Annotated in this window: 47 protein-coding genes and 1 pseudogene (2 of these 48 cut by a window edge); 18 read left to right on the forward strand and 30 right to left on the reverse strand. The window is 72.9% G+C overall.

What is annotated here, in order from left to right:
• Nucleotides 1–679: the beginning of a rhamnogalacturonan lyase family protein gene (locus QSK15_RS17050; RefSeq protein ID WP_285795193.1), read on the reverse strand. It extends 1,571 nt beyond the left edge of the window; 679 of the gene's 2,250 nt are visible here — the first part of the coding sequence; the start codon lies at nucleotides 677–679; the stop codon falls past the left edge of the window.
• A gap of 220 nt (nucleotides 680–899) precedes the next feature.
• Here QSK15_RS17050 and QSK15_RS17055 point away from each other — a divergent pair, with 220 nt between their 5' ends.
• Entirely contained in the window at nucleotides 900–2,360 is a 1,461-nt protein-coding gene (locus QSK15_RS17055; RefSeq protein WP_285795194.1) for a pyridoxal-dependent decarboxylase, read from the forward strand.
• A gap of 280 nt (nucleotides 2,361–2,640) precedes the next feature.
• Here the strand turns inward: QSK15_RS17055 and QSK15_RS17060 are convergent, their stop codons facing one another.
• Both QSK15_RS17060 and QSK15_RS17065 read right to left on the reverse strand, forming a co-directional pair.
• Nucleotides 2,641–3,618, reverse strand: coding sequence for a sulfite exporter TauE/SafE family protein (locus tag QSK15_RS17060; protein ID WP_285795195.1), 978 nt, complete (start codon nucleotides 3,616–3,618; stop codon nucleotides 2,641–2,643).
• A gap of 142 nt (nucleotides 3,619–3,760) precedes the next feature.
• Complete coding sequence (locus QSK15_RS17065; protein WP_030334362.1) at nucleotides 3,761–4,225, reverse strand: RrF2 family transcriptional regulator; 465 nt, start codon at nucleotides 4,223–4,225, stop codon at nucleotides 3,761–3,763.
• A gap of 267 nt (nucleotides 4,226–4,492) precedes the next feature.
• On the opposite strand from QSK15_RS17065, the gene QSK15_RS17070 reads away from it, so the two are divergent.
• Nucleotides 4,493–5,161, forward strand: coding sequence for a YceI family protein (locus tag QSK15_RS17070; protein WP_285795196.1), 669 nt, complete (start codon nucleotides 4,493–4,495; stop codon nucleotides 5,159–5,161).
• 45 nt (nucleotides 5,162–5,206) lie between these two features.
• On the opposite strand, the gene QSK15_RS17075 is transcribed toward QSK15_RS17070, so the two are convergent.
• The 4 genes from QSK15_RS17075 to QSK15_RS17090 all read right to left on the reverse strand — a co-directional run bounded on the left by QSK15_RS17075 (nucleotide 5,207) and on the right by QSK15_RS17090 (nucleotide 9,648).
• Entirely contained in the window at nucleotides 5,207–6,091 is an 885-nt protein-coding gene (locus QSK15_RS17075; protein WP_285795197.1) for an acyl-CoA thioesterase, read from the reverse strand.
• Nucleotides 6,088–7,536 carry a pyruvate kinase gene (pyk, locus tag QSK15_RS17080; RefSeq protein WP_285795198.1) on the reverse strand — a complete coding sequence of 483 codons (1,449 nt, stop codon included), beginning with the start codon at nucleotides 7,534–7,536 and terminating at the stop codon, nucleotides 6,088–6,090. Before pyk ends, QSK15_RS17075 begins: the two co-directional genes overlap by 4 nt.
• Nucleotides 7,537–7,770: 234 nt before the next feature.
• On the reverse strand, nucleotides 7,771–9,153 hold the full coding sequence (locus QSK15_RS17085; RefSeq protein WP_285795199.1) for an FAD-binding oxidoreductase: 1,383 nt from the start codon (nucleotides 9,151–9,153) through the stop codon (nucleotides 7,771–7,773).
• 132 nt (nucleotides 9,154–9,285) lie between these two features.
• A complete protein-coding gene (locus QSK15_RS17090; RefSeq protein ID WP_030334370.1) occupies nucleotides 9,286–9,648 on the reverse strand; it encodes a YciI family protein in 363 nt (120 codons plus the stop codon).
• Nucleotides 9,649–9,891: 243 nt separating this feature from the next.
• Between QSK15_RS17090 and QSK15_RS17095 the strand changes: the two genes are divergently transcribed.
• On the forward strand, nucleotides 9,892–10,764 hold the full coding sequence (locus QSK15_RS17095) for an aldo/keto reductase (protein ID WP_285795200.1): 873 nt from the start codon (nucleotides 9,892–9,894) through the stop codon (nucleotides 10,762–10,764).
• Nucleotides 10,765–10,788: 24 nt separating this feature from the next.
• On the opposite strand, the gene QSK15_RS17100 is transcribed toward QSK15_RS17095, so the two are convergent.
• The 3 genes from QSK15_RS17100 to QSK15_RS17110 form a co-directional block, all read right to left on the reverse strand.
• A complete protein-coding gene (locus QSK15_RS17100) occupies nucleotides 10,789–11,181 on the reverse strand; it encodes an effector-associated constant component EACC1 (protein ID WP_285795201.1) in 393 nt (130 codons plus the stop codon).
• Nucleotides 11,182–11,193: 12 nt separating this feature from the next.
• Nucleotides 11,194–13,404, reverse strand: a complete 2,211-nt coding sequence (locus QSK15_RS17105) for a M48 family metalloprotease (RefSeq protein WP_285795202.1) — start codon at nucleotides 13,402–13,404, stop codon at nucleotides 11,194–11,196.
• Between the two features lie 173 nt (nucleotides 13,405–13,577).
• Entirely contained in the window at nucleotides 13,578–14,357 is a 780-nt protein-coding gene (locus tag QSK15_RS17110) for an esterase/lipase family protein (protein WP_285795203.1), read from the reverse strand.
• A gap of 205 nt (nucleotides 14,358–14,562) precedes the next feature.
• On the opposite strand from QSK15_RS17110, the gene QSK15_RS17115 reads away from it, so the two are divergent.
• Complete coding sequence (locus QSK15_RS17115) at nucleotides 14,563–15,924, forward strand: pentapeptide repeat-containing protein (protein WP_285795204.1); 1,362 nt, start codon at nucleotides 14,563–14,565, stop codon at nucleotides 15,922–15,924.
• A 51-nt stretch (nucleotides 15,925–15,975) separates the two neighbouring features.
• Here QSK15_RS17115 and QSK15_RS17120 read toward each other — a convergent pair whose 3' ends face one another.
• Nucleotides 15,976–16,557 (reverse strand): TetR/AcrR family transcriptional regulator, encoded by a 582-nt coding sequence (locus tag QSK15_RS17120; RefSeq protein ID WP_285795205.1) that lies wholly within the window; start codon nucleotides 16,555–16,557, stop codon nucleotides 15,976–15,978.
• Between the two features lie 221 nt (nucleotides 16,558–16,778).
• Between QSK15_RS17120 and QSK15_RS17125 the strand changes: the two genes are divergently transcribed.
• The 4 genes from QSK15_RS17125 (at nucleotide 16,779) to QSK15_RS17140 (ending at nucleotide 20,455) form a co-directional block, all read left to right on the forward strand.
• Nucleotides 16,779–18,245 carry an MFS transporter gene (locus tag QSK15_RS17125; protein WP_285795206.1) on the forward strand — a complete coding sequence of 489 codons (1,467 nt, stop codon included), beginning with the start codon at nucleotides 16,779–16,781 and terminating at the stop codon, nucleotides 18,243–18,245.
• Between the two features lie 104 nt (nucleotides 18,246–18,349).
• Nucleotides 18,350–19,330, forward strand: a complete 981-nt coding sequence (locus tag QSK15_RS17130; RefSeq protein ID WP_285795207.1) for an SEC-C domain-containing protein — start codon at nucleotides 18,350–18,352, stop codon at nucleotides 19,328–19,330.
• Nucleotides 19,331–19,529: 199 nt separating this feature from the next.
• On the forward strand, nucleotides 19,530–19,976 hold the full coding sequence (locus QSK15_RS17135; RefSeq protein ID WP_285795208.1) for a nitroreductase family deazaflavin-dependent oxidoreductase: 447 nt from the start codon (nucleotides 19,530–19,532) through the stop codon (nucleotides 19,974–19,976).
• A 68-nt stretch (nucleotides 19,977–20,044) separates the two neighbouring features.
• Entirely contained in the window at nucleotides 20,045–20,455 is a 411-nt protein-coding gene (locus tag QSK15_RS17140; RefSeq protein WP_285795209.1) for a hypothetical protein, read from the forward strand.
• Between the two features lie 27 nt (nucleotides 20,456–20,482).
• Here QSK15_RS17140 and QSK15_RS17145 read toward each other — a convergent pair whose 3' ends face one another.
• The gene (locus QSK15_RS17145; RefSeq protein WP_285795210.1) at nucleotides 20,483–20,746 is read right to left on the reverse strand and encodes a DUF6244 family protein; all 264 of its coding nucleotides are present in this window, start codon (nucleotides 20,744–20,746) and stop codon (nucleotides 20,483–20,485) included.
• Between the two features lie 160 nt (nucleotides 20,747–20,906).
• Between QSK15_RS17145 and QSK15_RS17150 the strand changes: the two genes are divergently transcribed.
• The gene (locus QSK15_RS17150; protein ID WP_285795211.1) at nucleotides 20,907–21,494 is read left to right on the forward strand and encodes a hypothetical protein; all 588 of its coding nucleotides are present in this window, start codon (nucleotides 20,907–20,909) and stop codon (nucleotides 21,492–21,494) included.
• 45 nt (nucleotides 21,495–21,539) lie between these two features.
• On the opposite strand, the gene QSK15_RS17155 is transcribed toward QSK15_RS17150, so the two are convergent.
• From QSK15_RS17155 to QSK15_RS17165, 3 genes are all read right to left on the reverse strand, one after another.
• Complete coding sequence (locus QSK15_RS17155; protein ID WP_285795212.1) at nucleotides 21,540–22,394, reverse strand: hypothetical protein; 855 nt, start codon at nucleotides 22,392–22,394, stop codon at nucleotides 21,540–21,542.
• 2 nt (nucleotides 22,395–22,396) lie between these two features.
• Nucleotides 22,397–24,943 (reverse strand): FtsK/SpoIIIE domain-containing protein, encoded by a 2,547-nt coding sequence (locus QSK15_RS17160; RefSeq protein WP_285795213.1) that lies wholly within the window; start codon nucleotides 24,941–24,943, stop codon nucleotides 22,397–22,399.
• A gap of 97 nt (nucleotides 24,944–25,040) precedes the next feature.
• Entirely contained in the window at nucleotides 25,041–27,734 is a 2,694-nt protein-coding gene (locus tag QSK15_RS17165) for a type 1 periplasmic-binding domain-containing protein (RefSeq protein ID WP_285795214.1), read from the reverse strand.
• 144 nt (nucleotides 27,735–27,878) lie between these two features.
• Between QSK15_RS17165 and QSK15_RS17170 the strand changes: the two genes are divergently transcribed.
• Nucleotides 27,879–29,411, forward strand: a complete 1,533-nt coding sequence (locus tag QSK15_RS17170; RefSeq protein WP_285795215.1) for a M1 family metallopeptidase — start codon at nucleotides 27,879–27,881, stop codon at nucleotides 29,409–29,411.
• A 134-nt stretch (nucleotides 29,412–29,545) separates the two neighbouring features.
• On the opposite strand, the gene QSK15_RS17175 is transcribed toward QSK15_RS17170, so the two are convergent.
• From QSK15_RS17175 to gltB, 3 genes are all read right to left on the reverse strand, one after another.
• Nucleotides 29,546–30,943 (reverse strand): MFS transporter, encoded by a 1,398-nt coding sequence (locus tag QSK15_RS17175; RefSeq protein WP_285795216.1) that lies wholly within the window; start codon nucleotides 30,941–30,943, stop codon nucleotides 29,546–29,548.
• 174 nt (nucleotides 30,944–31,117) lie between these two features.
• The gene (locus QSK15_RS17180) at nucleotides 31,118–32,653 is read right to left on the reverse strand and encodes a glutamate synthase subunit beta (RefSeq protein ID WP_285795217.1); all 1,536 of its coding nucleotides are present in this window, start codon (nucleotides 32,651–32,653) and stop codon (nucleotides 31,118–31,120) included.
• On the reverse strand, nucleotides 32,646–37,349 hold the full coding sequence (gene gltB, locus QSK15_RS17185; RefSeq protein WP_285795218.1) for a glutamate synthase large subunit: 4,704 nt from the start codon (nucleotides 37,347–37,349) through the stop codon (nucleotides 32,646–32,648). Before gltB ends, QSK15_RS17180 begins: the two co-directional genes overlap by 8 nt.
• A gap of 145 nt (nucleotides 37,350–37,494) precedes the next feature.
• Here gltB and QSK15_RS17190 point away from each other — a divergent pair, with 145 nt between their 5' ends.
• Nucleotides 37,495–38,340 carry a GNAT family N-acetyltransferase gene (locus tag QSK15_RS17190; protein ID WP_285795219.1) on the forward strand — a complete coding sequence of 282 codons (846 nt, stop codon included), beginning with the start codon at nucleotides 37,495–37,497 and terminating at the stop codon, nucleotides 38,338–38,340.
• An 18-nt stretch (nucleotides 38,341–38,358) separates the two neighbouring features.
• On the opposite strand, the gene QSK15_RS17195 is transcribed toward QSK15_RS17190, so the two are convergent.
• Nucleotides 38,359–39,546, reverse strand: a complete 1,188-nt coding sequence (locus QSK15_RS17195; protein WP_030334418.1) for an FAD-dependent oxidoreductase — start codon at nucleotides 39,544–39,546, stop codon at nucleotides 38,359–38,361.
• 15 nt (nucleotides 39,547–39,561) lie between these two features.
• Complete coding sequence (lgt, locus tag QSK15_RS17200; RefSeq protein WP_285795220.1) at nucleotides 39,562–40,740, reverse strand: prolipoprotein diacylglyceryl transferase; 1,179 nt, start codon at nucleotides 40,738–40,740, stop codon at nucleotides 39,562–39,564.
• A gap of 102 nt (nucleotides 40,741–40,842) precedes the next feature.
• On the opposite strand from lgt, the gene QSK15_RS17205 reads away from it, so the two are divergent.
• On the forward strand, nucleotides 40,843–41,463 hold the full coding sequence (locus QSK15_RS17205; protein WP_285795221.1) for an NUDIX hydrolase: 621 nt from the start codon (nucleotides 40,843–40,845) through the stop codon (nucleotides 41,461–41,463).
• A 109-nt stretch (nucleotides 41,464–41,572) separates the two neighbouring features.
• On the opposite strand, the gene trpA is transcribed toward QSK15_RS17205, so the two are convergent.
• Genes trpA through trpC form a run of 3 tightly spaced genes read right to left on the reverse strand, consistent with a single transcriptional unit; the run spans nucleotide 41,573 to nucleotide 44,458 of the window.
• Nucleotides 41,573–42,376, reverse strand: coding sequence for a tryptophan synthase subunit alpha (gene trpA, locus QSK15_RS17210; RefSeq protein WP_285795222.1), 804 nt, complete (start codon nucleotides 42,374–42,376; stop codon nucleotides 41,573–41,575).
• A 1-nt stretch (nucleotide 42,377) separates the two neighbouring features.
• Nucleotides 42,378–43,616, reverse strand: a complete 1,239-nt coding sequence (gene trpB, locus QSK15_RS17215; RefSeq protein ID WP_030334426.1) for a tryptophan synthase subunit beta — start codon at nucleotides 43,614–43,616, stop codon at nucleotides 42,378–42,380.
• A gap of 38 nt (nucleotides 43,617–43,654) precedes the next feature.
• The gene (gene trpC / locus QSK15_RS17220; RefSeq protein WP_030334428.1) at nucleotides 43,655–44,458 is read right to left on the reverse strand and encodes an indole-3-glycerol phosphate synthase TrpC; all 804 of its coding nucleotides are present in this window, start codon (nucleotides 44,456–44,458) and stop codon (nucleotides 43,655–43,657) included.
• Nucleotides 44,459–44,943: 485 nt separating this feature from the next.
• Between trpC and QSK15_RS17225 the strand changes: the two genes are divergently transcribed.
• Complete coding sequence (locus tag QSK15_RS17225) at nucleotides 44,944–45,213, forward strand: hypothetical protein (protein ID WP_285795223.1); 270 nt, start codon at nucleotides 44,944–44,946, stop codon at nucleotides 45,211–45,213.
• Nucleotides 45,214–45,240: 27 nt separating this feature from the next.
• Here the strand turns inward: QSK15_RS17225 and QSK15_RS17230 are convergent, their stop codons facing one another.
• The 4 genes and pseudogenes from QSK15_RS17230 to QSK15_RS17245 all read right to left on the reverse strand — a co-directional run.
• Nucleotides 45,241–45,828 carry a Trp biosynthesis-associated membrane protein gene (locus QSK15_RS17230; RefSeq protein ID WP_285795224.1) on the reverse strand — a complete coding sequence of 196 codons (588 nt, stop codon included), beginning with the start codon at nucleotides 45,826–45,828 and terminating at the stop codon, nucleotides 45,241–45,243.
• Between the two features lie 173 nt (nucleotides 45,829–46,001).
• A complete protein-coding gene (locus QSK15_RS17235) occupies nucleotides 46,002–47,555 on the reverse strand; it encodes an anthranilate synthase component I (protein ID WP_285795225.1) in 1,554 nt (517 codons plus the stop codon).
• Nucleotides 47,552–47,986: a phosphoribosyl-AMP cyclohydrolase gene (hisI, locus tag QSK15_RS17240; RefSeq protein WP_285795640.1), complete on the reverse strand. Its 435-nt coding sequence runs from the start codon at nucleotides 47,984–47,986 to the stop codon at nucleotides 47,552–47,554. Before hisI ends, QSK15_RS17235 begins: the two co-directional genes overlap by 4 nt.
• 231 nt (nucleotides 47,987–48,217) lie before the next feature.
• Nucleotides 48,218–48,496: pseudogene (locus QSK15_RS17245) on the reverse strand (phosphoribosyl-AMP cyclohydrolase); the annotation flags it as partial.
• 598 nt (nucleotides 48,497–49,094) lie between these two features.
• Between QSK15_RS17245 and QSK15_RS17250 the strand changes: the two are divergent.
• From QSK15_RS17250 to QSK15_RS17260, 3 genes are all read left to right on the forward strand, one after another.
• Nucleotides 49,095–49,850 carry an ABC transporter ATP-binding protein gene (locus QSK15_RS17250; protein ID WP_285795226.1) on the forward strand — a complete coding sequence of 252 codons (756 nt, stop codon included), beginning with the start codon at nucleotides 49,095–49,097 and terminating at the stop codon, nucleotides 49,848–49,850.
• Complete coding sequence (locus QSK15_RS17255; RefSeq protein WP_285795227.1) at nucleotides 49,847–50,602, forward strand: ABC transporter permease; 756 nt, start codon at nucleotides 49,847–49,849, stop codon at nucleotides 50,600–50,602. Before QSK15_RS17250 ends, QSK15_RS17255 begins: the two co-directional genes overlap by 4 nt.
• A gap of 96 nt (nucleotides 50,603–50,698) precedes the next feature.
• Complete coding sequence (locus tag QSK15_RS17260; protein WP_285795228.1) at nucleotides 50,699–51,295, forward strand: TetR/AcrR family transcriptional regulator; 597 nt, start codon at nucleotides 50,699–50,701, stop codon at nucleotides 51,293–51,295.
• Nucleotides 51,296–51,335: 40 nt separating this feature from the next.
• Here the strand turns inward: QSK15_RS17260 and QSK15_RS17265 are convergent, their stop codons facing one another.
• The 3 genes from QSK15_RS17265 to QSK15_RS17275 form a co-directional block, all read right to left on the reverse strand.
• Nucleotides 51,336–52,085: a DUF2470 domain-containing protein gene (locus QSK15_RS17265; RefSeq protein WP_285795229.1), complete on the reverse strand. Its 750-nt coding sequence runs from the start codon at nucleotides 52,083–52,085 to the stop codon at nucleotides 51,336–51,338.
• 84 nt (nucleotides 52,086–52,169) lie between these two features.
• Entirely contained in the window at nucleotides 52,170–53,945 is a 1,776-nt protein-coding gene (locus tag QSK15_RS17270) for an ABC transporter ATP-binding protein (RefSeq protein ID WP_285795230.1), read from the reverse strand.
• Nucleotides 53,946–54,118: 173 nt separating this feature from the next.
• Entirely contained in the window at nucleotides 54,119–56,002 is a 1,884-nt protein-coding gene (locus QSK15_RS17275) for an ABC transporter ATP-binding protein (protein WP_285795231.1), read from the reverse strand.
• 161 nt (nucleotides 56,003–56,163) lie between these two features.
• Between QSK15_RS17275 and QSK15_RS17280 the strand changes: the two genes are divergently transcribed.
• Together QSK15_RS17280 and QSK15_RS17285 are read left to right on the forward strand one after the other, a co-directional pair.
• Nucleotides 56,164–56,793, forward strand: a complete 630-nt coding sequence (locus QSK15_RS17280) for a TIGR03085 family metal-binding protein (protein ID WP_285795232.1) — start codon at nucleotides 56,164–56,166, stop codon at nucleotides 56,791–56,793.
• Nucleotides 56,794–56,992: 199 nt separating this feature from the next.
• Nucleotides 56,993–57,671 carry the 5' portion of a terpene synthase family protein gene (locus QSK15_RS17285; RefSeq protein WP_285795233.1) on the forward strand. 197 nt of this gene lie beyond the right edge of the window, so the window shows 679 of its 876 coding nt (coding positions 1–679); its start codon is at nucleotides 56,993–56,995; its stop codon lies beyond the right edge, outside the window.

Consider the following 57,671-nt stretch of genomic DNA (forward strand, 5'->3'; position numbering starts at 1 on the left):
TGTCGAGGTAGTTGGTGGCTCCGGTGATCGGGCTGGCGTTGACCCTGGTGGATCCCCGGTAGAGGTTGAACGCCACCCCGGAGGTCTCGGTGCCGAGCAATCGCCAGGAGACCAGGTTGCCGCCGCCGGAGCGGACGCTGATCAACCCTCGGTCCAGGTTCTCCATCTGCACCACCCCGGCCGCAGGCGGAGGCGTGGTCGGGGGTGGCGTGGTGGGTGGTGGGGTGGTCGGGGGCGGTGTGGTCGGCTCGCCGGTGGGTGGAGTGCCCGTGCAGGTGGTGCCGTTGAGCGCGAAGCTGCCCGGCACCGGGTTGCTTCCGGTCCAGGAACCGTTGAAGCCGAACGAGGCGCTGCCGTTGGTCGCGATGGTGGCGTTGTGGTCGACGTTGCGCGCGGCGACCTGGGCACCGGACTGGGTGACCGTGGCGTTCCACGCCTGGGTGACCTGCTGGCCCGCCGGGTACGACCAGGTGACGGCCCACCCGCTGACCGGGTCGCCGAGGTTGGTGACGGTGACGTTGGCGCCGAAGCCGCCCTGCCACTGGTTGGTGATCTGATAGTCGACCCGGCAGCCGACGGCGGCGGCCGAGGCGACGACCGTACCGAGGGTGCCGGCCACGACGGTGGCCGCCGTGGTGGCGGCGGCGAGCAGGATCAGCCGATGTCTGGACGGGTGCATGCACTGCCTCCGGGGATCCGCTGGTGATCGCGGCGGCACACCGGCCCTGCCCGGGAAAGCACGGTGGACCAACCCCACCGCGACGGCGGCGGACGGCGATCTGATCGGGGGTGGAACGCCCTGGAACTCACGGATCCGACTCATCGCGATCGTAGGGCAAGCGCTTTCCGACACGCAACATCGATGATCGTGGCTTTCTTCGGTCTTGCCTCGACGATCGATGCCTGATCGACTCGTCCGGGTGAGCGCTCACCACATGGACCCCGCCGAATTCCGTCGCGCCGGGCACGCCGTCGTCGACTGGATCGCCGACTACTGGGCGACAGTGGAGCAACGGCCGGTCGCGCCGGCCGCTCCCCCGGGCACCGTGGCCGCCGCCCTGCCCGGCGCACCGCCCGCCACCGGCGGCGAACCGGTCGAGGCGGTCCTCGCCGACCTGGACTCGATCGTCGTACCGGGGCTGACCCACTGGCAGCACCCGAGCTTCTTCGGCTACTTCCCGGCCAACACCTCCGGCCCGAGCGTTCTCGGCGACCTGGTCAGCGCCGGGCTCGGCGTCCAGGGCATGCTCTGGGCCACCAGCCCGGCCTGCACCGAGCTGGAGACGGTGATGATGGACTGGCTGGCCCACCTGATGGACCTGCCACAACGGTTCCACTCGACCGGCACCGGCGGTGGGGTCATCCAGGACTCGGCCTCGTCGGCGACGCTGGTGGCCACCCTGGCCGCACTGCACCGGGCCAGCGACGGCCGGTGGCGTCACGCCGGCATCGACCGGCGCTACCGCGCCTACACCTCCGTGCACGGGCACTCGTCCATCGAGAAGGCCGCACGGATCGCCGGGCTGGGCGACGACGGCGTCCGGTCGGTCGCTGTGGACCCGGACACCCAGGCGATGCTGCCGGGCGCGCTGCGGGCCGCGATCGAGGCCGACCTGGCCGCCGGTGACGTACCGGCCATCGTGGTGGCCACCATCGGCACCACCTCCACCACCGCCATCGACCCGCTGCCCGAGATCGGAACCATCTGCGCCGAGTACGGCATCTGGCTGCATGTGGACGCCGCGTACGCGGGCGCCGCCGCCGTCTGCCCCGAGCTGCGGTGGTCGCACGCCGGCTTGGAGTACGCCGACTCCTACTGCTTCGACCCGCACAAGTGGCTGCTCACCGGCTTCGACTGCGACGCGTTCTGGGTGGCCGACCGGGCGGCGCTGATCGAGGCGCTGACCGTACTGCCCGAGTTCCTGCGCAACGCGGCCTCCGAGTCCGGTGCGGTGATCGACTACCGGGACTGGCAGGTGCCGCTGGGCCGACGGTTCCGAGCCCTCAAGCTCTGGTTCGTACTGCGCTGGTACGGCGTCGAAGGGCTGCGGGCGCACATCCGCTCCGGGGTGGCGCTGGCCGAGCGGTTCGCCGAGCGGGTCCGCGCCGACGACCGGTTCGAGGTGGCCGCCGCGCACCCGTTCTCACTGGTCTGCTTCCGGTTACGTGCCGACGACGACACCAACGCGGCGTTGCTGGCCTCGGCGAACGCCACCGGCCAGGTGCACCTGACGCACACCCGGGTCGCCGGCCGGTACACGCTGCGGCTGGCGGTCGGCTCCCCGCAGACCACCGAAACGCACATCGACGACGCCTGGACCCTGCTCGCCAGCACGGCCAAAGAGCTACTCGCCGCCTGAGCCACGCCCCACGCCCCACGCCCCACGCCCCACGCCCCACGCCCCACGCCCCACGCCCCACGCCCCACGCCCCACGCCCCACGCCCCACGCCCCACGCCCCACGCCCCACGCCCCACGCCCCACGCCCCACGCCGAGGAGCGTCCCGGTCCCAAGATCCGCACAACTACAGGGATGTTGCTGCCTCACACACGCGGGAGACAGCAACATCCCTGAAACTGCGCGGATCTTGAAGGCGGGACGCCCGGCAAGGGCGGGAGGTGGGGCAGGGCGGGGCGGGGTCAGCGTGGGTTGGGCGTACCCCTGGGGGTCGGCTCGGCCGGGGCCGCGCTCGCGGCGGCGACGCCGGCCAGGGCGGGCGCTGCGGGCGAGGGAGGAGCGTCAGCGGCCTCGACCCGCGCTGGCCGGGTGCGGCGCAGGGCGCGCACGGCCAGCACCAGGGCGGCGAGCCAACCGGCGGCCAGCAGGGCGTACGTGATGGGGCGGACCGGGCCGCCGAGGTCGGCGGAGCGGAGCAGGGTGCGGGCGTTGGTCAGCACGATCACTCCGCCGACCGCCGCGCCGAGCAGTTGGGCGGGAACGATACGCACCAGCCAGGCGGCCAGCGGGGCGGCGATGAGCCCGCCGATGAGCAGCGCGGCGACGGTGGGAAGCAGGAATCCCTCCGAGCCCAACCCGATCAGGAAGCCGATGCTGGCCGCGCCCGCCACGACGAACTCGGCGGTGTCCACCGAGCCGATCACCTTGCGGGGTTCCATCCGGCCGGAGACCAGCAGCGCCGGGGTGGCCACCGGGCCCCACCCGCCACCGCCGGTCGCGTCGACGAAACCGGCGACCAGGCCCAGGGGGCCGAGGAAACGACCGCGTAGCCGTCCGCCGACCCGGTCGGTGCGCAGCGGGCGGGCGAAGCGGACCAGGAGGTACGCGCCGAGCGTGAAGAGGATGCCGGCCATCCACGGCGCGGCGGCCTCGGTGGAGATCGAGCTGAGCACCGTGGCGCCGGCGAAGGCGCCGATCGCACCGGGTAGCGCGATGCGGGTCACCACTCGCCAGTCGACGTTGCCGAACCGCCAGTGCGCGACGCCGGCGGCGAGCGTGGTGCCGATCTCGGCCAGGTGCACCGAGGCCGAGGCGGCGGCCGGGGCGACCCCGGCGACCAGCAGCAGCGTGGAGGAGGTCAAGCCGTACGCCATGCCGAGCGAACCATCGATCAGTTGCGCGACGAGCCCGACCAGAGCAAGGACCAACAGCTTGCGCACGAGCGCCCCCTGACTTTTCGGCATCTCCTATCGACTTGGTCGACAATGCGGGATGGGGCAGCCAGGGTCAAGCCCCCGATCGGTGGATGGGACGCGCCGGGTCAGCGCCCGGGTGACGCCGATCCGGGAGGTGGGCCGGCGATCAGATCCAGGCGCGCGGGTCGGCGGCCAGCTCGGTGACCCGCGCGGGTAGGGCACCCGCTGCCACGTCGGCGACGCTCACCAGTTCCAGGATCTCCCGTTCGCTCGCCCGCAGCGCGATCCAAACCTCCTGGAGGGCGCGAGCCGGGCCGTGGTAGCCGAGCTGCTCGGGGCGCTGCCCGCGGACGTGGGCGAGGGGGCCGTCGATCACCCGGATCACCTCGGCGAGGGAGATCTCCTCGGCGGGGCGGGCCAGCCAGTAGCCGCCCTCCGGGCCGCGTTGGGCGTGCACGATGCCGCCCCGGCGCAGCTGCAACAGGATGCTCTCCAGGAACTTCGGCGGGATCTCCTGTGCACGGGCAATCTGGTCGGCCGTGACCGGTCGGCCGCGCCCGGGACCGCTGGCCGTCGCGGCAAGTTCGGCGGCCGCGCGGAGGGCATAGTCGACCCGGGCGGAGAGGCGCATGCCGGCAAGGTTAGTCCCTGGTCAACCGGGCAGGCGGGCGACCCTCGGCCGATCGGCCACGCATCGATGGAAAGTGCCGCCGCCGGCACTCGCGCGCGCTGCCGGCACCGACCGGTGCAGCCCGTCATGATCCACCGCACGGTGGCGGCCGAAATACCGGTCCGGGCCGTCCCTATGCTGGGCGTGAAAACGAATCTCCGGCCCTTTACCCGGCCGCCAGCAACATATTGATAAACACCCGGGTCCGCTCGGGGGGAAGGCAACACCATGACCGATATCGCCACCCGCACCTGGGATGGCATGACCATCCCGGTCGCCGGCACCTATCTTCTCGATCAGGCGCACAAGCGGATCGGTTTCCTGTCCCGGCACATGATGGTCAGCCCGGTACGCGGCGAGTTCGCCGAGGCCACGGCGCAGATCACCGTCGCCGAGGACCCGCTGCTCTCCTCGGTGACGGCCACCATCATGTCGGCGAGCATCACCACCGGGAGCGTCGACCGGGACACGCACCTGAAGAGTGCCGACTTCCTCGATGTGGAGCGCTTTCCCACCCTCGAATATCGAAGCACCGGTATCAAATGGCAGGGCAACGAGGACCCTATATTCCAGTGGGCACGCCTGCGCAACCACCGGCTGGGCGGACGAGGCCGGAGTCACATTGTTCCGCCGCAGTCCGACGGTATTCCCGGACGATTCGTCCTCGCCGGTGAGCTGACCGTGAAGGGAATCACCCGGGCCGTCGACCTGGAGGTGAACTTCGGTGGCGCTCGTCGTGATCCGTACGGGCAGAACATCTTCGGATTCAGCGCGACGGCGAGCATCAACCGCGAGGACTACGGCCTGCTCTGGAACGTCGTCCTGGAGAGCGGCGGGGTGCTGGTCGGCAAGACGGTGCAGATCGAGATCGCCGGAGAGGCCATCTACCAGGCCTGACCCGCCGCATCCCCGCCAGGAGCCTGGCGGGGATGGGTCGACGCGTCAGGCGCCGACGCGGCGCAACAGACCCTCCTGGACGGCGCTGGCGATCTGCCGGCCGTCATTGGTGAACATCCGGCCGGTGGCCAGCCCGCGCGCGCCGGACGCCGACGGGCTCAAACAGTCGTAGAGGAACCACTCGTCGGCCCGGAACGGCCGGTGGAACCACAGCGCGTGGTCCAGGCTCGCGCCGACCAACCCGCCCGGCCCCCACACCTCGCCGTGGGCGGAGAGCACCGAGTCCAGCAGGGTGAGGTCCGAGGCGTAGGTGAGCGCGCAGGCGTGCAGCAGCGGGTCGTCGGGCAGTTTGCCGTCGATGCGCATCCAGACGCGCTGGTGCGGGTCGGCGGGTCGGTCGCCGGGGCGGACCCAGCCGGGCTCACCCACGTAACGCACGTCGATCGGACGCGGGATCTGACCCCAGATGCCCAGCCGCTCCGGGTAGCGCGAGAGCCGGTCGCTCATCGTCGGCACGTCCTGCGGCATCGGGACGTCCAGCGGCGCGGTGACCTGGTGGTCCAGGCCCTCCTCGGCCCGCTGGAACGACGCCGACATGAAGAAGATCGGCTTGTCGTGCTGCAGGGCGACGGACCGGCGGACCGAGAAGGACCGCCCGTCGCGGATGTTCTCCACCTGGTACTCGATCGGCTCGACCGGGTCCCCGGGGCGGACGAAGTAGCCGTGCAGCGAGTGCACGAACCGCTCCGGGTCGACGGTGCGGCCGGCGGCGACCAGGGCCTGGCCGGCAACCTGGCCGCCGTACACCCGCTGTGGGCCGACCGGGGGGCTCATCCCTCGGAAGGTCATCTCCCCGGTCGGATCGAGGTCCAGCACTTCCAGCAGTTGGTCCACCGCCGCCTGGCCGACCGCGACCCGACCGTCGCTCACTGCAGCGCCCGCGCCGACGCGGCGTCGACCAGCGAGCCGAGCTGGTGTACGCGCAGCGTGTTGGTCGAGCCGGGGGTGCCGGGCGGGCTACCCGCCACGATCACCACGTAGTCACCGGGGTTGGCCCGGTCGAGGCCGAGCAGCGCCTGGTCGACCTGGCGGAACATGTCGTCGGTGTGCTGCACGAACGGCATCAGGAAGGTCTCCACGCCCCAGGTGAGGGCGAGCTGGTCGCGCACCTCGGGGACCGGCGTGAAGGCCAGCAGCGGCAGGTCGCAGTGCAGCCGGGACAGCCGGCGCACGGTGTCACCGGTCTGCGAGAAGGCGACGAGCGCCTTGGCGTTGATGGCCCGGGCGATCGACGAGGCGGCGACGGTGAGGGCGCCACCGTGGGTACGCGGGTCGTGCTGCAACCGCGGCACCCCGATCGAACCGGCCTCGGTGGTCGTCACGATCTTGGCCATGGTGCTGACGGTGAGCACCGGGTACTTGCCGACGCTGGTCTCGCCGGAGAGCATCACCGCGTCCGCGCCGTCGAGCACCGCGTTGGCGACGTCGGACGCCTCCGCCCGGGTGGGGCGGGAGTTCTCGATCATCGAGTCGAGCATCTGGGTGGCCACGATGACGGGCTTGGCGTTCTCCCGGCACAGCTGCACGGCGCGCTTCTGCACCAGCGGGACCTCGTCCAGCGGCATCTCGACACCGAGGTCACCACGGGCGACCATGACGCCGTCGAAGGCCAGCACGATGGCCTCCAGGTGCTCCACCGCCTCCGGCTTCTCGACCTTGGCCAGCACCGGCCGGAACACGCCCTCCTCGGCCATGATGCTGTGCACGAGCTTGATGTCCTCGGCCGAGCGGACGAAGGAGAGCGCGACCAGGTCGACACCGAGCCCGAGGGAGAAGCGCAGGTCCTCGGCGTCCTTCTCCGACATGGCGGGCACGCTGACCGCCACGTTGGGCAGCGACACGCCCTTGTTGTTGGAGACCGGGCCGCCCTCGGTGACGAGGCAGCGGATGTCGTTGCCGGTGACGTCGGTGACCTCGACGGCGACGCGACCGTCGTCGATCAGCAGCCGGTCGCCGGGCTTCACCTCGTGCGGCAGCTTCTCATAGGTGCAGGAGACCCGCTCCTTGGTGCCGAGAATGTCGTCGCTGGTGATCACGACCGAGTCACCGGTGCGCCACTCGTGCGGGCCGTCGGCGAACCGACCGAGCCGGATCTTGGGGCCCTGCAGGTCGGCGAGGACGGCGACCGGCTTACCCGCTGCCTCCGACGCTTCCCGGACCAGTCGATAGACCGCCTCGTGGTCGGCGTGGCTGCCGTGACTGAAGTTCAGCCTCGCCACGTTCATGCCGGCCTCGACGAGACCCCGGATGCGCTCCGGGGACGAGGTGGCGGGACCAAGAGTGCAGACGATCTTCGCGCGGCGTGTCACGCCCATCAGGCTAGTCTCTCCTTCAGGTCGGACTCGGGTCCGACCCCTTGCAGGCAGCGGAACATGTGTCCAACGACGCGCGGCGCGCGTCGGGCCGGCGGGCGGAACCGCACCGGGAACGTTGTGGCGACGGGCATCAGCGACCGCGCGCCGGGAATCGTACGCCTCCGGTGGCGTGCGCTGTCGGGGTGCTCCCAGCGGCGGTTCACTGCGGACGCCCCGAGGGCGGCAGGCGGCGGCTCATTCCGGGTGCCCCGACGGCGGCAGAGTGGGCACCGCGTGCAGCAGGTCACGGGGGTCGTAGCGGCGCTTGGCGTGGCGCAGCCGCGGCCAGTTCGCGCCGTAGGCGAGCCGGACCCGGTCGGTCTCCTGGGGGGCGAGCAGGTTGGGGTAACCACCGGGCAGGGCCTGCGGGGCGAGCGCCGCGGAGGTCCGATCGGCCCACTCCTGGTGCGGGCCGGCCGCGTCGCCGGGCGCCCACACCGCGATGATCTCGGTCAACAGGTGGTCGGCGCGCAGCCCGAACGCCGTGTCGGCGAGCCGCACGCGGGTGGCCGCGCCGTGGAAGTGGTGCAGGGCCACCGCGGAGAAGGGCGAGCTGACCTGCCGGGCCGCGTCGACGAGCGTGTCCACGGAGCTGTCGGTGAGCGCGGGCAGCCATCGGGTCCGCAGCAGGTAGTGGTTGCCGTCGACCATCCCGCCGTCGAACATCCGCAGCGCGTCCGCGTACGGCATCGGGCCTATCTGGTCGACCAGCGGGGTGCCCAGCGCGCGCAGCCGGTCCATCCACGGCAGCCCGGCGTCCAGGTCCGGGCCGCTGTAGAACGGGCAGACGAAGATCACCGGCTCGCCGGCCGGGCCGGGCAGGAAGCCGGCCATCACTGTCAGTTCGTCCGGGGCCTCGGCGAGCAGCGCGCCATAGCCGCGCAGTACGGCCGGGGCCTCGGACAGCGCGAACATGATCATGCCGGCCAGCACGCCGCGCAGCCGGTGCGCGCGAAACCGCAGCTCGGTGACGACGCCGAGGTTCCCGCCGCCGCCGCGCAGCGCCCAGTACAGCTCGGCGTCGTGCCGGGGGCCGGCGGTGACCCGGCGGCCATCGGCGAGAACCACCTCCGCGCCGAGCAGACTGTCCAGGGCCAGACCGAACCTGCCGCACAGCGGGCCGTACCCGCCAGCGAGGGTGAGCCCGGCCATTCCCACGTCGCCAACCGTGCCGGTGGGCACCACCAGGTCGTACGGGCGGGCGGCGGCGATCAACTCGGCCACCGTGGCGCCGCCGCCGATGGTCACCGTGGCCGCGTCCGGGTCGACCCGGACGGCGCGCAGCCCGGTCAGGTCGAGCACCAGAGCGCCGTCGCGCAGCGCCCGGCCGGCCCAGTCGTGCCCCCCGGAGCGGACCGAGACGGGCAGGTGGCAGCGGGCGGCGACGCGGACCGCCTCAGCCACCTCGTCGGCCTCCCGGCAGTGGGCGACCAGCGCGGGCGTCCGCGCCACCGCACCGTTCCAGAGCCGGGTGGTGCTGGTGTAACCGGGATCGCCCGGCTCGTGCAGCCGGTCGCCGAGCAGGGCACGTAGTCGGGCGGCGGCGGACGCGACATCACCGGTGGCGGCGGAGATCATGGCGACTCCTCGACCGGGGCCGACCCACGACACCGGGTACGCCCCGGCGACGGCCCGCGCAGGGCGCGACCGTAGCACCGGCAGGCGGGCGAGCGCCGTCGCCATCGCGACAGCCGCCACTGGACCGGTTGCTCAGCTCCCCGCTTTGACCAGCGGAAACTCCAGGGAACCCGCCGGGCAGAGGAAGGTGAGCACCTCCACCCGGTAGAGCCCGGCCTGCACCGCCGGGTCGGCCTCCAGCACGCTGCGGACGTCGTCGACGCTGCCGGTGCGGGCCAGCCCGAACCCGATCGGCGGATCCGGCTCGCGGGCCGGCCCGTCCACTGAGCCGGCGACCAGGATGATGCCGCGTCGCTGCAACGCCTGCATGTGCTCGGTGTGCTCGGCCTGCAACCGCTGCACCGTCTCGGCGGGCAGGGCCCGCCCGGCCGCGCCGGGATAGATCACGATGCACTCGTACGTGTCGAGCGCGAAGTTGACCTGCGGCACTCCCATGGGTGCTCCCTCCGCCGTCGCGCCGGAAACGCACCGGCTCCGGCCAGCGTCGCACGGACAACCCGGTCGTACCGGGTGCTTCCCGGCAACTCGGCTCGGCGCGCCCACGGCGTGTCCACGCCCACACTCGACCGACCCGCGGCATGGCGGTGGAGTTCCGGGGGATGATCCATCAGTGGCGGGTGGGCTCTTCACGCCCGCGCTGTCCACGCCCGCCACGACGAGACGATTGGGGATCGGGCAATGGCGACAAATATCAGTGAGCAACCCGCGAAGGCGTCCGGTACGTACCGGATCGGTGGCGACGTCACCGTCAACCGGCTCGGCTACGGGGCCATGCAGATCACCGGTCCGGGTGTCTGGGGTGACCCGAAGGACCCGGCCGAGGCCGTGCGGGTGCTGCGCCGGGCGATCGAGCTGGGCGTGACGTTCATCGACACCGCCGACTCGTACGGGCCGTTCGTCTCGGAGCTGCTGATCCGGGAGGCCCTGCACCCGTACGCCGATGACCTGGTCATCGCGACCAAGGCGGGGTTGAGCCGCTCCGGCCCCGGCGACTGGCGGGCGCTGGGCCGCCCCGAGTACCTGCGCCAGCAGTGCGAGCTGAGCCTGCGCCACCTCGGCCTGGACAGCATCCCGCTGTACCAGCTGCACCGGATCGACCCGAAGGTGCCGCTCGCCGATCAGCTCGGTGAGCTGGCCCTGCTGCGCGAGGAGGGCAAGATCCAGCACATCGGGCTGTCCGAGGTGAGCGTCGCGCAGATCGAGGAGTCCCGGGCGATCACCACCATCGCGTCGGTGCAGAACCTGTACAACCTGGCCAACCGCAGCGCCGAGGACGTGCTGGAGTACTGCGAGCGCAACGACCTCGCGTTCATCCCGTGGTTCCCGATCGCCACCGGTGAGCTGGCCCGCCCGGGCGGCCCACTGGACGCCATCTCCACCGCGCACGGCGCGTCGCCCGCGCAGCTCGCGCTGGCCTGGCTGCTGCGCCGCTCACCGGTGATGCTGCCGATCCCCGGTACGTCCTCGGTGGCGCACCTGGAGGAGAACGTGGGCGCCGCCGACGTGCGGCTCACCGACGACGAGTTCGAGGCGCTCGCCAAGGCGAGCTGACCAGCCGGTGCGGACGCCGTCGACTCAGTCGGCGGCGTCCGCACCGGGCTCCCGGGCGACCCGCAGCGCCTCGGTCGCCTGGGCCAGCAGGCGCGCCGAGTCGGTGCGCCCGCTCACCTGCAACTCGACCTCCGTGTCGCCGGCCTGGATCCGGATGCTGGCCTCGGTGCGCTGCTGGTCCACCCAGGACTGCAGCAGGTTGAACAGACCCGGCAGCAGGCCCTGGGCCAGCACCGCGATGATCACCGCGTCGCTGAAGCCCGGCCGACCACCGCCGCCGCCGGCCTGGCGGACCACCGGCCGGTACTCCGGCTGGCGGTGGATCCAGGTCAGCAGGTCGACCGACGGCTGCTGTCGCTGCCGGGGGTTGATGGTCAGCCGTACGGGCAGCCGGGCGGCGGTGTTGCTGTCGGTCACGGGCTCTCCCGGTCAGTTGGTGGCGGGGCGGAAGGTGACACCCTCCCCGTCGGCGGTGACGACACCGCTGACGGCGAACGTGTCGTCGTCGGTGAACGGTGAGTCGCCCCCGAAGTACGTGTTGGTCCCGCTGACCTGCACCTGGCCCCGGGTCTCGGTCGGGGTGGAGACCTCGGCGCTGGCCGGGCCGGTCAACTCGATGGCGAGCTTCGGGTACTCCAGGATCTTCCAGGTGACCTTCTGCGCGGACCCGCCGTAGTAGCGGAACGGGCAGCCGGCCGGCGCGGGGACCGTCTGCTTGGCGCACTCGTCCAGCCAGGCGCGCACCCGGGCGTCGACGGCCTCGACCGCCGCCGGCTTGAGCACCGGTGCCAGTTGCACTGTGGCCGTGTCCTGCCCCGGACCGACCGCCAACGTCTCGGTGGGCGTCTCGCTGAGCGCGCTGGACGGCCCGGTCGCGGTGTAGCCGCCGGGCAGCAGCTCCAGCGCCGGACCGTCGGTGCCGCCGGGCAACTCGACGCCGTTGAGCCGTACCCCGGGGCCGCCGAACGCGACGCCGAGCGGGGTCAGCCCATTGCTCACCCGCCAGCCGCGGAACATCCCGGCGGTGGCCTGCTCGTTGCGGCTCAGGCCGACCGTCGCGGTCTGCCGCGCGTCACCCAGCCGGTACGTGACAGTGGCGGTGGCGCTGTCGTCGTCGTGGCGCTCCAGCGAGCTGATCTCGACGCCGGTCGGTGGTTGGTAGCCCTCGCCGCGCAGCAGCTGGGCGAGCAGTTCGCGGTCGGTGGCGCTGTTCGGATCGGCCAGGAAGTCGAGCGCGGCGTCGCTGTCCCGGTCGGCGAGCGCGGCGAAGTAGCCGTTGACCGTCGCCTGGGGGCGGAAGAACGCCCACTGCACCACCCCGAGCCCGCCGGTGCCGGCGCAGGCCACCAGCACGAGGACGCCGACCAGCAGCCAGGTGCGGCGGGTGCCGACCGCGCCGGAGTGCGCGAACAGCCGCTCGACGGTGACGTCCGCGGCGGCGTCCGCCCCGGCGGACAGGCCGGCTCCCGAGGCCCGTTCCAGCGCGTCGAGCCGGAGTTCGTGCGGCGGGTGGGTGGCGCAGACCGCCTCGTCCCAGCCGCTGCGGCCGGACTCGAAGGACAGCCGGCGTTCCAGGATGCGCCGCATTCCGTCGACGTGCCCGGTGAGCACGGCGCCCAGGTCGGCCCGGTACTCCGCGGCCCGGACGTCGCGGGCGTGCAGCGGCAGCACCACGTACCGCATGATGAGCAGCACCGGCCAGAAGAACAGGAAGACCACGAAGTTGGTGGCGGGGTGCGGGAACGTCCGCATCAGCCAGGTCGGCAGGGCGTGCGCGAGGGTGAGTGGCAGACCGACACCACGGACGAAGGCGCTGGTGATCTCGTCCCCGGTACGCCAGTGCACCAACTCGTGGCTGAACAGCGCGGCGATCTCGTCGTCCGGTTCGGTCAGCACGGCGGTGGTGACCACCACGTGCCGGGCGTAGGTGCGGGCGTTGCTCAGGACCGGGTCGTCCTCCATCAGCAGCCGTGGCACGCTGGGCAGGCCGAGTCGTCGGGCACAGTCCTCCAGCACGGGCCGCAGCCGCGCCGCCTCGCGGCGGCTGGGCTGGCGGGCACCGGAGACGACCAGCAGTCGCGGTTCCAGCAGCACGCGGTACAGCGTGTAGAGGACCCCGATCAGCGCCGCCGCGGCGACGGTGCCGAGCAGGCCGGCGATCACGGGGAGCGGTCCTTCGGCGCCGACCCAGGGCAGCACCAGCACGGAGATGAAGCCGCCCACGAAACCGACGGCGAAGCCGACGACGCCGCCGAGCACTCCGCCGGAGCGGCTCATGAACGTTTCCAGCAGGGAGCCGATCAGCGGCGCGTCGCGCAGCACCTGCGGCACCTGGTCGTCAGCGCCGATACCGCCGGCGAAGAGGCCGACGACGGCGAGGCTGAGGCCGCCCCAGAAGGCCAGCAGCAGCCCGATCGGCAGGTAGAACCAGGTGGCGGCGAAGGCGCCCAGCACGCCGCGCCAGTCCCGCAGGATCCCGGCCCGCAACCAGACCAGCGCGCTGGGATAACCCGGTGGCCGGTCGGCGAACCCGCCGACCGGCGACGGCGGGTCGGCCGCCGGCGGCTCGGCGGCCCGGACGTCGAGCTGCGGCACGGTCGGCGGGGTGCTCTCCGGCGGCACGGTGTGCGGCTCGGTCATGCGCGCTGCTCCTTCGGGAAGGTCACACGTCCTCCGTCGCCAGTGGACAGTCGCAGCAGGTTATCGAGAACGTCTGATGTCTGCCACACCCTTTTCCGGAAACGTCGGGCAACCGACACTTGGCGATCCGCGTCCGTGCGGGCGGCCCCGGTGGGACCGCCCGCACGGACGGGTCAGATCGCCAGGCAGTTGGGTCGCACCGGGCCGTCGACCAGGGCGCCGCGCACGACGGTGTACGCCGTGCCGTCGAGCACCAGGCCGAGGTGCCCCACCACCCGCAGCGGGCAGTACGCCTGGATCAGCACATTCGTCGCACCGTCGTTGACGGCGGCGTTGCCGGTCGGCCGGACCAGTTCGTCCTGCAGGGTGCGGATGGTGGTGTAACGCACCGCACCCGGGGTGTCGTCGCCGGCGTTGAGGTCGGCGAGGAACGCCGAGCCGATCGTCATCTGCTGACAGGCCACCACGCCGGCGCAGGTGCCCAGGCCCAGGAACGCCACGATGTTGGCGACGTACGTGCCGTACTGGGGGGTGCCCAGGCTGACGTACCGGCCGACGGCGGCGGTGCCGCCGAGCCGCTTGAGGTAGTACCGGCTGACCAGTCCCCCTTCGGAGTGGGCGACGAGGTCGACCGTCGCCGCGCCGGTGCTGGCGCGTACCTGGTTGACGTAGGTGGCGAACGCGCGGGCCGAGGTGGGGATGTCACCGAGGCCCAGTCCGGGAAGTTGGTAGATGAAGGTGCGGTAGCCGTCGGCGCGCAGCCGGGCGGCGATCGGCTCGTACGCGACGGCGACGCCGCTGAGCCCGCCGACCACGATGACGGGGTTGGCCGCCGCGGCGGCGGCGAAGGGGGTGGGGGCCGGGTCGGCGGGGGCCGCGGTGGCCGTGGCGGTGGACGCGAGCAGCGCGGCGGTGGCGAGGGCCAGTACGAGGGCGGTCTTTCGGAGCAGCATCGCTGCACCTCCGGGGGGAGGCGCCCGGCGAACCGGGCAGGTGGGTGGGGGTGTCCGGTCGACCGTGCGACGATGATGCCTGCAACAATTTGGAAACGTCAATGACTTGTTACGCGCCGGTAACCCGTTGTTCCGGCGGGGGCGTAAACGGTCATACCGCCACGCTCCATATCGGACCTCGGACGGTCACTGGCATGCTGTCGCCGTGGCAGTCGACGAACCCACCGCGCGCGAGCTGCGGGTGATGCCGTGGTGGCTGGTCCTGGTCGGCCTGCTGGCCGCCGTCATCCTGGGCTGGCTGGTGCTGGACCTGCTGCTCACCGAGGCCGACCGGGCCAGCCAACCCGACACCCGTGCCACGCTGCGCATCGACGCGATCCGCACCGGCCTGACCGTCGTCGCCGGCACCGGCGGAGGGCTCGCGCTGCTGCTCGCCGCCCGCCGCCAGTGGATCACCGAACGCGCGCAGCGGCACCAGGAGAGCGTCGCCGCCCGCGACCAGGTGCACCGGGACCGGGTGCAGGCGCACGCCGAGGCGGTGGCCGAGGCCGCGCAGCGCCACCAGGATCGACAGTCCGGGGCGGCCGAGCACGACGCGGCGGAGCGCCGGCTGACCGAGCTCTACACCCGGGCGGTGGAGCTGCTCGGCAACGACAGCGCGGCGGTACGCCTCGGCGGCCTGCACGCGCTGGAGCGCCTCGGTCAGGACAATCCGGGGCAGCGCCCGACGATCGCGGCGGTGCTCTGCGCGTACCTGCGGATGCCGGCACCCGACGGCGAGCCGCGCGAGACGGAGGTCCGGCGCAGCGCGCAGCGCGTGCTCACCCGGCACCTGCGTGCCGCCGACGACGACGCCTTCTGGCCGGAGCTGACGCTCGACCTGGCCGGCGCCGAGCTTGTCGATTTCGACGCCGCCGACTGCACGCTCGTCGACGCGAACTTCACCGAGGCGGTGTTCACCGGCACGACCACCTTCGCGGGCGCGACGACGCGGGGCCGGCTGCTGCTCGGGGCGGCGACCTTCGACGACGTGCTCTTCGACAACCTCGCGGCCGACGGCGAGGTGATGCTGGACGGTGTTCGCGTCGGCGGTCTGGCCACCTTCGACGGGGCCGCCTTCACCGACGGCCTGTCGTGCCGGCGGTCCCGCTTCGCCGGCCCGACCTCCTGTCGTCGGGTGACCTTCGGCCAGCCGACCAGCTTCGACGCGACCCGCTTCGAGGACGCCACCTCGTTCCGGGAGGCCGTCTTCGACGGCGCGCTGTCGATGGAGCACACCGAGTTCGGTGGGGCGGCCGGCTTCCACTCGGTCCGCTTCACGAACATGGCGCTGTTCCGCTGGACGGTGTTCGGCGCGGAGGCGCTGTTCGACCGGGCGCACTTCCTCGACGCCGCGAACTTCGGCCGGGCCCGGTTCCACCGGATGGCCAGCTTCCGCGACACGCGGTTCAGCCGGCCGCCGCAGGTCGAGCAGGCCCGGGCGGTGGCCGACCCCGGTCACCGCTGGCCGGCCGGCACCACAGTGGAACGCCTCGACGACGAGTGGCTGCTGCTGGTCGACCGCTGACCGGCCGCCTGAGGCGTCGACGCGACCCGGCCGACCGGGGCGCGACGGCTCTCAGCGCGGCGCGGCCGGCGGGCGCAGGCCGTCCAGGGCTACGTTGAGCACCCGGTCGCGCTGCTCGGGCGACGGGAACTGGGCCATGGTGAGACCACTGATCAGCCGCACCACGTCGTCGAAGCCGATGTCGTCACGAACCACGCCGGCGGCCTGCGCGCGACGCATCAGCGGCTCACCGGCGGCGAAGATCTCGGTGCGGCAGCTGGCGAAGATCTCCGAGTCGTGCAGCAACTGCTCGGCGAGCGCCCGCTTGGTGGCGACGTACGCGACGAAGCGGTGCAGCCAGGCGACGAGCGCGTCCCAGGGTGGCAGCTCGGCCAGGCCCTCGGCGGAGTGGCACAACTCCCGGACCTCCTCGACGTAGACGGCCTCGAACAGGTGCCGGCGGGTCGGGAAGTTGCGGTAGAGCGTGCCGATGCCCACCCCGGCCCGGCGGGCCACGTCCTCCAGCGAGGCGGCGGCCCCGTTCTCGGCGAACGCCTCGCGCGCCGCCGTGATCAGGGCGTCGTAGTTGCGCCGCGCGTCGGCCCGCTTGGGCCGCTGGGCGAAGACCTCGGGCACCTGCCCCGCGCTGGTCATGACGTGCGTCACCTCACCCTGGTTGCATCCGGAGGCAACCCTCCGCTAGCTTAGTGGAGGCACCCCTCCGGAATCCCGGAGGCCTGCCTCCGGTTAGCTTACCTCGAGACCCGCCCGATCGCCGCCTGGCCACCCCGATCGCCCGGACCCCGACAAACGACCCCGTCACAGACGACGGGCCACAAGCCTCCATCCCGTACGTAATCAGGGAGTTATCTCTCGTGGCAGTGACCTCCCGACGCAGCTCGCGTCGGCTCACCTTCACCGTGCTCGCGGCCGGCGCCGGGTTCTTCGCGATGCTCCAATCGCTGATCACCCCCGTGCTGCCGACCATCCAGCAGGACCTGCACACCTCCCAGAACACCGTGACCTGGGTCCTGACCGCCTACCTGCTCAGCGCGTCGATCTTCACGCCGATCCTCGGACGCGTCGGCGACATGGTCGGCAAGGAGCGGATGCTGGTCGTCTCGCTCGCCGCTCTCGCCCTCGGCTGCCTCCTGGCCGCCATCGCGCCGAACATCGGCGTGCTCATCGTCGCCCGGGTCGTCCAGGGCATCGGCGGAGCTGTCTTCCCGCTGTCGTTCGGCATCATCCGCGACGAGTTCCCGGCCGCGCGGGTCTCCGCCGCCGTCGCCGCCATCTCGGCGATCGTCGCCGTCGGCGGCGGCCTGGGCATCGTGCTCGCCGGCCCGATCGTCAGCACGCTGGACTACCGCTGGCTGTTCTGGATCCCGATGGTCGTGGTCGGGCTGACCGCAGTGGCGGCGCACCTGTTCGTGCCCGAGTCGCCGGTCCGCACCCCCGGACGCATCGACTGGCGCGCCACCGTGCTGCTCTCGGGCTGGCTGGTCGCGCTGCTGCTGCCGATCAGCCAGGGCGCGGCCTGGGGCTGGACCTCCACCCGGGTGCTCGGCCTGCTCGCCCTCGCCGTGGTGCTCCTGGTCGGCTGGCTGATCGCCGAGCTGCGCTCGCACAACCCGCTCATCGACATGCGGATGATGCGCCTGCCCGGCGTCTGGACCACCAACCTGGTCGCCCTGCTCTACGGCGGGTCGATGTTCTCCGTGTACGCGTTCCTGCCCCAGTTCGTGCAGACCCCGACCGCTGCCGGTTACGGCTTCGGCGCCAGCATCAGCCAGGCCGGGCTGCTCATGCTGCCGATGCTCGTCGCGATGTTCGTCGCCGGCCTGGTCGCCGGCCGGCTCCAGGCCGTGTTCAGCGCCAAGGCGCAACTCGCCACCGGCGCCGCGTTCAACGTGGCCGCGTCCGCGATGCTCGCCGCCGCGCACGACACCCGCTGGGAGGTCGCCGTCGCCGGTGGCCTGGTCGGCCTCGGCATCGGCCTGGCCTTCGCCTCGATGGCCAACCTGATCGTCGCCAGCGTGCCGGCCAGCCAGACCGGCGTGGCCACCGGCATGAACGCCAACATCCGCACCATCGGCGGCGCGATCGGCGCCGCCGTGGTCAGCGGCGTGATCACCGCCCACCCGCAGGCCAACGGCCTGCCCCGGGAGGCCGGTTTCACGATGGGGTTTCTGGTCCTCACCGCGATCGCCCTGGCCGCCGCGCTCGCGGCCCTCGCCGTCCCGTCCGCCCGGCGGGCGTCGGCCGGTCGCCGGCCGTCCGCCACGACGATCGTCGAGTCGGAGCTAGCCGGCGAGTTCGCCACCATGCCGGCGACCCGCTGACGGAACGTCGCGCAGCCCGGGCGGTGAACCGCCCGGGCTGCGCCCTGTCCCGGAGTACGCTGGCCGCTCCCCCACCCACCGACCGTCGTCTTCAGGATGCGCCGATGTCCGAGTTGCTGACCGCCGACCGAATCGAAGAGATCGCCGCCCTGGGCTCCGAGAGCCCTGACCCGGCCGCGCTCGTCGCCGAACTGGTGGGCGCCGTCGACGAGGGTCGGGTGGCGGACCCCGACGAGACCGGGTACGCCCTGCTGGTCGCCGCGGACATCCTGGAGCAGGCCGGTGACCTGGCCGACGCGCTCACCCTGGCCACCCGCGCGGTCGCCGAACAGCCGGACGACAACGCGTACGCCCGAGCGGTGCGCGGCGGCCTGCTGCTGCGCCTCGGCCGCTCGGACGAGGGCCTGGCCGAGCTGACCGCCTTGCGCCCGCTGCTGGAGACGGACCCCGAGGCCACCTATGTGGTCGACGAGCTGGCCGAGTCCGGCCACGCCGAACTGGCACTGGAGTGGCTCACCGGGGCGCTGGACGCCATCCTGGAGCGGACCCGCACCCAGCAGCACGCGTCCGAGGACGCCCAGGACGAGGCCGCGGCCATGATCTACGGCCTGGCCCGGCAGAGACACGACCTACGCGAGGAGCTGGGTCTGCCGCACGACGAGCACGACAACCTCGCCGACCGGCTGCGCGACGCGGCCAGCCACGCCCTCGACGCCCTGGACGACGGCCCGGCGACGCTGCTGTTCTGGCCCAAGCCGGAGTTCGACGCGCTGCTGGTGCGCTGGCCGGCCCTGACCGAGAGCTACCCGAGCACCTGGGACGAGCACCGCGCCCAGACCGAGCGCGCCCTCGTCGACGCGTCCGGAATCGGCGGCGGCGTCGGCCTGGGCATCGTGACGGGCAGCGTCAAGGGTCTGTCGGCCCTCGTCGGCGCCGACCCCATCGACGAGGACACCCTCGACGAGTACGCCGACAGCCTCGACGGGGCCGGCGTGACAGCGTGGCCGCCCGGCCGCAACGACACCTGCTGGTGCGGGTCCGGCGCCAAGTACAAGAAGTGCTGCCTGCCGCGCTCGCGAAGCTGACATACCGCCGTCGTGCTGCTTAGGCCTCGGAGGCGGTGTCCGCTGAGAGTGTGATGCCGGTGAGTCATCAGGATGACCCACCGGCATCACACTCATCGCTGAACCCGACCGAGGTGCTGGGACCAGACGCATCGGCGGCACGCTACTTATGATCGATACGCTCGATCGGCCGCTCGGGCTCGACGATGGAGGCGATGGCGTGACCGCTCAGGAGCAGCACGAGACGGTCGAGGACAGCCCGGTCGGTTGGGTCGCCAGCCACATCCGGCGCTACGTGCAGACCGACGGCGCGGACGGGGGCACCTTCCACGGCGTACCGTCGCTGCTGCTCACCACCCGCGGACGCCGATCGGGCACCCTGCGCCGCACCGCCCTGATGTACGGGCGCGACGGTGACAACTACGTGCTGGTGGCGTCCAACGGCGGCGCGGCCAGACACCCCGCCTGGTACCTGAACCTGACCGCCGACCCGACGGTGCAGATCCAGGTCGGCGCGGAGCGGATCGTCGGCCGCGCCCGGACCGCGACCGGCGAGGAGCGCGTCCGGCTGTGGCCGGTGATGACGAAGGTCTTCCCGACGTACGCCCGCTACGCCAAGGAGACCGACCGGGAGATCCCGGTCATCGTCATCGAACGAATCGATTGATATCCGTAATTGCCGTGGCGGGCTAGGGTGACCGCAGGTAGGCACCCACTCCGGCAAGGAGGACCATCGTGCGCCGCATCATCACCGCCATCGCACTACTCGGGCTGACCCTCTCCGTCGCGCTCGCGCCAACGCCGGCGAGCGCGGCGAGCAGCGTCGAAGTCACCTCCGCGACCCTTGTCGCACGCGGCGTCGCCGTGGACATCACCCTCACGGTGACCTGCCCAGCCGGCCTGTCCGGCGCCACCGAGCTGATCGTCCGGCAGCGCTCGGGCGACCGAGTCGCCTACGCCAGTGGCTGGGCGCCGCTCAACAGCTGCACGGGCGAGCCGCAGGCCGTGACCGGGAGAGCGTGGGCGGAGGCCGGCGGGCTGGTCCTGCACAGGGGCGTCGCGCTGATCAGCGGCGGATTCGAACTCTGCAACCAGGACGTCTGCGACTACCCGAGCTTCGAGCAGACGTTCCGCATCACCCGCTGAGCACGGTTGCGCTGCCCGCGCAGGTGGTCAGTTGCCCAGCGCCCGGACCTTGGCGATCGTCTCCTGGACGTGCTGCTTGGCCGGGTCGCCGCCCTGAGACGCCTGCGCGAGCGCCTGACGGTACGAGTCGATCATGCCGACCAGCGGACCGGCGGCCACACCCTCCAGCGCACCGGCCACAAGTGCCCGCGCCTCGGCTGCGTCCTGTGCTGCCGCTGCGGTCTTGGCCTTCGCCTCGTCGAGCTTCTGCGCCGCCGCCGCCAGTCTCGCGATGATCTGTGCTGCGCTCACGCGCACCTCCCCGTGATCGACCACCAGCTCCACCGCGGAGACCACCTGGGAGCGTACGAGATCCGCGCACCTTGCGCGACCGCGTGATCGGGCTCGGGGACCACGCCGCAGTGCGAAGCCTCCTAGACTCGGCGACAGCTTGCCGAGGGAGTGACGGGGCTTGACGATTCAGAGGACAGACACGACATCGGCCGGTCGCGGTCGCCGGTCCCGCGTCATTGGGCTGTCCGGGGCTCTCCTCGGGCTTCTCGCCCTCCTGCTGGCCGTCGCCGTCGCGACCGGTGACGGGCAGAGCATCCTCAACAGCCTCCAGTCGTCGTCAACCACAGCCGCGCCCGGTCCGACCCCGGCGTCTCGGGCAGCGCTCTACCGGTCCTGCATCGCCAAGATTCACGGCGACGACGCGTTGGTCTTCTTCCGAGGCGAGATCCCCGAGGGCCGGTGGGGGGAACCGCTGCGGGGCACTGCCTCGACGAGCAGTGAGCCGTACGTGCTGTGGATCTTCGACGCTCAGTGCGAACCGCACCGGGCGATCGAGGTGCCACCGCGAAGCAGTCGCACGTTCAGGGCCGAGGTGGGTCAGGTCTGGTACTACGCCGAGGCGTCGGCGGGGCCTCCCGCCGACGACTGCTCCTGCCGCGTCTTCAGCCCTTCGACCAGCGGCACCGAGCAGCGGTTCAGCGACGAAGGCGGCGTCATCTACCACCTGAGCCAGTCCACGCCCGACAGCGGTTCCCGCGTGCGCTGACGACAGGTTGCGCGGCGAAGCGCAGACCGGCGGCCAGGTCGGTCGTCAGCGCAGGCCGCGCACCAGCAGCAGGTAGGCGCAGTAGGCCATCGGCACCAGCAGGAAACAGATCAGGAACCCCAGCGGCAGGTAGCGCGGCGGGGTGCCGGCAACCATCGCGGGCCGCCCCCACCGGCCCAGCACCAGGTACCCGCCGAAGAACGCCACCGCCGGCAGCCCCGCGCAGATCCACGCGCCGAGGGTGAACCCGTCGACCAGACCGACCCCGGAGGCGAGCACCAGCATCAGCATGAGCACCCCGGCCGCCGCGCTGCACCCGGCGTAGACGGCGACCGCCCGGGCCAGCGGCGACCACGTCGGCAGCAGCACCGGCCGTTGGGCCAGCAGCTCCGCCTGGTGCCCGTGCCGGTCGGCCTCGTCGGCCATCCGCCGGGCCAGTTCCAACTCCACCGCCGGGTCGGCCGCCGCCGCGCGTTGCGCCGGCACCCCACCGCCCGCCGGGGTCACCGCCGTCGGCAGCGCCAGCCGCGCCTCCCCTGCCGGCAGCTCGGGGTACGCCCCGACCCCGGCCCGCCCCGGGGCGCCGGCTGCGCCGGCGGATTCCCCGCCCCCGGTTCCGGGTGCGGTGGACGGGCCGGACGGTGGGCCGGGCCAGGTGGTGGCGTCGTTCGGCGTCCCCGGTCCAGGTCCGGCGCCGGTGGACGCGGGCGGCTGGTCGACGCCGATCGCGCGGCCGAGCTGGTCGAGGCGCTGCCCCTGGGCGGTCAGCCGCTGCTCGAGGGAGTCGACGGCGGCGTGCAGGTCACGGCGGCGCGCGGACTCGGTGGCGGCGTGTTGTTCCCCGGCGCGGCGCTGCTCGGAGAGCTGCCGGGCCAGCGCCGCGTACTCCTCGAAGGACACTGTCACCGCTCCCCGTCCGGCTCGTGCCCGTCGCCGACGAACGGGACTATCAGCCGGATGCGCTGGTCGTGCCGGTCGATCAGCAGCGCCCGGTCGGCGCGGGGCGTGTAGGTCAGGTCGTGCGCCCCGAGGTGCACTGCCAGCTCGGCGCCGGGCACGTTGAGCGCGACCAGGCAGGCGACGTCGTCGCGGTTCTGGGTGCCGCCGAGGTCGTCGGCGAGCCGGCGCAGCCCCCGCCACCAGCCGAGCAGGTGCACCCCCTGCCCGGGGCCCTGACGCAGCACGGTACGCAGGTCGTCCAGGCCGGAGCGGAACGTCACAGGGTCGGTGGCGCCGAGGACGGGCGCGGCGGCGTCCATGCCGAACACCACCAGGTATTCGCGGCCGGTGGGCTCGGCGGCCAGCGCGGCGATCCGGTCGCGCAGCCCGGTCGCGTCCAGGCGCTGCACCGGGTGGCCGGCGGCCCGCAGCGCGGCCTCGGTGTCGTCGGCGACCGGGTCGGCGGCGGTGACCAGGCAGGCCAACTGGAACCGGGCGTCGCCGGGGGTGTGCTGACGGGCCAGGCTGAGCGTCGCGGCGCGCAGCACGTCCCCGCCCGTCGGTGCGGTGCCCACCACGGCGAGGTGCCGGCCGGGGGTGGCGTCCATGAGGAACAGTGCGGTGGTGCCGTGCACGTCGACGGTTCGGCCGACCAGGGCCATCGGGCGTCGACCACCGGGGCGCAGCCCGGCGAAGGTGCTGTCGTCCTCGATCCGCGCGGCTTCGTACCCCTTGAAGACCGCCGGTGCCCGCGAGCCCGGCGGGCGGGCCTGCCACAGCTCGTGGCGCAGCGCGGCGAGGTCGGCCGCGGCGGCGTGCGCGTCGGGGAAGCGCAGCACGGTGTCGGCGCCGACCGCGCCGGCGGCGGTGTTGACCACGGCGGAGCCGACCGGCAGGGCCGCGGCGGCGTCGTTGAGCTGGTCGAGCACCCCGCCGCCACCGGGCAGCGCCACGCGCAACGCGAACTGCCCGAAGATCGCCTCGGCCCGACCGTAGAGCGCTTCGATGCCGGTCATGCTCTGGCTGGCGAGCACCAGGTGGATGCCGTACGAGCGGCCCTTGCGGGCCAACTCCTCCAACAGGTCGACGGCCTCGCGGGCCAGCGCGTCGTTGCCGGCGAGCAGCACGTGGAACTCGTCGATGACGGTCACGATGCGCGGCAGCGGATTGTCCCGGGGCAGGTCGGCGAGCTTGGTGACGCCGTGCCGTTTGAGCGCGGTGGCCCGGCGCTGGGCTTCCCGGCGCAGCTCGCGCAGCACCGCGAGACCGTACTCGCGGTCGGACTCGATGCCGACGGCGCGGGCGTGCGGCAGCCAGGACGGGTCCCGACCGGTGGGCACGAACTCGGTGAAGCTCACGCCCTCCTTGAAGTCGAGCAGGTAGAGCTGCAACTCGGCCGGCGAGTAGCGGGCGGCCAGCCCGTAGAGGACGTCGAGGAGGAAGACGGTCTTACCGGCACCGGTGCGCCCGCCGACCAGCCAGTGCGGGGTGGCGTCGTCGAAGGCGAGCGTCAGCGCGGTGGCGAAGGCCGCCGTCGACCCGCCGCCGGCCCGGCCGATCACCGTGCGCAGACCGGTGCTGGCGGACTCGGCCCAGCGCTGTTGCGGCAGCAGATCGGTGAAGGGCAACGCGTCGGCGCGACGGGTGGCGGTGCCGAGGTGCTCGGCGAGCGCGCGGACCGAGGCGGGCGGCGGGTCCCCGTCGAGCAGGACGCGGGCGGCGAGGCCGCTGCCGTCGGCGCTGAACGGCGCACCGGGTGGATCGCCGACGTGCGCGTACCCCTGGTTGAGCCGCACCGCCGTGGTGCCGCCCAGCGGCGGCGGGGTCTCGCCGGGCAGCCGGGACGGGTGGCCGGCGAGCAGCACGCACACGGCGGCGGCCGGGCCGGCGTGGGTGAGCGCGGCGAGCCGGGCCAGCTCGCGCGGCGGCGGCGCGGCGGTGGCGACAACCAGCAGCAAGCGGCGGGCGGTCGCCGCACCGTGCTGCGCGGTGCGGGCGTGTTGCTCGGCGGCGTCCAGCAGCGCGGCCACCTCGGCCTCGCTGGTGGCCGGCGGGTCGAGCACCCCGGCGTCGAGCAGCGGTCGCAGCGGGCCGAAGGTGGCGCCGAGCGTGGCGGTGTCGATGCCGACGACGCGGACCTGACCGGGTGGCGCGGTGGCGACCAGCCGCAGCACCAGCGCCCGCAGCAGCCCGGCGACCTGCGGCTCCCGGGCGTCGGCGTCCAGCGCCAGGTGGTGGCCGCCGCCGAGCGGGACCAGCACCGGGAAGTCGCCGTCCGCTGTGGACGCCGCACCGATCCGCACCGCGGCCGGCTGGTCCGTCAGCGGGGTGACACCCGGGGCGGGGTTGGCCAACGCACCGCCGAGGCGGGCGAGGCGGGCCACCACGTCGTCGCCGACCGGTGCGACGGTCGGTGCCGCCCCGAGGACACCACGGACGGTGTCCAGGTGCGCCCGGGCCGCCCGGTGGGAGTTGACCGCCTGCCCGTACGCCGACGCGAGCCTGCCCACCCTCTGCCCCCAACGCCACGTCCGCCTGATCGAAGGAACCCTAACGGACACCGGCGGCACCCGGACAGTCCTGCGAGGACGTGTCACGCCGGTCCGGTCAGGCCGGCCCGCACACCGCCGGGCCGGGCACGTCGGCCACCCCGCAGCGGAACACCTCCACCGGTGCCCTCGCCACGTCGGGCACCTGCTCCACCCGCATCAGGGCCAGCCGCTTGTCGACCGGCTCCCCCGAGTCGGGCGTGAACCGGATCAACCCGGCCACCCCCGGATAGCCCTGACCGGCGTTCTGCCGCAGCACCTCCGCGTGCACCGCCACCGGGTTGACGGCGCTCGGCTCCCAGCGTTGCCGGGGGTCGGCGTGGTGCAGCCGGGCGGCGAGGCTCTCCACCGCCCGGATCAGCATCATCGCCGCGTCGTAGGCGAGGCTGACCCGCTCGCCGACCTGCACCTCGGAGCCCGGCCGGCAGCGCGGCGGGTCGAGCAGGTCGTCGGCCTGGATCCAGGACAGGAAGCTGGCCCGCGCGTCGTCGCGCCGGTCCTGGGCGGCCCGCAGCGCGGCACAGGTGGCCAGGGCCGCCTTCGAGACGTACGTGACGGGCAGGTTGCGGGGTGCGGCGGCGCGCAGCCCCGGGTTGGCCATGTACCGGTTGGCCGAGTCGTCGGCGACGAGATGTCGGGGCGGGTTGCCCCCGCACTCGCGCAACGCACGCAGGAAGCCGTCGAACTCTGACCACCGGCCCGCATAGAAGAGCAGGCCGGAATAGCCGCACTCGCCGGTGAGCCGCTGGCTGGTACTCCACTCCTCCAGGCGGGTGATCCGGGCGCCGAACCGCTGCCGCAGCCCGTCGACGAGGGTGCCGACGTAGAGATCCTCGGTGAGCAGACTGCCCTCCAACGTCGTGTAGTAGACGTGCGCCTCGTCGACCTTCAGCACCTGTTGGGCGTACGCATCGACCATCTCCACCTGATCGGTGTTGGGCGCGGAGATCTGGAGGTAGAGGCGGGAGTTGGCGTCCATCCTGTCGGCGGAGAGGGTGGGTGCCAGCACGGGCAGGCCGACCTTGTTCAGCTCGCGTAGCGCTCGGGCGGTGCTCGTGCGGCTCTCCACCAGACCGACCACCCCGAGCACCGTGGGGTCGTCAGCGGCCAACTCGGCCAGCATCGCCACGGCCCGGTCGGCGTAGATCATCTGCCGGCCGGCGTTGGCCACCACGATCCGCAGCAGCGCGGCGCCGCCCGCGCCGGCCGACTCCTTCAGCAACGCGTACTGGGCGGTGGTCATCCCTTCGAGTTCCTCGCGCTCGGAGACGTACGACTCCTCGTCAGCGCGGGTCAGGTTGCCGGTCAGGGTGCCCAGGTAGACCAGGGTCAGGAAGGGCCTGCGCCGGTCGCTGCGCTGCCAGACCTCCTCGGCGGCCCGGTTCTGCGCGAAGATGCGCCGTTGGACGCTGCGTAGCCGGTCCTGGCCGGGGTCGTTGTTGAAGACCTGCGCGGCGGTGTCGCTGTAGCCGACACACTCACCGCCGGGGGCCACCTCGACGGAGACCTGACCGGTGAGCGAGGGGTGGCAGCCCGGCCCCCACCGGCTGGCCACCCACAGTCCGAGCGCCGCCACCAGCACCAGACAGAGCGCCGCCGGCAGGAAACGCCGCGACCACCACGGCGGATCGGGCGCGGAGAACGGCCGCACTCCGCCCCGCGACGGTGGGCCGGTGTCGGTCTCGTCGGGGCGCAGCGCCACCAGCCAGGTGGCCGGGCGGCGCAGCCGTCGCATCTCCGGCAGCGCCTCGGCCCACTCGTCGTACGCCTCGTCGGCCTCGGTCAGCGGGTGCGGTTCGGGCAGGTCCGGTGGGGGTTGCCCACCGGACGCGACGATCAGCAGCGGGTCGTTGCGCCCGGTCTCGGTGCGGACGTCGCCGATCAGGCGGACCAGTTCCCCGCCGACGTTGCCGGGGGCGACGTGATCGATCAGCAGCGCCGGGTACGCGGTGCGCCGCCAGTCCGACGGGCGCCACGGCCGACGCCGGTACGCCTGCCGCAGGTCCTCCAGGAAGGCGTGCAGCAGCAGCTTGTTGACCTGGTCGGGTTGCTCCCCGTCGCGCCAGCCGGCGGTGAGGCGCTCGGCGAAGCCGAGAAAGGTGACCGACTGCCGGGGCGCCAGGTACTGCTGGCGCATGAACCAGTTGTAGTGCCGGCCGAGCACCGGCACCCGACCGGAGACGGCAGCCCGGAAGACCACCCCCGGCACGGCGCGCCGGACCAGCCAGAGCAGCACCTGCGAGACGATGCTGACCGCGTCGCCGCCGGAGGGCAACGCCTCCGGCGCACGCGGGCCCCTGCGGTCGCGCAGCCGGCGGACCAGAGCCGCGCGGCTGTCGTCGGCGTCGACGCCGAAGGTGAAGCTCTGCTGCATGAGCCAGTCGGCGAGCGGATAGTGCCGGAAACGCAGTCGGGCGGTGCCGAAGGCCTCCAGGGAGAGCTGCCGGTGCAGCTCGCGCAGCAACGCCGGCACGTCCCCGGCACCGGGCGGCGCGTCGGCGTCCAGCACGGCGTGCGGGACCCGCCGTCGGGGGCCCTGGCCGAGGAACCGGCGCAGCGGCACCATCAGATCCGCGGTGTCGGAGCGGACCAGCCAGAGCAGCGGCAGCCGACGGTCGCCACGCCGGGGCCGCCGCAGCAGCCGGGCGAGCAGCGCGAAGAACTCCAGCCCGCCGGCTGGCAGCCGCTCCCGGCCGCCTGCGGCCTGCCGCTGGCCGATCAACTCCCGCTTGGGCACCTCGGACCGCCGCACGCGTCACCTCCGATCCACACAGTGTGACCTTGTGGAGCAAGACGCACCAGAGATCGACGCCGACCGGGGTGTTGCGGGCCGACGAGGTTCACAGTTGTCGATTAGGTTGACGGGGCGAACACCCCGATGGAGGGAGTCCACCTCGTGCGACGAGTCCTCACGGCGGCCACCACCGCCCTGACCCTCACCACTGCCGGCACCGTGCTCGCCGGCACCCCCGGCCAGGCCGCTCCCACGGCCTGGGGCCGGCCCGTCGTCACCGCCGCGCCGCAACCCGGCGCGCCCGGACTGGGCGACAGCTACTTCCCCGACTACGGCAACGGCGGCTACGACGTCGAGCACTACGACGTGCGGCTGCGCTACGAACCAGCCACCGACCTGCTCACCGGCACCACCACCGTCCTCGCGACCGCCACTGAGGACCTCTCGACGTTCAATCTGGACTTCCTGCTCGACGTCGAGTCGGTCCGGGTCAACGGCTGGGCGGCGAGCACCAGCACCGCGGGCGTCCACGAACTGGTGGTCACCCCGGCCCGCACGGTGACCCGGGGTCAGCAGCTCACCATCGTGGTGCGCTACTCCGGCGTCCCGTCGGAGGCCCTGGTCAACGGCTACACCGGCTGGACGCGCACCGACGACGGCGCGCTCGCCGTCAACGAGCCCGAGTCGGCGTGGTGGTGGTTCCCGAGCAACGACCACCCACTGGACAAGGCCACCTTCGACATCTCGGTGTCGGTGCCCACCGGCGTCGAGGTGATCAGCAACGGTGTGCAGCCGAGGCCCCCGGCGGCCGAGGCCGGCAACCGCACCCGGTGGATCTGGCGGACCACCTCCCCCACCGCCACCTACCTGGCCTTCATGGCCATCGGCCAGTACGACATCGTCACCGACACCACACCGGGCGGCCAGCCGGTGATCAACGCGTACAGCACCTCGTTGGGCGCGCTCGGGCCGGCCGCGCGGGCCAGCATCGAGCGGACCGCCGAGATCGTCGACTGGGAGAGCGGGATCTTCGGCCCGTACCCGTTCGAGGCGCAGGGCGGCGTGGCCGGGCCGGTGGACGGGATCAGCTTCGCGCTGGAGACGCAGACCCGACCGGTGTACGGGCCGGGCTTCTGGCGACGCGGCGCCAACACCTACGTGGTGGCCCACGAACTGGCCCACCAGTGGTTCGGCGACTCGGTCTCGGTGGCCGAGTGGCGCAACATCTGGCTCAACGAGGGCTTCGCCTCGTACGCCGAGTGGCTGTGGTCGGAGGAGCAGGGCGAGGGCACCGCCCAGGAGGTCTTCGACTTCACCTACGCCAGCTACCCGGCCGACGACGAGTTCTGGCAGGTGCTGCCCGGTGACCCCGGCGCCACCCGGGTCTTCGACAACGCCGTCTACGACCGGGGCGCGATGACCCTGCACCAGTTGCGGTTGGCCGTCGGCGACGACGCGTTCTTCGAGATCCTGCCGGCCTGGACCGCCGAGCACCGGTACGGCAACGCCACCATCGAGCAGTTCCAGGCGCTGGCCGAACGAATCTCCGGGCTGGACCTGGACGACCTGTTCACCACCTGGCTGTTCACCGCCGGCCGTCCCGAGGTGGCCAGCGTCGCCCGCAAGGCCGCCGCGCCGACCGAGCCGAAGTCCTGGGCCAAGATCCGCGAGGCCCACGACCTGATGTCGCACTGACCCCCCGACCCGCGTCGATCATGGAGTTGTGGTGCTCCGCATATCGGGCACAAGTCAGCACGTTGCCCGCCACAGCTCCATGATCGACAGGGCGGGCCGGCCGGGGCGAGGGCGAGGGCGAGGATAACCGCTGCTCAGCGGCGGGATGCCGGACCGGCCGTGGTCAGCTCCCTGAGCCGAACCGTGCCCGACGACGCCGCGCCGGCTTCGGCGGGCGCGATGACACAGACCGCCCCGGTGGGCCGCACGATGCGGGCGGCCCGAAACGCCGCTCGGCGTACCGGATGGCGGGGCCGCGGCACGACCAGCGCGACGGTAGCCGTGCGGGCGCGCTGCCGGTCCAGCGCGACGCTTGCCGCCACCGTGGCGATCGCGGCGGCCGATCCGGCGAGGACAAGCGTCTGACGGGGCCCGGCGTGTTCGGCGAGCCAGCCCAGCAGCGGGGCGCCGACCGCTGCGGAGACCGAGCCGGTGACCGCGAGGGCGGCGAGCACCCGACCCCGCATCGCGCTGTCGGTGTCGAGTTGGGCGCGGGTGCCGACGGTGGTGTCGATGACCACCGCGGCGGCGGCGATCGGCAGGATCACCGCGGCGAAGCTCCAGGTGCCCGGTGCGAGGCCGGCGACGATCTGCAACCCGCTGGCGAACAGGCCGGCGACGACGAGCGTCCGGTAGCCCAGGGATCGCCGTCGGGCCGCGACGAGCGCGCCCACCACCGTTCCGACGGCGAACACCGTCGACAGCAGGCCGTACCCGGAGGCGCCGGCGTTGAGCGGGCCGTCGCTCATCGCGGCCATCGTCACCTGGTAGTTGCGGCCCAGGCTGCCGAGCACGAACGACAGGGCGAGCGCGAGGAGCAGCACCGGCTGCCCACGCAGGTAGGTGAACCCGGCGCGGACACCGCCCCGGTTCGGCCCGGCGTCGGGCACCGCGAGTCCGGGCACGGCTCCCGGGCGTACGGCGAAGAGCGCCACCACCACGGCGACGAAGCTGGCCGCGTTGATGCCGAACAGCAGGGCGGGGCCGACGGCGGCCACCACCACGGCACCGAGGCTCATGCCGAGGATGCGGCCGGCGGAGTTGGTGAGCGAACCGAGCGCCAGGGCGTTGCCCAGCGTCTCCCGGTCGACGAGGCTTGCCGCCCAGCGCCCCATCACGGGGCCTTCGACGGCCGAGACGGCACCGGTGGCCAGCGAGATCGCGAAGATCAGCGGCAGGCCGCCGACCCCGGTCAGGGCGACCGCCGCCAGTCCGGCGGCGAGCGCCGCGTGGGCGCCCTGGGCGGCGATCAGCAACGGGCGGGCGGGCAGCCGGTCGGCCAGCACGCCACCCCAGACGCTGAGCAGCAACGTGGGCGCCGCCTGGAGCAGCACGGCGAAGCCCATCGACGTCGCCGAGCCGGTCTCCTTCAGCACGTACCAGTTGACCCCGAGGACCTGCATCCAGGTGCCGATGACGGAGACGAAGCCGGCGAGCGCCCAGATCCGGTAGTTGCGGTGGCGCAGCGCGGCGAAGGTGGCACCTCTGGCCACGGCGACCCTCCAGCGATCGGCAGCACGAGCATTCACACCGATCGCGGCGCGGTTCGGCAGCCGACAAGTCTTGCCGGCTTAAACCCTTTTGCCTACTTTTGTGAGCGGCTTCACCAGCGGGAATACCCGGCCGGTGCGGCAGTGGACCTGCCGCACCGGCCGGACGCCCGCAGCTCAGCGAACGGCGAGAGCCTGCGCGTCCGGGCCCACCGGGGCCGGCAACGCACCGGCACCACCCAGATAGCCGTGGATGGCGGCGGCCGCCGCCCGCCCCTCGGCGATCGCCCAGACGATCAGCGAAGCGCCCCGGTGCATGTCACCGGCCACGAACACCCCGTCGGCGGCGGTCTGCCAGTCGTCGCGGGCGTCGACGGCGCCCCGCGGGTTGCGGGCCACGCCGAACTGGGCCAGCAGCGGCTGCTGCTCGGTGCCCTCGAAGCCGATCGCCAACAGCACCAGATCGGCCGGCAACTCCCGCTCGGAGCCCGGCACCACTGTGACGATCCGCCGGCCGTCGCGCTTCTCCACCGTCACCTCGGCGATCCGCACCGCCCGCACCTGGCCGGTGCCGTCGTCCACGAACTCCTGCACCGCCACGGCGAAGACCCGCTCGCCGCCCTCCTCGTGCGCCGGGTAGCTGCGCAGCACCCACGGCCAGGTCGGCCACGGGTCCCGTGCCTCGTCGCGCTCCTGCGGCGGCTGCGGGTACAGGTCCAACTGGTGCACACCCGCGGCGCCCTGGCGGTGCGCCACCCCGAGACAGTCGGCCGCCGTGTCACCACCACCGATGATCACCACGTGCTTGCCGGCCGCGTCGATCGGGGTGCCGTCCGGCAACACCGCCCGCCCTGGCCGCCCCTCGCCGGTCACGGCGACGCCCGGCTGGTCGGTGGTCGCGGTGGCGACCGCGCGATTCGCCGCGACGAGGTGCGACATCGCCTGGTGTACGCCCCGAAGCGCCCGCCCGGGGGTCTCCGGGGTGTCCCGGCCCTGCAACGCCCCACACGCCAGCAGCACCGCGTCGTGCTCGGCACGCAACTGCTCGGCAGTGACGTCCACCCCGACGTTCACGCCCGTACGGAAGCGCACCCCCTCGGCGGTTAGCTGCGCCAACCGGGCGTCGATGTGCCGCTTCTCCAACTTGAAGTCGGGGATGCCGTACCGGAGCAGACCACCGATCGCGTCGTCGCGCTCGTACACCGTCACCGCGTGACCGGCGCGGGCCAACTGCTGGGCGGCGGCGAGGCCGGCGGGCCCGGAGCCGACGACCGCGACCGACCGGCCCGACGGCGCCGGCACGGCGCGGGGGGTGAACCCACGCGCGGCGGCGGCGTCGGCGATCTCCACCTCGACCTGCTTGATGGTCACCGGCTGACCGCCGGAGATACCGAGCACGCAGGCCGCCTCGCAGGGCGCCGGGCAGAGCCGGCCGGTGAACTCCGGGAAGTTGTTGGTGGCGTGCAGCGACTCCACCGCGGCGTCCCAGTTGCCGGTGCGCACCAGGTCGTTCCAGTCCGGGATGCGGTTGCCCAGCGGGCAACCGTCGTGACAGAACGGGATGCCGCAGTCCATGCATCGGGTGGCCTGCTCACGGATGAGGTCCTCGCCGGCCGGCGGGTAGACCTCCCGCCAGTCGCTGATCCGCACCGGCACCGGGCGGCGGGCCGGCAGTCGCCGGTCGTAGCGCAGGAAACCGTTCGGGTCAGGCACGTGCCACCTCCTGGGCAGCCACCCGCGGGGCGGGCGGCACCGGCGCGACCGGCGCGCTCAGCGCGCCCATGACCGCGTCGTCGACGTCGCGGCCGGCGGCTTCGGCGGCCCGCATGATCTCCAGCACCCGGCGGTAGTCGCGGGGCACCACGGCGGTGAACTCGGCGACCGCCTCCGGCCACCGCTTGAGCAACTCCTCGGCGACCGCCGACCCGGTCTCGGCCACGTGCCGTTGGAGCAGCTCGTGCAGCAGCGACTGCTCCTGCTCGCCCAGCGGCATCAGGTCGACGAGTTCCCCGTTGACCCGGGCCCGGTCCAGGTGGTGCACGAACGCCGTGCCACCGGACATGCCGGCCGCGAAGTTCCGGCCGGTCGCGCCGAGCACCACCACCGTCCCACCGGTCATGTACTCGCACCCGTGGTCACCGACGCCCTCGACCACCGCGACAGCGCCGGAGTTGCGCACCGCGAACCGCTCCCCGACCCGGCCGCGGAGGAAGACCTCGCCCGCCGTGGCCCCGTACAGGATGGTGTTGCCGGCGATGATCTGGTCCTCGGCCCGCCGCCCCGGCTCGGCGTCCGGGTCGAGGAACGGCGCGGCGGCGTCCGGACGGACGATGAGCCGCCCTCCGGAGAGGCCCTTGCCCACGTAGTCGTTGGCGTCGCCGTGCAGGCGCAGGGTCACCCCGCGCGGCAGGAACGCGCCGAACGACTGCCCAGCCGTGCCGTGCAGCACGAACTCGATGGTGTCCTCGGGCAGGCCGGCGCCGCCGAAGCGACGGGTCACCTCACCACCGAGCATCGCGCCGACGCTGCGGTGCTCGTTGCGCACCGCCACCTCGACCCGCACCGGCGCCCCACCCGTCAGAGCCGGACGGGCCAGCGCGATCAGCTCGTTGTCCAGGGCGTGCTCCAGGCCGTGGTCCTGGGCGCGGACCCCACGGCGGGCCGCACCGGCGGGCAGCTCCGGCAGGTGCAGGACGGGCGCCAGGTCCAACCCGTGCGCCTTCCAGTGCGCGACCGCCGGGGCCACGTCGAGCAGCTCGGACTGCCCGATCGCCTCCTCGATCGACCGGAAGCCCAACTCGGCCAGGTAGCCCCGGACCTCCTCGGCGAGGAAGAGGAAGAAGTTCTCCACGAACTCCGGCTTGCCGGTGAACCGCTCCCGCAGCACCGGGTTCTGGGTGGCGATGCCGACCGGGCAGGTGTCCAGGTGGCAGACCCGCATCATCACGCAGCCCTCGACGATCAGGGGCGCGGTCGCGAAGCCGAACTCCTCCGCGCCGAGCAGCGCCGCGATCAGCACGTCCCGGCCGGTCTTGAGCTGGCCGTCGACCTGCACGGTGACCCGGTCACGCAGCTTGTTGAGCAGCAGCGTCTGCTGCGCCTCGGCCAGGCCCAACTCCCAGGGGGTGCCGGCGTGCTTCAGCGAGTTGAGCGGGGACGCGCCGGTGCCGCCGTCGTGCCCGGAGATCAGGATGACGTCGGCCTTGAGCTTGGCGACCCCGGCCGCGACCGTGCCCACGCCGACCTCGCTGACCAGCTTGACGTGCACCCGGGCGGCCGGGTTGACGCACTTGAGGTCGTGCACGAGCTGGGCGAGGTCCTCGATGGAATAGATGTCGTGGTGCGGCGGCGGGGAGATCAGACCCACACCGGGGGTGGCGTGCCGGGTCCGGGCGATCCACGGCCAGACCTTGTTGCCGGGCAGCTGACCACCCTCGCCCGGCTTGGCGCCCTGGGCCATCTTGATCTGGAGGTCGTCGGCGTTGACCAGGTATTCACTCGTCACGCCGAACCGGCCGCTGGCGATCTGCTTGACCGCCGAACGACGGGCCGGGTCGTGCAGCCGCTCGACGTCCTCGCCGCCCTCACCGGTGTTGGACTTGCCACCGAGCCGGTTCATGGCGATGGCCAGCGTCTCGTGCGCCTCCGCCGAGATCGACCCGTACGACATGGCACCGGTGGCGAACCGCTTGACGATCTCGGTGGCCGGCTCGACCTCCTCGATCGGCACCGCCGGGCGAACCCCGGTACGCAGCGTGAACAGCCCGCGCAGCGAACCGGCCTGCGCGGCGAGCGCGTCCACCTTGGACGTGTACTGGCGGAACACGTCGTACTGCCGGCTGCGGGTGGCGTGTTGCAGCAGGAAGACCGTCTCCGGGTTGAACAGGTGCAGCTCACCCTCACGGCGCCACTGGTACTCGCCGCCGACCTCCAGCCGGCCGGAGACGGCGGTGCCGCCCGGCGGCCAGGCCAGCGCGTGCCGGGCGGCCACCTCGGTGTGCACGCCCGCGAGACCCACCCCGCCGATGCGGCTGGGCGTGCCCCGGAAGTAACGCTCGACCAACCGGGTGTCCAGGCCGACCGCCTCGAAGACCTGCGCCCCGCAGTACGAGGAGACCGTCGAGATGCCCATCTTGGACATGATCTTCAGGACGCCCTTGCCGAGCGCCTTGGCGTAGTTGCGCACCGCGGCGACGGGCTCGATGCCGGCCAGCGCGCCGGTGGAGATCAGATCCTCCACCGACTCGAACGCCAGGTAGGGGTTGACCGCCGCCGCGCCGTAGCCGATCAGCACCGCCGCGTGGTGCACCTCCCGGCAGTCGCCGGACTCGACGATCAGCGCCGCCTGCGTACGCGTCTGCTCCCGCACCAGGTGCTGGTGCACGGCTGCGGTGAGCAGCAGCGACGGGATCGGTGCCAGGTCGGCGTTGGAGTCCCGGTCGGAGAGCACCAGGATGCGGACGCCGTCCTCGATCGCCTCGGAGACGTGCCGGCAGATCTCGGTCAGCCGTGCCTTGATCCCGGCGGCACCCTCCCGGATCCGGTACAGCCCGGAGACCCGCACCGCCTTGAAGCCGGGCAGGTCGCCGTCCTCGTCGATGGAGAGGATCTTCGCCAGCTCGTCGTTGTCGATGATCGGATGCGGGAGCACGATCTGCCGACAGCTCGCCGCGCCCGGGTCGAGCAGGTTGCCCTCCGGCCCGATGGTCGACGCCAGGCTGGTCACCAACTCCTCGCGGATGGCGTCCAGCGGAGGGTTGGTGACCTGGGCGAAGAGCTGGTGGAAGTAGTCGTAGAGCAGCCGCGGCCGGGTGGACAGCGGCGCGATCGGGGTGTCCGTACCCATCGAGCCCAGCGGTTCGGCGCCGGTGCGGGCCATCGGCGCGAGCAGGATCTTCAGCTCCTCCTCGGTGTAGCCGAAGGTCTGCTGCCGGCGACGCACCGAGTCGTGCGTGTAGACGGTGTGCTCGCGGGCCGGCAGGTCGTTCAGCTCGATGAGCCCGGCGTGCAGCCACTCGCCGTACGGCTCGGCGGCGGCCAACTCGGATTTGATCTCCTCGTCGTGCACGATCCGCCCGGCCACGGTGTCGACCAGGAACATCCGGCCCGGCTGGAGCCGCCCCTTCGCGACCACGTGGGCCGGGTCGAGGTCGAGGACGCCCGCCTCGGAGCCGAGCACCACGAGCCCGTCGTCGGTCTGCCACCAGCGCCCCGGGCGCAGCCCGTTGCGGTCCAGCACCGCCCCGACGACCTCGCCGTCGGTGAAGGCCACCGAGGCCGGACCGTCCCACGGCTCCATCAGGCTGGCGTGGAAGCGGTAGAAGGCACGCTTGGCCGGGTCCATCCCGGGGTCGTTCTCCCAGGCCTCCGGAATCATCATGAGCACCGCGTGCGGCAGGCTCCGCCCGGCCAGGTGCAGCAGCTCCAAGACCTCGTCGAAGTTCGCCGAGTCGGAGGCGGCGGGCGTGCAGACCGGGAAGATCCGCCGGATGTTGCCGGGCACGTTCGGCGAGCGCAGCAGCGCCTCACGGGCCTGCATCCAGTTGCGGTTGCCCCGGATCGTGTTGATCTCGCCGTTGTGGGCGATGAACCGGTACGGGTGCGCCAGCGGCCAGGACGGGAAGGTGTTGGTCGAGAAGCGGGAGTGCACCAGCGCGATGGCGCTCTCCACCCGCTCGTCGCGCAGGTCGGGATAGAACGCCGGCAACTGGTCCGGCGTGAGCATGCCCTTGTAGACCATGGTGCGGCTGGACAGCGACGGGAAGTACGCCGCGACTCCCCGCTCAGCGGTCTCCCGTTCGGCCTGCTTACGCAGACAGAACGCCACCCGGTCCAGCTCGATGCCACGCAGCGGGGAACCGGCCGGCCCGCCGGGCGCGTCGGTGAGGCGGTGCGCGGCCAGGAAGATCTGGCGCACCCGGGGCATCGCCGCCAGGGCCGTCTCGCCCAGGTCACCCGGGTCGGTCGGCACGTCCCGCCAGCCGAGCAGATCGGCGCCCTCGACCAGCGCGTACTTCTCGACCACCCGCCGGGCACGCGCCTCGGCGGCATCGTCGTCGGGAAGGAACACCAGCCCAGTTGCGTACTCGCCCGCCGGGGGAAGCGCGACGTCGGCCACCGCGCGCAGGAACGCGTCGGGCACCTGGATCATGATGCCGGCGCCGTCGCCGGTGTTCGGTTCCGCGCCGCGGGCGCCCCGGTGGTCCAGCCGACAGAGCGCGCCGAGCCCGTTGGCGACGACCGAGTGGGAACGCCGGCCGTGCAGGTCCGCCACGAAGGCCACGCCGCAGGCGTCGTGCTCCTGCGCTGGGTCGTAGAGGCCCTGGGCGGCCGGACGGGGGTGGGGCGTCGGGGACGCCTGCGGGCTGTGCGGGTGCGGCTGTGCTGTTTCCGCGTACGGCTGAGCCACCGGGCCTCCTGTCGTCACTCAGGTTGGATCATGATGGGGGACGACGTCGGCCCGTGGGTCTATTGAGTCTACGTTAGGGCCGGGGTCGCACGGCCACCCGAGATTGATCACACCGTCCACTGGCTGGGACGTGTAGTCTCGCGCGGTGGATCCGCTACACAAGCACGTCTTCGACCGGTTGGAACGCTTCTACGACGCGGTGCCCCGCGACGCCGCCGGTGCGGAGGAGCATGGTGGGCTGGTGCTGTTCGTCCGCGATGGTGCCGGGTGGCCGTTCTACGCCCGCCCACGCATCGACGCCACCGAGCCGCCGTCACTCGCCGACGTGTCCTCCGTCCGCGAGCGCCAGCGGAAGCTGGGCCTGCCGGAAGCCTTCGAGTGGGTGCACGAGACGACCCCCGAACTGCTCGCGGTGGCCCGCTCGGCGGGGCTGAACGTGCTGGAGGCGCCGCTGATGGTGCTCGACCCCAGCGCGCTGCCCGACCCGGCGACGCTGTCCGACGCGGCGGTGCGGGTGCTGGCAGCGGACTCCCCCGGCTTCGCCGCCGATGTCGCCGCCCGACGTGCGGTGGCGGCGGTGTCGTTCGCCGCCGCCGGCACCGCGCGCGGCGAGGCCGGCCCGGCCGAGCGCGACGCCGCCGTCACCGAACTCGAACTGGCCGCGCTCGACGAGGAGCGCGCCCGGATCGCCGACGGCCGGCGGATCTCCGCGCTGGCCGGCACACCGACCGAGGGTGCGCTGGCCAGCGGCATGGCGATGCGGGTGGACGACGTCGCGGAGATCGCCGGGGTGGCCACCCTGCCGTCCGCCCGGCGACGCGGGCTGGGCGCCGCGCTCACCGCCACCCTCGCCCGGGAACTGCTGGCCGCCGGCACCGACCTGGTCTTCCTCTCCGCCGGCAGCGAGGAGATCGCGCGGGTCTACCTGCGGGTCGGCTTCCGCCGCATCGGCACCGCCTGCATCGCCGAACCCGCCGCCCTCATCTCCTGACCCGCCCGGCGACCGGGGTCAGGTCGGTGGTCGCCACTGCGCGGCGGAGGCGGCGGCACTGGAGAGCAACCGCGAGTTGATCGTGCCGAGGGCGGCGTCCCGGGCCCGCAGCGCCAGTCGGCCCCGGGTCTGCAGCACCGCCGACATCCGCCGGGTCTGCCGGACCACTGTCGCGGCCCGGGGACGGCGCACCCGGTCGTACGCCACGACGGCGTCGGGCAGCCGCGCCTCCCGCAGCAGCGACGAGAGGGTGGCGGCGTCCTCGAACGCGAGGCAGGCGCCCTGCCCGAGATGCGGCGGCATGGCGTGCGCCGCGTCGCCGAGCAGCACCACCCCACCGGGCCCGACCGGGAAGCCGTACGCCCGGGGCAGCGGGCGCAGCTCGCGAACCTCCTGCTGGACCAGGTCGGCCGGGTTGGTGGCCTCGAGCAGCGCGCCGACCGGCGCGGGCCAGTCCGCGTACCAGCGGCGCAGCAGGGCGAGCTGGGTCTCCGGTGGTTCCGGGCGTGGCGCGCCGGCGGCGGTGGCCACCCAGTAGATGCCGCCACGGCTGGACCCGCCCGAGGAACCACGCTCACCCAGCGACGCGGCCACGAACCGGTAACCCGCGCCGAGAATCTCACCGGCCAACGGCTGATCGTCGGGGAGCCGAGGTGCCTGGTACCAGGGGATGACGGCGCGCCAGGCGGCGCACCCGGAGCTGACCACCCGGGACTCGGGCGCGAGTTGACGGCGGATGCCGCTGTCCGTGCCGTCGGCGGCGACCACCAGATCGGCCTCGATGGTGTGCCGCCCGTCGCTGACGCCCGGTCGCTCGCCCGGCTCGACACGGACGTGGCGCACCGTCACCCCGGTCCGCAGCTCGACCCGGTCGCCGAGGCCGGCGATCAACGCGTCGTGCAGATCCTCCCGGTGCACCACCACCGGCATCCGGTCGGCCGGGATGGGGCGGGGCTGCACCAGCCAGTGCCCGTCCGGGCGACGGACGCCACCGTCGGGCAACGGGGTGGCGATGGCGGCCAGGCCGGCGCCGAGACCGAGGGCCTGCAGCGCGCGGACACCGTTGGGCCAGAGCACCACGGCGGTCGGCTCGGGGCGAACCCGTTCGGCGCGTTCCAACACTGTGACCTGCCAGCCGGAACGGGCCAGCGCGCCGGCCACCGCGAGGCCACCGACCCCTGCGCCGACCACCACCGCGCTTCGCATCGGTGCCGCCTCCGCTCAGCTGTCCCGGTCGGCGGGACGCGCGCCCGTGGCGTCGGCCCGCTCGGAGCGCGCGGCGGACGGCTCGTCCGTCGGCTCGTCGTCGCTCGACGCGACGTCGGCGGGCACCGTGTCGCCGGACGGCTCGCCGTCGTCCGGCCGGGCGTCGTCGGCGCTCGTCGGCGGTACGACGCCGGTGTCCCGCCAGGCGGTGTACTGCTCCTCGCTCGCCACCCGGTAACCCTCCGGCGCGGCGGCCCGCGCCGGCGTCTCCCGCTCGGAGAGGTCGACCTGGGACAGGTCGGACGTGGGCGGCGGGGTGGTCGTGCCCGCGCCGAGCGGGATCAGGTAGTCCCGAGGGCCGCGCACCCGGACGAAGTAGATCAGTGCGCCGAGGAAGACCAGGGCGGCGGTCCAGACGTTGAGGCGCACGCCGAGGATCCGGTTGGCCTCGTCGGTGCGCATCAGCTCGATCCAGAACCGGCCGGCGGTGTAACCCATCACGTAGAGCGCGAACGCCCGGCCCCGGCCCAACTTGAGCCGGCGGTCGAGGATGAGCACCAGGGCTACCACGCCGAGGTTCCACAGCGCCTCGTAGAGGAAGGTGGGCTGGTAGAGGCCCGGTTCGAGGATGGGCTGCCCGGCGTCGTCACGCAGCGCGTGGCCGGGGTTGTCCGGGTCCATCCGATGGATCTCCAGACCCCAGGGCAGTGTGGTCCGGGCACCGAAGAGTTCGTTGTTGAACCAGTTGCCGATCCGGCCGACCGCCTGGGCCAGCGGCAGCCCGGGGGCCAGCGCGTCGGCCACCACGCTGAACGGAATGCCGAGTTGCCGGGCCGCGATCCAGGCGCCGACCGCCCCACCGGCGACAGCGCCCCAGATGCCGAGCCCGCCCTCCCAGATGGCGAACGCCTTCATCGGGTCCCCACCGGCGCCGAAGTACTTCTCCGGTGAGGTGATCACGTGGTAGATCCGGGCGCCGATGATGCCCGCGGGCACCGCCCAGACGGCGATGTCGAGCACCGCGCCGGGCGCGACGCCGCGTTGCCGCAGCCGACGCTCCGTCACCCAGCAGGCCAGCACGATGCCGGCGATGATGCAGAGCGCGTAGGCCCGGATCGGCACCGGCCCGAGCTGCCAGACCGCGGTGCTGGGACTGGGCAGGGCCGCCTGGGGAGAGAGCGAGGCGAGGGTCACGGGTGCACACGCTACCGCTGCACACCCCCGCAGCGGCACCCCGGGCGGCGGGAGCGCTCATCCCGATGACTTCTGGTTTGCACCGTCGTACGCTCTTTGTCCATGAGCGCGCTCACCTGGACGGTCGCCGCGGTCGTCACCGACGACACCGGTCGGGTGCTGCTCTGCCAGCAGGGCCGGGGCACCCGCCGCTACGCGTTGCCGGGCGGGCGGCTGCGCCCGGCCGAGGGCCCGGTGCGGGCCGCCCTCCGGGACATCCGCGCGGAGACCGGCTGGGACATCGAGCTGGTCGACCTGGTCGGCGTCTACCACCTTGCCGGCCCGGCCGGGGAGGCCGCGGCCGGACGCGCCGGGCCGCTGCCGGACGTCCTCGCGCACGTGTTCCGCGCCCGCGCGGCCGGGGTGCGACCCGCGACCGACCCGCCGCCGGGTTGCCGGTTGTCCTGGCACTCCCCCGACGCGCTGCCGGAGGTGGTCACCCCGCTCACCCGGGCCGCCGTCACCGACGCGAGCGCCGGTCGCTCGGGCGTGCTCCGCGACGTCCCCTGGGCACCCGACACCGTCACCCCCGCGTCACTGCCGGCCACCCGCCCCGCCGAGGAGCGCCGGCCGGCAGCCGACCAGGACACGCGTCGACCCCCCGGCGGCCCAGACGGGCAGTCGGGGGCGGGGCAGCCGCCGGAGCAACGCGGCGAGTCCGCGAGCCCGTCCCGCCGACCCTGACCAGCCGGGTGGCCGCGGGCAGCCTCCCCGCCGTCAGCCCGCACGGAAATGAGGCGTCAGCCCGCGGTAATGAGCGGAATACCCCAGACACGCCTCCGCGTCGCGCGGGTCAGCGGACGGGGTTACGGACTCCCTCGGCCAACTCGGCGCTGAGTGTACGCAGGGCGGCCAGACCGTCGGCCTCGGTGGGCGCGTCGAGCAGGCACCGGATCAACGCGCTGCCCACGATCACCCCGTCGGCGTAACCGGCGACGGTGCCGGCCTGCGCGCCGGTGCCCACACCGAGACCGACACCGACTGGCAGGTCGGTCACCGCGCGGGCCCGCGACACCAGCGTCGGGGCGGCGTCGGAGGTACGCGCCCGCGCACCGGTCACCCCCATCACGGCGGTCGCGTAGACGAAGCCCCGGCAGTGCCGCACCGTCATCGCCAGCCGGGCGTCAGTGGACGACGGCGAGATCAGGAACGTGCGGTCCAACCCGTGCGCGTCCGAGGCGGCCAGCCACTCGTCGGCCTCGTCGGGGATGAGGTCCGGGGTGATCAGGCCGGTGCCGCCGGCCGAGGCGAGGTCACGGGCGAAGACGTCCACGCCGTACCGCTCGACCGGATTCCAGTAGGTCATGGTGACCACCGGGGCGCCGGTCGCCGCCACCGCCTCGATGATGCGCATCGTGTCCGCGGTGCGTACGCCGCCGGCCAGGGCGATGTCGCTCGCCTTCTGGATCACCGGACCGTCCATCACCGGGTCGGAGTAGGGGATCTCCACCTCGATGACGTCGACGCCGGCCTCGACCATGGCGGTCATCGCGGCGATGCTGCCCTCGACGGTCGGGAACCCGGCCGGCATGCAGCCGACCAGCAGTGCCCGTCCGTCGGCGCGGGCCTTGTCGAAGGCCACCCCGATCCGGCTCATCTCACCGCTCCTTGTCGAGGATGCCGAAGTAGTCGCCGGCGGTGTGCACGTCCTTGTCGCCCCGCCCGGACAGGTTGACCACGATGGTGGGCTCCCGGCCCAGCTCGGCGGCGAGCTTCGGGGCCAGCGCGACCGTGCCGGCGAGCGCGTGGGCGCTCTCGATCGCCGGGATGATGCCCTCGGTACGGCAGAGCAGCTCGAAGGCGGCCATCGCCTCGTCGTCGGTGACCGGCAGGTAGCTCGCCCGGCCGGTGTCGTGCAGCCACGCGTGTTCCGGCCCGACACCGGGGTAGTCCAGGCCGGCGGAGATCGAGTGCGACTCCAGGGTCTGCCCGTCGGCGTCCTGGAGCACGAAGGTGCGGGTGCCGTGCAGCACCCCGGCGGACCCGCCGGTGATGCTCGCCGCGTGCCGACCGGTGGCCACCCCGTCGCCGCCGGCTTCGAAGCCGTACAGCCGCACGGCCTGATCGCCCACGAACGCGTGGAAGATGCCGAGCGCGTTGGAGCCGCCGCCGACGCAGGCGGTGACGGCGTCCGGCAGCCCACCGGTGAGGTCCAGGCACTGCTGGCGGGCCTCGTCACCGATACCCCGGACGAAGTCGCGCACCATCGCCGGGAACGGGTGCGGGCCCGCGGCGGTGCCGATCAGGTAGTGCGTCTCGTCGACGTTGGCCACCCAGTCGCGCATCGCCTCGTTCATCGCGTCCTTGAGGGTGCGCGAACCGTTGGTGACCGGAACGACTGTCGCGCCGAGCATCCGCATCCGGGCCACGTTGAGCGCCTGCCGCTCGGTGTCGACCTCGCCCATGTAGACCACGCACTCGAGGTCGAACAGGGCGGCGGCGGTCGCGGTGGCGACACCGTGCTGACCGGCACCGGTCTCCGCGATCACCCGGGTCTTGCCCATCCGCTTGGTGAGCAGCGCCTGGCCGAGCACGTTGCGCACCTTGTGCGCGCCCGTGTGGTTGAGGTCCTCCCGCTTGAGCAGCACCCGCGCGCCGACCTTCGCCGAGAACCGCCGGGCCTCGTAGAGCAGCGACGGTGTGCCGGCGTAGTCGCGCAGCAGCGCGCCGAACTCGGCCCGGAAGGACTCGTCCGCCATCGCCGTACGCCACGCCCCGTCGAGCTCGTCCAACGCGGCCACCAGGGCCTCGGGAACGAACCGACCGCCGAAGCGGCCGAAGTGACCGGCGGAGTCGGGCTGCGGGCCGGCCACCGGGGCCAGCGCGTCGGCGCTCATCGGAAATCCTCTCGGTGGTACGTCAGGCCGGCGCGGGGTCAGCGCACCGGCCGGGGCGTTGCCGGGTGGTTGCCGGCGTTGACCAACTCGGCGACCGCCTCGCGAGGGCTCTTCTGAGTGACCAGACCCTCGCCCACGAGGACCGCGTCGGCGCCCGCGGAGGCGTACCGGATCAGGTCGTGCGGGCCACGAACGCCGGATTCGGCGATCTTGACGACGCTGCTGGGCAGACCGGGCGCGATCCGCTCGAACACCGAACGGTCAACCTCCAGGGTACGCAGGTCACGGGCGTTGACCCCGATCACCTGCGCGCCGGCCTCCAGCGCGCGGTCGGCCTCCTCCTCGTCGTGCACCTCGACCAGAGCGGTCATGCCCAGCGACTCGATCCGCTCCAGCAGACCCATCAGGACGTTCTGTTCGAGTGCGGCGACGATCAGCAGGACCAGGTCGGCGCCGTGCGCACGGGCCTCGTGGATCTGATAGCTGGAGACGACGAAATCCTTGCGCAGCACCGGCACGGTGACCGCGGCACGGACCGCCGCCAGGTCGTCCAACGAGCCGCCGAACCAGCGCCCCTCGGTCAGCACGCTGATCGCCCGCGCCCCACCGGCCGCGTAGTCGACGGCGAGATCGGCCGGATCGGCGATCTCGGCCAGCCGGCCCTTGGACGGCGACGAACGCTTCACCTCGGCGATCACGGCCACGCCGGGCTTACGCAGCGCCGCGTACGCGTCCATGGGCGGCGGCGCCGCCGCTGCCAGTTCACGGATCCGCTCCAGCGGAACCTGCTCCTGGCGTCGGGCGACGTCTTCACGCACGCCGGCCAGAATCTCGTCGAGCACGCTTACGGACGCTGCCTGGCCGGCCTCGTCCCCCTCCGCGTGCGCATGCTCAGCAGTCACGAACGGACTCCCCTCTCCGGGCGTCATGGGCCGATGCTAGGGGCAGCCGACCGACGCCGGACGCCGGGGGTATGGCGCTGCTCACGAAAAGGGCTGCGGCATAATGGCCGACCTGCCGTGAATGGGTTGTCACGCAGCGCCACCTCCGGTATCGACCATCGTCACGCGGTACGGAGCCGGACGGCCGCGGTCGGACCGGGCCGATCCATCGATCATGCCACCAGTTGCCGCCCCTCGCCCGACGGCAACGATGTCGATCGATGCTGTGAGCAAGCTCAAGGCCGAACGGCCGGTCCCAGGTCACGACCGAGGCGGGACAGTTGACCGGGCGGTCACCCCGGCGAAACGTCGACGGGCCAGCATCGTCCTCGGGCAGACTCGATGGCGCGCCTGCCCGACGCCACAACTCCTCGTGCGAGGTGACCATGAGCATTTCCGAACCGCACCCGACCATCGGACTGACCACCATCTCGCGGACGGTCGCGTCACTCGCCGTCGGGGTCGTGCACACCGTGGAACGGGCCGTGGTGGGCGAGGCACGGATGCGGACGGCACGGGGCAACGCCTGGGAGGCGGTCTGCGCCGACCGGGCCCGCGCCGACCAACGCGCGGAACTCAACCGTCTGGTCGCCGAACTGACCGCCGCCCGCGCCACCGGTCGCCGCGCCGAGTGGGAACGTCAGCCGGTCGGCTGACAGCCGCCGACCGCCAGACCCACCGCGTCAGTCGGCCGTCGGGTCCTCGCCCCGGTCCAGCGCGTCCCACGCCTCGGTGGTCCGCCGCCCCGCCAACGGCGTCGACGACCCGGCCGGGTCACCCTGCGCCGACGCCGTCTGCGCAGCGGTCCGCGTCGGACGCTCGTACCGGGCGCCCATCGCCGGCCAGTCGCCGCCACGCAACGCCGTCCACCAGCCGCCCGCCGCGGCCAGCAGACCGCCGAGGAGGCAGAGCGCCGGCCACTGCCGGCTCACCACGCCGCCCACGTCGGCCACCAGCCCGTACCCGCCGCCGGCCGCCACGGCCAGGCCGAGCACACCGAGCAGCACACCCAGCGCCCGCCGCAGGCGGCCCCGGGTGGCCAGCACCGCACCACCCCCGGCCAAGGTCACCAGCGCCAACGCCGGCAGCCAGGGCAGCAGACTCGCACCGCTGCGCGTGTCACGCACCGGCGGCAGCGGCGCCGGACGTACCGACAACTCGACCGACCAACTCCGCGTCGCCGCCCACAGCGCCAGGCCCGCGCCGGCCAGGCAGAGCAGCACCGCGTACGTCAACGCCCGCCGACCCACGACGGCCCGCTCCGCACTCACTGAGTCTGCCTTTCGTTCGCGACTGCGGGGCTCCGCTGCGCTGCACTCCTCGCGCTCACCGAGTCTGCCTTTCGTTCGCGACTGCGGGGCTCCGCTGCGCTGCACTCCTCGCGCTCACCGAGTCTGCCTTTCGTTCGCGACTGCGGGGCTGCGCTGCGCTGCACTCCTCGCGCTCACCGAGCGGGCCGGAGGGTCTCGGCGGCCGCGATCGCGGCCAGCACGGCCGCTGCCTTGTTCCGCGTCTCCTGATCCTCGGCGGCCGGGTCCGAGTCGGCGACCACACCCGCGCCGGCCTGCACGTAGGCGCGGCCGTCGCGGATCAGCGCGGTCCGGATGGCGATCGCCATGTCCAGGTCGCCGCCGAAGCCGAAATAGCCCACAGTGCCGCCGTAGAGACCACGACGAACCGGCTCCAACTCCTCGATGATCTCCATGGCGCGCACCTTCGGCGCCCCGGAGAGCGTGCCGGCCGGGAAGGTCGCCGCCAACGCGTCGAAGGCGCTCTGGTCGTCACGCAACGTGCCGGTGACCGTGGAGACGATGTGCATGACGTGGCTGTACCGCTCGATGGTCGCGAACTCGGGCACCTCCACGCTGCCGGGCTGGCAGACCCTCCCCAGATCGTTGCGGCCGAGATCGACCAGCATCACGTGCTCGGCCCGTTCCTTCGGGTCCGCGAGCAGCTCGGCAGCGAGCGCCGCGTCGGCGGCAGGGGTGCCACCCCGCGGCCGGGTGCCGGCGATCGGGTGCAGCAACGCACGGCGCCGCCCGTCCGCGCCGCCGGTGACCTTCAGGTGCGCCTCCGGAGAGGAGCCGACGATGTCGAACCCGTCGAAGCGCAACAGGTACATGTACGGGCTGGGGTTGCTGGTGCGCAGCACCCGGTAGACGTCCAGCGGGTCGGCGTGGGTCGTCCGCTCGAAGCGCTGGGAGAGCACGATCTGGAAGCACTCACCGGCCCGAATCGCCTCCTTGGCCGCCTCCACCGCCTTCGGGTAGCCGCCCTCGGGCGTACGGCAGAGCACCTCTCCGGCCGGCGGACGCTCGACGGTGGAGATCATCGGCGGGATGGGCCGGGACAACGCCGTGGTCATCGCGTCCAACCGGCCCACCGCGTGGTGGTAGGCGGCGGCGACCTGTGGGGCGCGGTCCGGGGCGTCCAACGGCGGCAGCACCGCGTTGGCGACCAGGATCGCCGAGCCGTCGTAGTGGTCGAGCACCACCAGGTCGGTGGCGAGCATCATGCCCACCATCGGGACGCCCAGGTCGTCCTCGGTCAGCTCGGGCAACCGCTCGAACCGCCGGATCAGGTCGTAGCCGAGGTAGCCGACCATACCTCCGGTCAATGGCGGCAGACCGTCGGACGGGTCCCCGACCGGCCCGGCCAGCGCCGCGACCGTCTCCCGCAACATCCGCACCGGGTCACCCTCGGTGGGCAGCCCGGTCGGCGGCTGGCCGAGCCAGGTCGCCACGCCGTCACGTTCGATGAGGGTGGCGCTGCTGCGCACCCCGATGAACGAGTACCGCGACCAGGCCATCCCGGCCGAGCCGACGCCCTGCTCAGCCGATTCCAACAGGAACGTGCCCGGCCCACCGGCCAGCTTCCGGTAGACGCCGACCGGGGTCTCCGCGTCGGCCAGCAGCCGCCGGGTCACCGGCACCACCCGCCACTCGGCGGCCAACGCGGTGAAGGTGGCCAGGTCGGGGCTGAGCGAGCCGTCGGTCATGAGTGCGCCTCCGTCCCGGTGACGGGCAGCTCGGTGAAGAAGCAGGTCCGGTGGCCGGTGTGGCAGGCCGCGCCGACCTGGTCCACGCTCACCAGCAGCGCGTCCCCGTCGCAGTCCAGGGCGACCGACCGGACGTACTGGTGGTGCCCGGAGGTGGCGCCCTTGACCCAGTATTCGCGTCGGCTGCGCGACCAGTAGGTGGCCCGGCCGGTGGTGAGGGTGCGGTGCAACGCCTCGTCGTCCATCCAGGCGACCATCAGCACCTCACCAGAGTCGTGCGCGCGCACCACGGCGGCGACCAGACCGTCGGCGGTGCGGCGCAGCTGGGCCGCGATGGCCGGGTCGAGCTGGGAGGAGCGCGCCGGCGCGGGCGCGGCCAGCTCGTTCGGGTCGCTGGGTACGCCGGTCACCGGCGGGTCAGGTACGGGCACAGTGAGCAATTCTCCCGCACGCGGCGCGGGCACCGCCGACCGCTCCCGCCACGGCTGCGGCGACGGCCCCGAGGGCCGGGGCCGGGGCGGGGACGATGGCTGCGGCGCGGGCCCCGCCGGCCGGGCCAACTGGGCGACGTAGCGGTCCAACCGGCCGTCGACCAGGGCGGCGGCCAGGTCCGCGCCGGCCGTGTCGGCGATCTCCTCGGCGTACGGCCGGATCAACGGAAGTGTGCCGGCGACCAGCCGGACGGCGGCGGCCCAGAGCTGCCCGGTAGCGCCCGGGCGCAGCCCGAGGCAGAGCAGCATGTCCGACCGGTAGCCCGGTGGCGTCACCGGCAGTTCCAGGGCCGCCGCGAAGGCCGCCCGGCGGGAGTGGACCCGCACGGACGGGTTGGCCGGGCGGAGCACCGAGGGGCAGAGCCGCGCCAGGTCGGCGACGGCGAGCCGGACCCCGAGGCGGTCGTTGGCAGCGCGGGCGGCGGCGGCCTTACCCAGCGTGGCGATCATTTCTTCCAGCCGGGGCGGCTCGGCGGGCTGGCACAGCACCGGCAGGTCGATCCGCGGCCGCCAGTGCGGGTCGGCCCAGAGCAGCCGCGCCGGCGCGGTGACCGGTAGCCCGAACGCCCAGTCGGCCGGTTCGCCGAGGTGGTGCACCCAGGACCGGACGTCACGGGCGGCCACCGAGACGTGGGTGAGCTGGCCTGCGGACTCGGCCAGGTAGGCCCGGCGGGCCGCGTACGGGGCGCCGCCGACCAACACGTCGAGGTCGACGTCGCTGTGCGCGGTGGCGGCACGGCGGGCGTGGCTGCCGCGCAACAGGATGCCGACGACCGGCCGCTCGGCGGCCTGCCGCAACCGCGCGGCCCAATCCTCAAGAAAACCGCTATCCGGTAACGGAGCGTGACCCACGGCGCCATCGTGCCGCACGTCCGATCGGTGCGCAATGCCCGTTGGCGGACTTCGTGTCCGGTCCGGAGCTTACTGCCCGTTCTCGCACTGGGCGCAACGGTGGGCGCCCAGTCGCCGATCGCGGGCCGTTGCGTGCGGCACGGTATTTCATCTAGCGTTGAGTTCAACAGGTGATGAGTTTCTGTGGAGGTGTGCGATGGACGATGCGATAGCCGTCCGGGACCTGGTCGTCGACCGGGGTGGGCGGCGGGTGCTGGACGGCATCAGCTGCCGGGTGCCGCGCGGCGCGGTCACCGGGCTGCTCGGCCCCAGTGGCAGCGGCAAGACCACCTTCATGCGCGCGGTGGTCGGGGTGCAGGTGGTCGCCGGCGGGACGGTCACCGTGCTCGGCCAACCGGCGGGCACCCCCGCGCTGCGGCACCGGGTGGGCTACCTGACCCAGGCGCCGAGCGTCTACGCCGACCTGACCGTCCGGGAGAACGCCCGTTACTTCGCGACCCTGTACGGGCGTGGGCGCGCCGAGGCCGATCGGGCGATCAGCGATGTCGGGCTGGCCCAGGCGGCCGGTCAGCTGGTCGGCACCCTCTCCGGCGGTCAACGCAGCCGCGCCTCGTTGGCCTGCGCCCTGGTCGGGGAGCCGGAGCTGGTCATCCTCGACGAGCCGACCGTCGGTCAGGACCCGGTGCTGCGCGCCGACCTGTGGGCCCGGTTCCACGCGATGGCCGCCGCCGGCACGACCCTGCTGGTGTCCAGCCACGTGATGGACGAGGCGGCCCGGTGCGACCGCCTGCTGCTGATCCGGCAGGGCCGGTTGATCGCCGACGACAGCCCGGCCGCGATCCGCGCCGCCGCCGGTGTGGACGACCTCGACGAGGCGTTCCTGCGGCTCATCCGGGCCGGCGAGGGCGCCTCCACCAGCGCCGACGCGACCGCCGCACGGGAGACAGCATGAGCCCGCGAATCCTCGCCGCCACCACCGGCCGCATCCTGCGTCAGCTCCGGCACGACCGGCGGACCATCGCGCTGCTCGTGGTGGTTCCGGCCGTCCTGCTCACCCTGGTCTACTTCATGTACGCCGACCAGCCGAACCCGCCCGGCCAGCCGAGCACCTTCGACCGGGTCGCGCTGGTGATGCTCGGCATCTTCCCCTTCGTGATCATGTTTCTGGTGACCAGCATCGCCATGCTGCGCGAACGCACCTCGGGCACGCTGGAGCGGCTGCTCACCACCCCGCTGGGCAAGCTCGACCTGCTCTTCGGGTACGGCATCGCGTTCGGGCTGGCAGCCGCCGTGCAGGCCGCCGTCGCCTCCGCCGTGGCGTACTGGATCTTCGGTCTGGAGACCGCCGGCAGCATCGGACTGGTGATCGGGATCGCCGTGCTCGACGCGGTGCTCGGCGTCGCCCTCGGGTTGCTGTGCAGTGCCTTCGCGCGCACCGAGTTCCAGGCAGTACAGTTCCTGCCGGTCGTGGTGATCCCCCAACTGCTGCTCTGCGGGCTGTTCGTGGCCCGCGACCAGATGGCCGGCTGGCTCCAGGCGCTCAGTGACGCCTTCCCCCTGTCGTACGCCATCGAGGCTTTGCAGGAGGTCGGTGCCCACGCCGAACCGACCGGCCGGATGTGGCGGGATGTCGCGGTGGTGCTCGGCGCGGTGGTGCTGGCGCTGGTGCTCGCGGCGGCGACCCTGCGCCGACGCAGCGGCTGACCGCCGACGCCGGGGGCGGCGGCCGGCACGGCGGCAGTCCCCGGCGTTGACCGGGCCGGCCCACCACGGGCCCAGGCGGACGAACGAAGGGCGGCGATGACGCGGCGAACCGGCCGGCGACCCGGCAAACCGGGCACCCGGGAGGCGATCCTCGACGCGGCGCGGGCGGCGTTCGCCGAACGGGGCTTCGACGCCGCCTCGATCCGGGCCATCGCCGGCACGGCGGAGGTCGATCCTGCGCTGGTGCACCACTATTTCGGCAGCAAGGACCAGCTTTTCCTGGCCGCGATGAACTTTCCGGTCGACCCCGGTCAGCTGGTGCCGAAGGTGCTCGCCGGTGACCGGGACGCCGTTGGCGAGCGGATGGTGCGCACGTTCCTCGGCGTCTGGGACTCCCCGGCCGGCAGCGCCGCGCAGGCACTGCTGCGCTCTGCGGTGAGCAACGAGTGGACGGCTCGACTGCTGCGGGAGTTCGTCACCACCCAGGTGCTGCGCCGGGTGCTCGACAACCTCGACGTCGATCCGGCCGAGCTACCGCTGCGGGGCTCCCTGGTGGCCACCCAGATGATCGGTCTGGCCATGATGCGGCACGTGGTACGCCTCGAGCCGGTCGCCTCGGCCGACCCGGAAACCCTGGTGGCCATGGTCGGCCCGACGATCCAGCGTTACCTCACCGGCCCGCTGCCGACCTGACCCCCGCGAGATCGACGCAAAGCGTGGCGGCCCGGTCAGCTCAGCGCGGTGGGCGGGCGTCGGCCGTGAGTCGCAGCGGTGGCAGCAGATGGGGCAGCTCGGCCGGGTCGGTCAGCGGACCCGGGAAGGCCAACCGGACCCGACGTCGGGCACCGGGTCGACCGAGGGCGACCAGCAGCCCGTAGCGGTCGATGCGCACCACCCGGGGAGGCCCGTCCGGGGTCTGCCCGGTCAACCCGAGCTGCCGGCACAGGTACTCGGTCACCTGGGCGCCGTGGCACTCGGCGAGGTCGGCGAGCAGGCGGGCCTCGACCGGGTGCACCGGGTCCGGCTCGGCCTCGGCGTACGCCACCGGGTCGATCCGGTGCACGACGCCGGCCCGCTCCCAGCGGACCTCGACCACCTCGAAGCGGAACAACCGGAACCGGGTGCCCAGGTCGAGCAGGTCCCCTGTCGGCGCGACCGCGGCGAAGTCGACAGCGCCCTGGCGGGCCTCGTCGCCGCGCAGCTCGGCCGCCCAGCCGGACACCCAGGCCCGACCCAGGCCGGGCGCACCGGCGGCGGGCGGCAGGTCGAGCACGTCGAGCACCACCGCGACGTCACCGCTGCCGGGCGCCGGTTGCAGGGCGGCGGCCAGGTGGCTGGCCACCGGCACCAGCAACAGCACCCGCCCGTCCGGGTCGGTGACGTGCCGGGCGTGGTGCGGGCCCGGCCGGTGGGCCAGGTGCACCAGGCCGGGCAGGCGGCCGGCGACGAGGGTACGGACGATCTCGGCGGAGTTGGGCCGCATGGGCGCGACCTCCTTAGAAGGTTAGGCTTACCTAACCCGGAGCCTAGAGCACCCGACCGTCGGCGTCCACCACACCGCAGCACCTCACCGGGTCTGCTCCAACCAGGAGGCGTAGAGCAGCCCGTACACCGAGTCGGCGTCGCGGACCAACTCGTCGTGCGGGCCGCGCTGCACCACCCGACCCCGGTCCACCACGATCACCTCGTCGGCGGCCTGCGCCGTGGAGAGCCGGTGCGCGATCGCGAGGGTGGTCCGGCCCCGGGTGACCGCGTCCAGCGTGCGCTGCAACCGCACCTCCGTCGCCGGGTCCACCGCGCTGGTCGCCTCGTCGAGCACGAGCAGATCCGGGTCAGCCACGTACGCGCGGGCCAACGCGACAAGCTGACGCTCGCCGACGCTGAGCGCCTCGCCGCGCTCCCCGACGGGAGTGTCCAGGCCCGCCGGCAGACCCTCCAGCCAGTCCGACAGACCCAGCTCGGTGAAAGCGGTGCGCAGCTGCTCGTCGGTCAACTCCGGACGAGCAAAACGGACATTGTCCCCCACCGTCGCGTCGAACAGGAACCCGTCCTGCGGCACCATCACCACGCGCGAACGCAGCGAATCGAACCGGACATCCGTCAACGGCACCCCGGACAGCAGCACCGCCCCGGCCGACGGGTCCATCAGCCGGGTCAGCAACTTGGCGAACGTGGTCTTCCCGCTACCGGTCTCACCGACCACCGCCACCCGACTCTTCGCCGCGATCTCCAGCTCGATGTCGTGCAACACCGGCGGCCCACCCGGATAGGCGAACCGCACCCCGGTGAACCGGATGTCCAGCGGCCCGCCCGGCAACTCCCGCCCCTGCTCCCCCGGGTCGGCCACATCGGGGGCAACGTCCAACACGTCCAACACCCGACGCCAGCCAGCAATCGCGTTCTGCGCCTCGTTGAGCACCTCGGTGGCGATCTGCACCGGCTGGATGAACAGCGTCACCAGGAAAAGGAACGCGGTCAGCTGGCCGATCGACAGCGTGCCGTCCACCCCCAACACCACACCCAGCACCACCACGCCGGCCAGCGCCAGCCCCGCCGCCAACTCGCCGACCGAACTGCCCACGATGCTGATCCGGATCGCCCGCTGCTGCGCCAGGCGCTGCCTGTCGATCGCCTCGTCCAGCCGTCGCTCCGTACGCCCGGCGATCCCGTACGCCCGGATCACCGGCGCGCCCACCACGCTCTCGCCGATCGCGCCGAGCAGCGTCCCGGTGCGTTGGCGCACCGTCGCGTACGCCGAGCCGAGGCGGCGTTGCAACTGCCGGATGACGAACACCGCCGGCAGGAACGCGGCCAGCACCACCAGCGTCAACTGCCAGGAGTACGCCAGCATGACGGCGGTGGTGACCACCAGCTGACCCAGGTTGACCAGCAGGATCACCCCGCCCCACTGGAGGAACTGGGTGATCTGGTCGACGTCGCTGGTCACCCGCGAGACCAACGAACCCCGCCGCTCCGACTGCTGGTGCAACATCGACAGGTCGTGCACGTGCCGGAACGCCCGTGTCCGGACGTTGGCCAGCGCCGTCTCGCTGACCGTGAACAGTCGGCGCATCATCAGGTAGCCGCAGATCGTGGTGATCGTCAGGATCGCCGCGGTGATCGCCACCACCGTCCAGACCACGTTCAGGTTCAGACCACCGACGAGGCCCCGGTCGATGCCCTGCTGCACCGCCACCGGCACGGCGACCCGACCGACCATGTAGACCAACGCCAGGCCCAACGTGCCGGCCAGACCGATCCGTAGCTCCGGCGAGAGCGCCAGGCCCCGACGCAGGGTCTGCCAGGTCGTCTCGTCCCGCTGCCCGCGCTCCTCGACACTCACCGGTCACGCCTTCCGTTCGCGACTGCGGGGCTCCGCTTCGCTGCACTCCTCGCGCTCACCGAGCACGCCTTTCGTTCGCGACTGCGGGGCTCCGCTTCGCTGCACTCCTCGCGCTCACCGAGCACGCCTTCCGTTCGCGACTGCGGGGCTCCGCTTCGCTGCACTCCTCGCGCTCACCGGTCAACCTCGATTTCCAGGCCCGACGGCAGCGGCGCCACGTCGTCGTCGTACGAACTCTCCTGCGCGCGCTCGACCTCGGCCTGCTCGTAGGCGGTGACCAGGTCCACGTACCCGGGCACGGTCGCCAGCAACTCGCTGTGGGTGCCCCGGGCGACCACCCGTCCCTGCTCCACGTAGATGACCTCGTCGGCGAGCGCGATGGTGGCCCGGCGGTACGCCACCACCAGGATCGACGCGGCCGGAACCCCCGCCGCCGCGGTCGACGACCGCAGCCCCGCCAGGATGGCCGCCTCCACTCGAGGATCGACAGCGCTCGTCGCGTCGTCGAGCACCAGCAGTCGCGGTCGGCCGGCCAGCGCGCGGGCCAGGGTGAGCCGTTGGCGCTGACCGCCGGAGAGCGAGGTGCCCCGCTCGCCGACCATGGTGTCCAGGCCCTCGGGCAGCGCGGCGACGAACCCGTCCGCCTCGGCCAGCCGCAGCGCCGCCCAGACCACCTCGTCGTCGACACCGGGCCGGTCGAGGGCGATGTTGGCGCGGACCGTGTCGTCGAAGATGAACGGCACCTGGGCGACCAGGGCCACCGTGCCGGCCAGCGACGCGGAGGTCAGCTCGCGCACGTCCACGCCGTCCAGGCTCACCGTGCCGGAGTCCGGGTCGACGAGCCGCACCGCCAGCGAGGCGATGGTGGACTTGCCGGCGCCGGTGGGCCCGACCAGGGCCACCGTCCGACCGGCCGGCACCGTGAAGCCGACCTCACCGAGGACCTGCGCGCCGGGCGGGTGCGCTTCGGCGGGCGGGTAGGAGTAGTGCACGTCGTGGAACGTGAGGGTGGCCGGGGTGGTCTCGGCCGGGTCGAGCACCCGCTGCCCGTACGGCATCTCGCCGGTGGCGTCGAGCACCCGGCGGACCCGGTCCCAGCCGGCGACGCTGCGCGGCAGCTCGGCCAGCACCCAACCGATGGCCCGCACCGGAAACGCCAGCACGGTGAAGAGGAAGGCCACGCTGACCAGCTCGGTCACGCTGATCGCGCCCTGGCGCAGCCGGAACGCCCCGACCACCAGGACGGCGAGGGTGCCGAGGCTGGGCAGCGTCTCCAGCAGCGGGTCGAAGACCCCGCGCAGCCGCCCGACAGCGATCAGCGAATCGCGCAGCTCACCGGCGCGGCCCGCGAACCGGGCGGTCTCCTGGGCCTCGCGGCCCATCGTCTTGACCACCAGGGCGCCGTCGAAGCTCTCGTGGGCGATCCCGCTGACCTCGGCGCGCAGGCGCTGCGCCCGGGCCTGCCGGGGGGCCATCCGGCGGGAGTAGATGACGTTGAGCGCGAACAGCGCGGGGAAGACGGCGAGGCCGACCAGGGCGAGCGCCCAGTCGGTGGCGAAGAGCGACACGATCGCGCCGACGAGCATCGCCAACGTGCCGACGGCGAACGGCAGCGGCGCGATTGGGTACCAGGCCGCCTCCACGTCGGAGTTGGCGTTGGACAGCAGGGTGCCGGTGGAGTTGCGGTGGTGCCAGGACAGCGGCAGTTCCAGGTACCGACGGGTGACCCGGCGACGGTAGGACGCCTGGAGGCGGTACTGCATGTAGCCGGCGCCGAGCCGACGGCCGAAGATGCCCGCCACCCGCAGCACGCTGATCCCGAACAACGCCGCTGCGGCCAGCGCCAGGGTGCCGGCGCCCACCTCGCCACGTTCGATGGCCGGAAGCGCCACCTCACCGACGACCGACCCGACGACCCGGGCACTGACGATGATCATCGCGCCGAAGAGCACGCTACCGACGACCGCCACCGCGAAGATCCGTGGCTGCTCACGGATCGCCTGTCGCAGGACCCCCAGCCCTCGACCGAGAACGTCCCGACTTGTCTTGCTCGCCACGCTCTCCCCCGCCGTAAGCCACAATTATCTCCCTCATCCTTACCGGTCGGGGCCAGCGCCGCCGACCCCGACCGGATATGTCGACCGTCACGTACCGGACGGCGGTGTCCACCGGCGTCCGTCGGCGCGCGCCGACGGGCCACCGGGCCTACGATCGGGCCATGCCGCGGTACGCCCGAGCCGAGCGCGAGGCGCTGGCCGATCTTCTGCTGGCCCTCGGGCCGGCCGCCCCGACGATCAACGAGGGCTGGGCGACCCGTGACCTCGCCGCTCATCTGGTGCTGCGGGAGCGCCGTCCGGACGCGGCGGGTGGGATCCTGCTGCCGCCGCTGCGCGGATACGCCGAGCGGGTCCGGCAGCGGCTCGCCGCTCAGCGGTACCCCGAGCTGGTGGCCCAGGTACGGCGACCGCCGCTGTGGAGCCCGGTCAGCAATCCGCTGACCGACGAAGTGGCCAACACGATGGAGTTCTTCATCCACCACGAGGACGTCCGACGGGCTGGCTCCGGGTGGCAGCCGCGCGATCTGCCCACCGGTTTGCAGAGCGCGCTCTGGAAACGCGTGGCCCCGGTGGCCCGGCTGGCCCTGCGTCGTTTTCCGGCGGACCTTCTCGTGCAGGCGCCCGGCCACGGTGAGATCTCCGTCGGTCGCGGCGGTGAGCCGCTGCGCCTGGTCGGTTCCCCGGGGGAGCTGGTGCTGTTCCTGTCCGGGCGGCAACGGGTGGCCCGGGTCCAACTGAACGGCTCGACGGAGGCGTCGGGACGACTGCGCGGCGCCAACCTGGGAATGTGACCGTCCGTACAGAAACGGTCACGGAACGACTGTCGGATTCCCCACACCCAGCGAAGCACGCTGATACGCCCTCCCGTACGCTTCACCGCGCCGCACCGCGCCGGGCGGCACGGAGTGGGGGCGCACTGTGCGGGAATTCGCGATTTCGGCGCTGCGGGAACCGCCGTTCCCCACGGGGCGCCATGGTGCCACGGACCAAGTGGCGAGTGAGAGCATCGAGTGGGCACGCACGTTCGGGCTGGTCGATTCCGGCCAACGTGTGGACCGGCTGAAACGGGCCGACGCCGCCGGCCTGGCCGGCCGCGCCTGCCCGGACGGCTCCGTGGAGGGGCTTCGGCTGCTCACCGACCTGATCAGCTGGCTCTTCGTGATGGATGACGCCTGTGACGAGGACGGCCTCGGCGCCGACCCGGTGCGGTTGGGTCCGGCGATCAGCACCCTGCTCGACGTGCTCGACCGGTGCGGTGACCCGGACGTCGCACCGCCCGCCGTCGGGCCCCTGGGTGACGCGCTGCACGACCTCTGTCGCCGGACCCGGCTGCACGATCACGCCGGGCTGCTGCTGCGGTTCGTCAGCCAGATGCGGGAGTATCTGTTGGCGCTGCTCTGGGAGGCGGGCAACCGGGAACGTCGGCGCGTACCCGAGATGGCGGAGTACGTCCAACTGCGCCGGCACATCGGCGGCGTGCACCCCTGCCTCACCCTGACCGACCTGGCGTCGAGGCGACCCTCCGGGCCGACCCAACGCGCCGACCCGGGGCTGGTCACCCTGGACCTGCTGGCGGTGGACCTGGTCTGCTGGTGCAACGACCTCTTCTCGTACGGCAAGGAGAGCCAGGCCGACCCGGACGCGCACAACCTGGTCACGGTGATCGCCC

It is taken from the genome of Micromonospora sp. NBRC 107095, assembly GCF_030269705.1.
Taxonomy (GTDB): domain Bacteria; phylum Actinomycetota; class Actinomycetes; order Mycobacteriales; family Micromonosporaceae; genus Micromonospora; species Micromonospora parva.

What these genes read in the sequence shown, in the direction of transcription:
- QSK15_RS17055 (WP_285795194.1), top strand. Translation starts at nt 900, where the DNA reads ATGCCTGATCGACTCGTCCGGGTGAGCGCTCACCACATGGACCCCGCC.
- QSK15_RS17065 (WP_030334362.1), bottom strand. Translation starts at nt 4,225, where the DNA reads ATGCGCCTCTCCGCCCGGGTCGACTATGCCCTCCGCGCGGCCGCCGAA.
- QSK15_RS17070 (WP_285795196.1), top strand. Translation starts at nt 4,493, where the DNA reads ATGACCGATATCGCCACCCGCACCTGGGATGGCATGACCATCCCGGTC.
- pyk (WP_285795198.1), bottom strand. Translation starts at nt 7,536, where the DNA reads ATGGGCGTGACACGCCGCGCGAAGATCGTCTGCACTCTTGGTCCCGCC.
- QSK15_RS17085 (WP_285795199.1), bottom strand. Translation starts at nt 9,153, where the DNA reads ATGATCTCCGCCGCCACCGGTGATGTCGCGTCCGCCGCCGCCCGACTA.
- QSK15_RS17090 (WP_030334370.1), bottom strand. Translation starts at nt 9,648, where the DNA reads ATGGGAGTGCCGCAGGTCAACTTCGCGCTCGACACGTACGAGTGCATC.
- QSK15_RS17095 (WP_285795200.1), top strand. Translation starts at nt 9,892, where the DNA reads ATGGCGACAAATATCAGTGAGCAACCCGCGAAGGCGTCCGGTACGTAC.
- QSK15_RS17105 (WP_285795202.1), bottom strand. Translation starts at nt 13,404, where the DNA reads ATGACCGAGCCGCACACCGTGCCGCCGGAGAGCACCCCGCCGACCGTG.
- QSK15_RS17110 (WP_285795203.1), bottom strand. Translation starts at nt 14,357, where the DNA reads ATGCTGCTCCGAAAGACCGCCCTCGTACTGGCCCTCGCCACCGCCGCG.
- QSK15_RS17120 (WP_285795205.1), bottom strand. Translation starts at nt 16,557, where the DNA reads ATGACCAGCGCGGGGCAGGTGCCCGAGGTCTTCGCCCAGCGGCCCAAG.
- QSK15_RS17130 (WP_285795207.1), top strand. Translation starts at nt 18,350, where the DNA reads ATGTCCGAGTTGCTGACCGCCGACCGAATCGAAGAGATCGCCGCCCTG.
- QSK15_RS17195 (WP_030334418.1), bottom strand. Translation starts at nt 39,546, where the DNA reads ATGCGAAGCGCGGTGGTGGTCGGCGCAGGGGTCGGTGGCCTCGCGGTG.
- QSK15_RS17205 (WP_285795221.1), top strand. Translation starts at nt 40,843, where the DNA reads ATGAGCGCGCTCACCTGGACGGTCGCCGCGGTCGTCACCGACGACACC.
- trpA (WP_285795222.1), bottom strand. Translation starts at nt 42,376, where the DNA reads ATGAGCCGGATCGGGGTGGCCTTCGACAAGGCCCGCGCCGACGGACGG.
- trpB (WP_030334426.1), bottom strand. Translation starts at nt 43,616, where the DNA reads ATGAGCGCCGACGCGCTGGCCCCGGTGGCCGGCCCGCAGCCCGACTCC.
- QSK15_RS17225 (WP_285795223.1), top strand. Translation starts at nt 44,944, where the DNA reads ATGAGCATTTCCGAACCGCACCCGACCATCGGACTGACCACCATCTCG.
- QSK15_RS17235 (WP_285795225.1), bottom strand. Translation starts at nt 47,555, where the DNA reads ATGACCGACGGCTCGCTCAGCCCCGACCTGGCCACCTTCACCGCGTTG.
- QSK15_RS17250 (WP_285795226.1), top strand. Translation starts at nt 49,095, where the DNA reads ATGGACGATGCGATAGCCGTCCGGGACCTGGTCGTCGACCGGGGTGGG.
- QSK15_RS17255 (WP_285795227.1), top strand. Translation starts at nt 49,847, where the DNA reads ATGAGCCCGCGAATCCTCGCCGCCACCACCGGCCGCATCCTGCGTCAG.
- QSK15_RS17260 (WP_285795228.1), top strand. Translation starts at nt 50,699, where the DNA reads ATGACGCGGCGAACCGGCCGGCGACCCGGCAAACCGGGCACCCGGGAG.
- QSK15_RS17265 (WP_285795229.1), bottom strand. Translation starts at nt 52,085, where the DNA reads ATGCGGCCCAACTCCGCCGAGATCGTCCGTACCCTCGTCGCCGGCCGC.
- QSK15_RS17280 (WP_285795232.1), top strand. Translation starts at nt 56,164, where the DNA reads ATGCCGCGGTACGCCCGAGCCGAGCGCGAGGCGCTGGCCGATCTTCTG.